Origin of the sequence: Sporomusa rhizae, assembly GCF_041428845.1 — a bacterium.
Classification (GTDB): domain Bacteria; phylum Bacillota; class Negativicutes; order Sporomusales; family Sporomusaceae; genus Sporomusa; species Sporomusa rhizae.
Genome location: NZ_CP156925.1, coordinates 1 through 42500, shown reverse-complemented (window position 1 = coordinate 42500; position 42500 = coordinate 1). Strand labels below are relative to the sequence as shown.

At 42.3% G+C, this 42500-nt stretch carries 32 protein-coding genes and 3 rRNA genes (1 of these 35 running past the window's edge); 5 read left to right on the top strand and 30 right to left on the bottom strand.

Annotated elements, in window-relative coordinates:
- The 5 genes from SRRS_RS00175 to nifJ all read right to left on the bottom strand — a co-directional run.
- Positions 1-921: ribosomal RNA gene (locus SRRS_RS00175) — 23S ribosomal RNA — on the bottom strand (it extends 1999 nt beyond the left edge of the window).
- A 329-nt stretch (positions 922-1250) separates the two neighbouring features.
- Positions 1251-1367 (bottom strand): 5S ribosomal RNA (gene rrf, locus SRRS_RS00170).
- 196 nt (positions 1368-1563) lie between these two features.
- Positions 1564-3118, bottom strand: a 16S ribosomal RNA gene (locus SRRS_RS00165).
- The 16S, 23S and 5S rRNA genes sit together here, the layout of an rRNA operon.
- 451 nt (positions 3119-3569) lie before the next feature.
- Positions 3570-4307: an FCD domain-containing protein gene (locus SRRS_RS00160; RefSeq protein ID WP_371365131.1), complete on the bottom strand. Its 738-nt coding sequence runs from the start codon at positions 4305-4307 to the stop codon at positions 3570-3572.
- Positions 4308-4680: 373 nt separating this feature from the next.
- Positions 4681-8226: a pyruvate:ferredoxin (flavodoxin) oxidoreductase gene (gene nifJ, locus SRRS_RS00155; RefSeq protein ID WP_371365130.1), complete on the bottom strand. Its 3546-nt coding sequence runs from the start codon at positions 8224-8226 to the stop codon at positions 4681-4683.
- A 134-nt stretch (positions 8227-8360) separates the two neighbouring features.
- Between nifJ and SRRS_RS00150 the strand changes: the two genes are divergently transcribed.
- The gene (locus SRRS_RS00150) at positions 8361-8807 is read left to right on the top strand and encodes a hypothetical protein (protein WP_371365128.1); all 447 of its coding nucleotides are present in this window, start codon (positions 8361-8363) and stop codon (positions 8805-8807) included.
- 122 nt (positions 8808-8929) lie between these two features.
- On the opposite strand, the gene SRRS_RS00145 is transcribed toward SRRS_RS00150, so the two are convergent.
- From SRRS_RS00145 to gyrA, 12 genes are all read right to left on the bottom strand, one after another.
- On the bottom strand, positions 8930-10012 hold the full coding sequence (locus SRRS_RS00145) for a hypothetical protein (protein WP_371365127.1): 1083 nt from the start codon (positions 10010-10012) through the stop codon (positions 8930-8932).
- A gap of 15 nt (positions 10013-10027) precedes the next feature.
- Positions 10028-11053 carry a Nif3-like dinuclear metal center hexameric protein gene (locus SRRS_RS00140; RefSeq protein ID WP_371365125.1) on the bottom strand — a complete coding sequence of 342 codons (1026 nt, stop codon included), beginning with the start codon at positions 11051-11053 and terminating at the stop codon, positions 10028-10030.
- Positions 11054-11343: 290 nt separating this feature from the next.
- Complete coding sequence (locus SRRS_RS00135) at positions 11344-11712, bottom strand: hypothetical protein (protein WP_371365123.1); 369 nt, start codon at positions 11710-11712, stop codon at positions 11344-11346.
- A 375-nt stretch (positions 11713-12087) separates the two neighbouring features.
- Positions 12088-12921: a methyl-accepting chemotaxis protein gene (locus tag SRRS_RS00130; RefSeq protein ID WP_371365121.1), complete on the bottom strand. Its 834-nt coding sequence runs from the start codon at positions 12919-12921 to the stop codon at positions 12088-12090.
- Between the two features lie 68 nt (positions 12922-12989).
- A complete protein-coding gene (locus SRRS_RS00125) occupies positions 12990-14099 on the bottom strand; it encodes a hypothetical protein (RefSeq protein ID WP_371365119.1) in 1110 nt (369 codons plus the stop codon).
- A 20-nt stretch (positions 14100-14119) separates the two neighbouring features.
- Positions 14120-15460: an FAD-dependent oxidoreductase gene (locus SRRS_RS00120; RefSeq protein ID WP_371365117.1), complete on the bottom strand. Its 1341-nt coding sequence runs from the start codon at positions 15458-15460 to the stop codon at positions 14120-14122.
- Positions 15461-15772: 312 nt separating this feature from the next.
- Positions 15773-17233: a hypothetical protein gene (locus tag SRRS_RS00115; RefSeq protein ID WP_371365115.1), complete on the bottom strand. Its 1461-nt coding sequence runs from the start codon at positions 17231-17233 to the stop codon at positions 15773-15775.
- A gap of 42 nt (positions 17234-17275) precedes the next feature.
- Positions 17276-17737, bottom strand: coding sequence for a RidA family protein (locus SRRS_RS00110; RefSeq protein WP_371365113.1), 462 nt, complete (start codon positions 17735-17737; stop codon positions 17276-17278).
- 31 nt (positions 17738-17768) lie between these two features.
- Entirely contained in the window at positions 17769-18194 is a 426-nt protein-coding gene (locus SRRS_RS00105) for a hypothetical protein (RefSeq protein WP_371365111.1), read from the bottom strand.
- Positions 18160-20028: a cobalamin B12-binding domain-containing protein gene (locus SRRS_RS00100; RefSeq protein WP_371365109.1), complete on the bottom strand. Its 1869-nt coding sequence runs from the start codon at positions 20026-20028 to the stop codon at positions 18160-18162. Before SRRS_RS00100 ends, SRRS_RS00105 begins: the two co-directional genes overlap by 35 nt.
- Before the next feature lies 1 nt (position 20029).
- Positions 20030-20275, bottom strand: coding sequence for a hypothetical protein (locus tag SRRS_RS00095; protein WP_371365107.1), 246 nt, complete (start codon positions 20273-20275; stop codon positions 20030-20032).
- A 369-nt stretch (positions 20276-20644) separates the two neighbouring features.
- On the bottom strand, positions 20645-23098 hold the full coding sequence (gene gyrA, locus SRRS_RS00090) for a DNA gyrase subunit A (protein WP_371365105.1): 2454 nt from the start codon (positions 23096-23098) through the stop codon (positions 20645-20647).
- Positions 23099-23367: 269 nt separating this feature from the next.
- Here gyrA and SRRS_RS00085 point away from each other — a divergent pair, with 269 nt between their 5' ends.
- Together SRRS_RS00085 and buk are read left to right on the top strand one after the other, a co-directional pair.
- On the top strand, positions 23368-24006 hold the full coding sequence (locus tag SRRS_RS00085; protein ID WP_371365103.1) for a manganese efflux pump: 639 nt from the start codon (positions 23368-23370) through the stop codon (positions 24004-24006).
- Between the two features lie 130 nt (positions 24007-24136).
- Complete coding sequence (gene buk / locus SRRS_RS00080) at positions 24137-25207, top strand: butyrate kinase (RefSeq protein WP_371365102.1); 1071 nt, start codon at positions 24137-24139, stop codon at positions 25205-25207.
- Positions 25208-25306: 99 nt separating this feature from the next.
- On the opposite strand, the gene SRRS_RS00075 is transcribed toward buk, so the two are convergent.
- The 4 genes from SRRS_RS00075 to SRRS_RS00060 all read right to left on the bottom strand — a co-directional run bounded on the left by SRRS_RS00075 (position 25307) and on the right by SRRS_RS00060 (position 31567).
- Positions 25307-26608, bottom strand: coding sequence for a SpoVR family protein (locus SRRS_RS00075; RefSeq protein WP_371365100.1), 1302 nt, complete (start codon positions 26606-26608; stop codon positions 25307-25309).
- Positions 26608-27831 carry a YeaH/YhbH family protein gene (locus tag SRRS_RS00070; protein ID WP_371365098.1) on the bottom strand — a complete coding sequence of 408 codons (1224 nt, stop codon included), beginning with the start codon at positions 27829-27831 and terminating at the stop codon, positions 26608-26610. The genes SRRS_RS00075 and SRRS_RS00070 overlap by 1 nt, the downstream gene beginning before the upstream one ends.
- 21 nt (positions 27832-27852) lie before the next feature.
- On the bottom strand, positions 27853-29778 hold the full coding sequence (locus tag SRRS_RS00065) for a serine protein kinase (RefSeq protein WP_371365097.1): 1926 nt from the start codon (positions 29776-29778) through the stop codon (positions 27853-27855).
- Positions 29779-29977: 199 nt separating this feature from the next.
- Complete coding sequence (locus SRRS_RS00060) at positions 29978-31567, bottom strand: methyl-accepting chemotaxis protein (RefSeq protein ID WP_371365095.1); 1590 nt, start codon at positions 31565-31567, stop codon at positions 29978-29980.
- A gap of 278 nt (positions 31568-31845) precedes the next feature.
- On the opposite strand from SRRS_RS00060, the gene SRRS_RS00055 reads away from it, so the two are divergent.
- Positions 31846-32181, top strand: coding sequence for a L,D-transpeptidase (locus tag SRRS_RS00055; RefSeq protein WP_371365093.1), 336 nt, complete (start codon positions 31846-31848; stop codon positions 32179-32181).
- A gap of 23 nt (positions 32182-32204) precedes the next feature.
- On the opposite strand, the gene SRRS_RS00050 is transcribed toward SRRS_RS00055, so the two are convergent.
- The gene (locus tag SRRS_RS00050) at positions 32205-32366 is read right to left on the bottom strand and encodes a hypothetical protein (RefSeq protein WP_371365091.1); all 162 of its coding nucleotides are present in this window, start codon (positions 32364-32366) and stop codon (positions 32205-32207) included.
- A gap of 139 nt (positions 32367-32505) precedes the next feature.
- Between SRRS_RS00050 and SRRS_RS00045 the strand changes: the two genes are divergently transcribed.
- Entirely contained in the window at positions 32506-32985 is a 480-nt protein-coding gene (locus SRRS_RS00045) for a YbaK/EbsC family protein (RefSeq protein WP_371365089.1), read from the top strand.
- 60 nt (positions 32986-33045) lie between these two features.
- Here SRRS_RS00045 and SRRS_RS00040 read toward each other — a convergent pair whose 3' ends face one another.
- The 8 genes from SRRS_RS00040 to dnaA form a co-directional block, all read right to left on the bottom strand.
- Positions 33046-34746: a methyl-accepting chemotaxis protein gene (locus SRRS_RS00040; RefSeq protein ID WP_371365088.1), complete on the bottom strand. Its 1701-nt coding sequence runs from the start codon at positions 34744-34746 to the stop codon at positions 33046-33048.
- 348 nt (positions 34747-35094) lie between these two features.
- Positions 35095-37011, bottom strand: a complete 1917-nt coding sequence (gene gyrB / locus SRRS_RS00035) for a DNA topoisomerase (ATP-hydrolyzing) subunit B (RefSeq protein ID WP_371365086.1) — start codon at positions 37009-37011, stop codon at positions 35095-35097.
- A gap of 15 nt (positions 37012-37026) precedes the next feature.
- Positions 37027-37281 carry an extracellular matrix regulator RemB gene (gene remB / locus SRRS_RS00030; protein WP_371365084.1) on the bottom strand — a complete coding sequence of 85 codons (255 nt, stop codon included), beginning with the start codon at positions 37279-37281 and terminating at the stop codon, positions 37027-37029.
- Positions 37259-38125, bottom strand: coding sequence for a DciA family protein (locus tag SRRS_RS00025; RefSeq protein ID WP_371365082.1), 867 nt, complete (start codon positions 38123-38125; stop codon positions 37259-37261). The genes remB and SRRS_RS00025 overlap by 23 nt, the downstream gene beginning before the upstream one ends.
- Positions 38126-38130: 5 nt before the next feature.
- On the bottom strand, positions 38131-39228 hold the full coding sequence (gene recF / locus SRRS_RS00020; protein WP_371365080.1) for a DNA replication/repair protein RecF: 1098 nt from the start codon (positions 39226-39228) through the stop codon (positions 38131-38133).
- Positions 39219-39446 (bottom strand): RNA-binding S4 domain-containing protein, encoded by a 228-nt coding sequence (locus SRRS_RS00015; protein ID WP_371365078.1) that lies wholly within the window; start codon positions 39444-39446, stop codon positions 39219-39221. The genes recF and SRRS_RS00015 overlap by 10 nt, the downstream gene beginning before the upstream one ends.
- Positions 39447-39485: 39 nt before the next feature.
- Positions 39486-40613 (bottom strand): DNA polymerase III subunit beta, encoded by a 1128-nt coding sequence (dnaN, locus tag SRRS_RS00010; protein WP_371365076.1) that lies wholly within the window; start codon positions 40611-40613, stop codon positions 39486-39488.
- Positions 40614-40895: 282 nt separating this feature from the next.
- On the bottom strand, positions 40896-42500 hold the full coding sequence (gene dnaA / locus SRRS_RS00005; RefSeq protein ID WP_371365074.1) for a chromosomal replication initiator protein DnaA: 1605 nt from the start codon (positions 42498-42500) through the stop codon (positions 40896-40898).

Sequence of the window (42500 nt, the reverse complement as noted above, 5' to 3'; positions counted from 1 at the left end):
ACCAATATGGCCCCTAGCCCTATCAGAGCTCTACCGTCTATACTCATTACCTGAGGCTAGCCCTAAAGCTATTTCGGGGAGAACCAGCTATCTCCGCGTTCGATTGGCATTTCACCCCTATCCACATCTCATCCCAAAGCTTTTCAACGCTCACGGGTTCGGTCCTCCACGCATTTTTACCTGCGCTTCAACCTGGACATGGATAGATCACTGCGGTTTCGGGTCTACAATAACTAACTCTCGCCCTATTTAGACTCGCTTTCGCTTCGGCTCCGTGTTTTCCACTTAACCTCGCTAGTTACTGTAACTCGCCGGTTCATTCTTCAATAGGCACGCCGTCGACCACATAAGGGTCTTCGACTGCTTGTAGACATACGGTTTCAGGTTCTCTTTCACTCCCCTCCCGGGGTGCTTTTCACCTTTCCCTCACGGTACTATGCGCTATCGGTCGCCAAGGAGTATTTTGCCTTGGAGGGTGGTCCCCCCTGCTTCCCACAGGGTTCCTCGTGTCCCGTGGTACTCTGGATTCTGACCATTAGGCTCTGTCTTTCGCTTACAGGGCTTTTACCTTCTGCGGCCTACCTTTCCAGGTAGTTCGACTAGACCTGACCTAACTTCTATCAGTCCTCAACCCCAAAGAGCAAAGCTCTCTGGTTTGGGCTCTTCCCCGTTCGCTCGCCGCTACTTAGGGAATCTCGTTTGATTACTTTTCCTCCGGGTACTTAGATGTTTCAGTTCCCCGGGTGCCCTCCTCATGCGTAATTGCATGGGTGACGGTGCATTACCACCGCCGGGTTCCCCCATTCGGACATTCATGGATCAATGCCTGCTTGCGACTCCCCATGACTTTTCGCAGCTTACCGCGTCCTTCTTCGGCTCTTGGCGCCTAGGCATCCACCGTATGCCCTTAATAACTTGACTTAGTTCAACTGTCTATTGCGCATCATCTGCTTCGTTGGTCCTCAGACGCTTGCTTACGTACTTGTCAGTACGCCGCGCTTCACGTCTTCCGGTCCGCCTCGCATCTGATACACACTAGCCAGTTTCACGTCGCCATATTCATAGCTTACGTTTGCCTTCAGTATATCCTAATTGCGCGTAAAGAACTTCTCATATAATATATGAGGCATTACTTTACTTTTGCTTTCTTCTGTGCAGTTTTCAAGGAACACTTTCTCGACTTTCGATTTACGACTTTAGACTTTCGATTTTCATCGAATGTCGCAGGTCAGTCGTCGAACATCGAGATGAACCAGCAACTTCCTAATCTCCCAGGCCGTTTCCAGCCAAGTACCTTCGGCGTTTATGGGCTTAACTACTGTGTTCGGTATGGGAACAGGTGGAGCCCCACAGCTATCGTCACTGGATTGTTTTGTTTCAGGAATATCTATGTTATCATAGTCACTTGTGTATTTCAACAAGTAACTTATGGTAATTGGCATTCCCTCAAAACCAAACAATGTAAGTGCTTGTGCATCTGCCAAATGTACCGACCTAGAAGTAGCTCGATTTTTATGTCGAAAGTCAAAGGTCGACTATCGAACGTCGAGCAGTTCTCCCTAGAAAGGAGGTGATCCAGCCGCACCTTCCGATACGGCTACCTTGTTACGACTTCACCCCAATCATCGGCCCCACCTTAGACGGCTGGCTCCTTGCGGTTACCCCACCGGCTTCGGGTGTTTCCAACTTTCGTGGTGTGACGGGCGGTGTGTACAAGGCCCGGGAACGTATTCACCGCAGTATGCTGACCTGCGATTACTAGCGATTCCGACTTCACGGAGGCGAGTTGCAGCCTCCGATCCGAACTGAGAGCTTGTTTATGCGTTTGGCTTACCTTCGCAGGCTTGCTTCGCTTTGTTTAAGCCCATTGTAGTACGTGTGTAGCCCAGGACATAAGGGGCATGATGACTTGACGTCATCCCCGCCTTCCTCCGCATTGTCTGCGGCAGTCTCCTTTGAGTTCCCACCATAACGTGCTGGCAACAAAGGATAAGGGTTGCGCTCGTTGCGGGACTTAACCCAACATCTCACGACACGAGCTGACGACAGCCATGCACCACCTGTTTTCGTGTCCCCGAAGGGAGGAACTTATCTCTAAGTTTTTCACTCAATGTCAAGCCCTGGTAAGGTTCTTCGCGTTGCGTCGAATTAAACCACATACTCCACCGCTTGTGCGGGCCCCCGTCAATTCCTTTGAGTTTCAACCTTGCGGCCGTACTCCCCAGGCGGGGTACTTATTGCGTTAACTCCGGCACAGGAGGGGTCGATACCTCCTACACCTAGTACCCATCGTTTACGGCTAGGACTACCGGGGTATCTAATCCCGTTCGCTCCCCTAGCTTTCGCGCCTCAGTGTCAGACACAGTCCAGAAAGTCGCCTTCGCCACTGGTGTTCCTCCCAATATCTACGCATTTCACCGCTACACTGGGAATTCCACTTTCCTCTCCTGCACTCAAGATCCCCAGTTTCCTGCGCCTATACGGGGTTGAGCCCCGCACTTAGACACACGACTTAAGAATCCACCTACACGCCCTTTACGCCCAATAATTCCGGACAACGCTTGCCACCTACGTATTACCGCGGCTGCTGGCACGTAGTTAGCCGTGGCTTCCTCCTTTGGTACCGTCATTACTTTAGATTATTTACCCAAAGCACGTTCGTCCCAAACGACAGAGTTTTACGATCCGAAAACCTTCTTCACTCACGCGGCGTTGCTCCGTCAGACTTTCGTCCATTGCGGAAGATTCCCCACTGCTGCCTCCCGTAGGAGTCTGGGCCGTGTCTCAGTCCCAGTGTGGCCGTTCATCCTCTCAGACCGGCTACTGATCGTCGCCTTGGTGAGCCTTTACCTCACCAACTAGCTAATCAGACGCAGACCCATCTCTAAACGATAGCTTATATATAGAGGCCATCTTTCTTATCTCTATCATGCGATAAAGATACCACATTCGGTATTAGCACCACTTTCGCGGTGTTGTCCCCATTTTAGAGGCAGGTTATCTACGCGTTACTCACCCGTTCGCCACTAAGTTGTTATTGCTAACAACTCCGTTCGACTTGCATGTGTTAGGCACGCCGCCAGCGTTCGTCCTGAGCCAGGATCAAACTCTCCATAAAAGTATATTTATGGAGCCTTGATGGCTCATAAATTCAAAAAAAGAAATTGTTTTGTGTGCTCAATGAGCACCGCACATCTGGCTTTTTATGATGCATTACTTACATTGTTCAGTTTTCAGGGAACGGTTTTGTTGTTGCCGCGTTTTCAGCGGCGACAGTTATTTATGTTATCACGTTTGTTTCATCGTGTCAACATAATCTTTTTTGGTAATTTATTCTGTCACTATATCCGCTTGGTTATAAATACCTTGGATTTGAGCGACTTGATTATACTATCATGCATTGCCCATCCATGTCAATAACATTTTATACCATATAATGTGTTATTCCAAATAAACGTTATAATCTGCCAAAATAGAGCGCTGACTAACACAAATCAAGAAATTACTCACTATTGCCTGATTGTTTCTGCGATCCAACTTTTTTTACCATATGTAATTCATTATTTATTCTACGCATCGTGGTTTCCGTCTATCAGTTCCCAATACTTTTCCACGTCATTCATCAAGTTATTAATATGTTCGGTCATGGCTTCTTTAGCCGCATCCGGTCGCGCATTAACTATGCTCTCATATATCTTTTTGTGATCCACGTATACCAAACTATTAACGTGCAGCCTAATATACTCCAATAATGGCGACAATTGAGTATCTTGACGGATTAAAGCAACCGCCGCCGCCAATACTCGGTTACAAGCCATACCGGCTATTATATTGTGAAATTCTACGTCTTCTTCAGCAGCTCCACTACCACTTTTCAGGCTGGCTCGCTGTCGATCCATCACATTTTGCAACCGTTGCTTGTCTTCCTCTGTTGCATTTTTAGCCGCTAAATAGGCCAATTCGCCTTCGATTACCCGGCGGGCAATGAGTACTTCCAACAACTGCTCCTTTGTATGGCCTTGAACGGCGCCAATCAGCTCGGCTCCCCACATCAGCCTGCGTTCCTTAATATCTAACTCTGCCAGTCTATCATTACCCAGAGCTGATAAGCTTCTCCCTTGGTAACCTGCTTTATCGGTATAGCCGGCAGCATCCAATTCCCGTAAAATGCGTCCAACAGTGGCTTCGCTAATTGAGTGGCCTTGGCTATTTAGTTTAGCACTGATAGATCCGCAGCCCATAGGCTGCAATGAATCCTTCATTATAGCCAACACATCACGCTCTACTTTTTCCCTCTCACTGAGCACTGGTCGTCCCCCCAAAAGAACAAACTTGTAAAGTAGACTTAGATCAAGCGGGATTAAAAGCCCACCTGAAGGTTAGTCGTCCTTATCCAGAGACTTATCCGTTTTTAACTTACATCATAGAAGATGGGAGTCTTAGCGCGAGTTAGTCACCGAATAGCTTATCTATAATTCGTGATTTCAAGAAAAAATCCTCTTTGAATATGCTATCTATAGAATTCAATACAGAATTACAAATAGGATGTTAGTATAAGCTATAGTCCAAGTGCCAGCGGTGGAGTCACTAACATCCTGCTTATTAAAAGAAATTCTTTACTGAATGTCCTAGTGTAAATAACAAAAGAGGGGCCAAAAAAGTCCCCTCTTGATTGCTAATTTATTCTCTTGCTGCCGCGGCTTCTTTGATCCCATTATTTAATTGACCGGCTAGCCGCTTATAGTTTTCCAGTCTTTCTTTGGCATCTTGTTCGGTCTTAGCAAACAAGGCCTCGGCCATATCGGGAAACTGTTTCTTTAAGGACGAGTAGCGCACTTCACCCATAAGAAAATCATTGAATTTCATGGTCGGCTCTTTGGAGTCTAACATAAACGGATTCTTGCCCAATTCTTTTAGTTCTGGGTTGTAGCGATACATTGCCCAATATCCGCTGTCAACAGCACGTTTGGCTTCCAATTGGCTGCAGCCCATACCACTTTTCAAACCATGGTTAATACAGGGTGCATACGCTATGATAAGTGACGGTCCTGGATAAGCCTCTGCTTCGGCAATGGCTTTTATAGTTTGCTGTTTATCGGCCCCCATAGCGATTTGTGCTACATAGACATAGCCATAGCTCATGGCTATCATGCCAAGGTCTTTTTTCTTGGTGCGCTTACCGCTGGCGGCAAATTTAGCAATTGCCGCAGTTGGCGTAGCTTTAGAAGACTGCCCACCGGTATTAGAATACACTTCCGTATCAAACACCAAGATATTAATATCTTCCCCTGAAGCCAACACATGATCAAGACCGCCAAAACCAATGTCGTAAGCCCAGCCATCGCCGCCGAAAGCCCAATGAGACCGTTTTACCAGGAAATCCCTATTCTTGTATATTTCGTTGAGTAGATAATCATTGCCTTTGGCTGCTTCTAAAAGAGCAATCAGTTTATCCGCCCTATCCCTAGCTCCTTCACCTTTATCTTTATTTACTAACCAATCTTCACAAGCGGCCCTGAGATTATCGCTAATATTGAGTGTAACGGCTTCCGAAATATCCAAGGCCAATTTGGCTCTTATTTGTTTTACGCCAAGAAACATACCGAGCCCATACTCAGCATTATCTTCAAACAAAGAGTTCCCCCAGGCTGGCCCATGCCCGCGGTGATTCTTAGTATAAGGCATGGATGGCGCACTGGCCCCCCACACCGAAGAACAACCGGTAGCATTGGCAACCATCATTCTGTCACCATATAATTGGGTTACCAATTTTGCATACGGAGTTTCCCCACAGCCAGCACAGGCACCGGAAAACTCAAGCAACGGCTGCTCAAATTGACTGCCTTTTACATTAAATCTACTTAGAGGATTAACTTTAGAAGATAAAGATATGGCGATATCCCATAAGGGAGCTTGATCTAACTGAGTCTCAAGCGGTTTCATTTCCAAAGCTTTTTGTTTGGATGGACAAATCTGTTCACAGTTACCACAGCCCGTGCAATCATAGGGTGAAACAGCCAGCCGGAAATTGAGATCTTTTATACCTGTAGCGGGTTTAGTAACAAAATTCTGGGGAACATTTTTCAATTCTTCTTCACTAATTAATATGGGCCTTATCGCGGCATGCGGACATACATAAGAACACTGGTTGCATTGAATACAGTTGTCAGACAACCAGCAGGGAACATTAATAGCAATGCCACGTTTTTCATAAGCTGACGTACCCATCGGAAAATTACCGTCTTCCCTGCCAACGAAGGCGCTTACAGGTAGCTTGTCTCCTTCTTGCCGGTTCATGAGAACTAGAACATTTTTAATAAAATCTGGTGCTTCTTTGACAATAGCACTTTTCTCTTGGGCTTTTCCCCAGAAATCCGGAACAGGAATCTTGACAATAGCTTCTACGCCCTTATCGATGGCCAGGTTGTTCATATTGACAACTTTTTCGCCTTTGTTGCCATAGGATTTTACGACAGCCTTTTTTAGATGGTTAATAGCCTCTTCAAGCGGAATAATGTCGGCAATTTTAAAGAATGCCGATTGCATAATCATATTAATTCTACCGCCAAGACCGATTTCCTGAGCTATTCCTACAGCGTCCAGTGTGTAAAAATTAATATTATTATTAAAAATATAGCGTTTCATGGCGGCAGGTAACTTTGTTTCCAAATCCTGCTCGGTCCAGTTACAGTTTAAGAGAAAGCTCCCTCCCTTCTTTAAACCTTCTAACACATTATACTTATCTACATAAGAGGGGTTATGGCAGGCAATAAAATCGGCTTTGTTTATCAGGTAGGGCGATCTTATTGTTTTTTTGCCAAACCTCAGGTGAGAGATGGTAACACCGCCGGATTTTTTAGAATCATAGGCAAAGTATGCCTGCGCATACATGTCAGTATAGTCGCCAATGATTGTAATGGCATTCTTGTTGGCACCAACCGTCCCGTCTGAACCAAGACCCCAAAACTTACACGCTTTAGTTCCAGCCGCAGTGGTATCAATGTCGTCACCAAGAGGCAGAGATGTATGCGTTACATCATCAACAATGCCAACAGTGAAGTTATCTTTAGGCTGCTCTTGGTTAAGATTTTCAAAGACAGCTTGAATATGTCCAGGAACTACGTCTTTGCCACCGATGCCGCACCGGCCACCCACGATAAGAGGCTGCCAATCTCGGCCATTGAATACTGCTTTTACATCCAAATATAATGGCTCGGCAAATGAACCTAGTTCTTTTGTCCTGTCCAAAACCGCAATCTTTTTAACACTTTTAGGAATATACTTGAAGAAATGCTCTATGGAAAATGGTCTATATAAATGAACAGTAAGCAATCCTACTTTTTCACCTTTAGCATTCAGATAATCGACTGTTTCTTCAATCGTTTCGCAAACCGACCCCATAGCAACAATCATTCGCTCAGCATCGGCAGCACCATAGTAGTTAAAAAGATGGTATTCCCGGCCGGTCAATTTACTAATTTCAGCCATATAGCTTTCAACAATCTCTGGAATAGCCTGGTAATACCGGTTAGAAACTTCTCTTTGCTGAAAATAAATATCAGAGTTTTGTACCGATCCTTTCATGACCGGATGATCAGGATTTAACGCTTTTCTCCTAAATTCGTCCACCGCATCCCTATCTAACAATTGAGCCAATTCGTCATATTCAAGGACTTCGATTTTTTGGACTTCGTGGGAAGTCCGAAATCCATCAAAAAAGTTGAGAAACGGAACTTTGCCTTTGATTGCAGACAAATGTGCCACGGCACCTAAATCCATAACTTGTTGCACACTGCTTTCGGCAAGTAAGGCATATCCAGTTTGTCTGGTAGCCATAACATCCTGGTGATCACCGAAAATGCTAAGCGCATTAGCACCAAGCGCTCTCGCACTGACATGAAATACACCAGGCAAAAGCTCACCGGCAATTTTATACATGTTAGGGATCATCAGCAGTAGACCTTGCGACGCTGTATAAGTAGTGGTCAAAGCACCTGCCTGCAAAGATCCGTGTACAGCTCCGGCCGCCCCTGCTTCGGACTGCATTTCCACAATCTCTACAGTCTGACCAAAAATGTTTTTTCTCCCCTGAGCCGCCCATTCATCAACATGTTCTGCCATGTTTGATGACGGGGTAATCGGATAGATGGCTGCTACATCTGTAAATGCATAGGAAACATGAGCTGCAGCAGTATTACCATCCATAGTCTTCATTCTTCTTGCCATAAAAAAAACTCCTTCCCTTTACGCTAAAAAGTTTGTCATTTAATCATTGCCTTAAAATCAAAATGTGCCTGTTAACCAGCACACTTCCAATAAACCAGCATAATATATCAAATAAATTGAAGGGGGGAAAGTTTATGAATTATTATTTTTCCTGGAAGGCCGAAAAAGGAATTGACGTTAACCCTGGTGATTATTTTGAGACAGCAATAATTGCGGATGAGAAGATTCTACCCGAAACAGTTGGTCGTGATGAATATAATTTAGGCGGAATGCTGCTGCCGGAAAAAAGAGTTGCAGGGTTTGGGCGTGTAAAAACGTACAATTTGGGAAATCTTCCGGCAGGCTTAGGACCTATTGAAGCAGAACCCTCCAAAAAAGTGGTTTTGCAGGAAGACATTCTACCAAAAGTTGCTTTTCGAATTGCCACCAACATCATTTTAGACCAAGGTTTGCTTGCTCAATACTTATGCCTTGATGTTACACGCGATGATGGAACGTCAATTCAAATTCCCTTGAGTCGGCCCGATGTAGCGATTAGTTGGCAATCGCGCGGCGATTACATAGTCACTGCCCAAATATAAAAAACTCGGCTTACAGAGCTGTTGTTCCCTATCCTGACTTTAAAAGTTATAGTAGGGGTGAACGCGCTGGGGTAAGTAAGGCTTGTGCCTATTCCTAAAAATTGGGCACAAGCCTTATTTTCTTATTTCAGTACGAGTGGAGTAACAAATTCGGCAATCAGATAGGCCGTGACAATTCGCATTACAATGCCAACACAAGCTGCTTTTGCAGCCTCAGCCTCACTTAGATCGGAAACGCCTTTCCAAATCATAGGAATTTGTCCAAAAATTACGCCAAGCGGGAATCCGGATGCAGCCAGAACAAATGAACCGACAACAAGCTTAGGAGAAAGGGCAGCAGCAGTCTTGGTCAGCATGCCCATAGCCAAAGTTGGTGAAGCCAATACAGAGACAATACCGGTTTCCACATCAATCGATAAGCACGATAAGGCAATGCCCAGCCATCCTTGGATAACCTGCCAGATCCCCGTATATTCCAGGGCGCCTATAATACTAAACACAGCTGCTGCTGCAGGAATTACGATTAGAAAAAGAACTTCTGCCCCTTCCCTGGCAGCTCCAAACAATACGCTTAACCACGGAGTCTCAGGCGTAAAAGCAGGCAGATCTTCAAGCGACACAGCTTTTGTATCGCGATACAGTGTATGCTTCAAAATAAAAGGAACAATCACTAGCGGCAAAAATATAGCTAAAATTACAATCGGGAAAGCGTTGATTTTAGCAGCGGTTAAACAAACAAGCCCCAGCATAAACGTTGAAAAGGATTGTTGAGATTGAACCATAGTCGCAATAGCAATTTTTTGTTCATCTTTAGTAGCTCCTGCCTTTTTAACAATAGGTCCTGCAATTTTACCTGCCGCATTAATATCACCAATAATGTGGTAAATAGCCGGTAGTATTACGGCTGGATTTACACCAATTCTTTGTGTTAACGGTATGAAAATGCGAACAAGCGCATCGGTAAAACCCGCCCGTTCCAATAAACGTCCCATAATTACCCCACAGATGATTGCCCAACCCACAATGTTCATTAAAAAAGCATCAAAGGCAATTGACTTTACTTTTTTAGCTGCAGCAGTAAAAGCACCTGCTACCGGCTCCGGATAAAGCAAGGCTATTAGTGCAAGAAAAACAAAAGCAAAGCCTACATATTCGATTTTCTTCATTACCCTCTTTTTAACTTGGGAGTTCACTTCTGCTTGCATGTCTTTACCTCCGTATTATTTATTAGCGTTCGGTAAAAGAAACTGATTGGCAATATGGTCAGCGTATTGGCGAATTGCGGGATTACCAGCCATAGTAATGGGAGTGGAAGTGATTCTTTCCCGGAAGAGTACCACTTCTACCTCGGGCAACAGCTTACTTATTGCCGTTGCTAAGGGCAATCCATTTTCAAGGATCTCCATCGCATGTGAATTACCGACAACGAAATTCATGTTCAACTCTCTTGCTTTGGCTACAAGCTCACTGTCGATTCTTACACGGCTGATTGAAGCAATAACTGTATCTGCTTCAGGATGCTCGTTTTTTACTTTTTCAAGATGCTCACCTGTAAAACCGGTGTGAGGGAAAATATGCACAACAGTATGAACTCTATCCTCACGGCTACCCACCAAAATTTGCCCACCGGTAGCAACATTTGTCTCGCTAATATGACTGCAATTACGAGCTTCTCGCTCAGCAAGAAGCATTTTCTCCTCCTCGCTGATTCCCATGAATTCGTTTAAGCGATCTAATATATTCCCTAAAGTTGAAACTTCATTTAGTGCCTTGCCGACATACAAAATATTTCCCGGAAGACCGCCATACGCAATATCAACACGAAATGCTTTATGTCCATGAATATAAGCAATTCCAGGATGCAAGCCATGAAAAGCCTCATGAAGTTCAAAAACCGATACTCCATATAATCCTAAGTAGTTTCGCATTGTTACCCCACCCGAGTTAGCAGCGTCAGCGATAGGATGATGAGCAACAATGGCATCAACCCCGGTTGCACCTGCTAACTCGATATTACATTCTGTCAATGTCATGGTCACCGCAATTTTTCTGACCGATGCTTCAAGATCCCCATAGACCAATCCCGGAGTTTCCATGCACCCTTTTCCCGGGATATTGGAAGACTTCATAACTACAAATCTGTTCTTACCGCTAAAAACATCCTCTAGACTTTTTACGCATCTACCACCCGTAATTTTGTCCAGTACTCCTAGTACATGTTTTACCTTGATAGCATCATCATTCATAATCTTCCTCCTATTTCTTTCATTTTCTTATCCTATTTCTGTTCTTGTCCACCGCCTGTATTTCTACCACCTTAGTTATCTATAAAAAAATACGACTTGCACCGAGTCGTCGGCGAAGAGAAAGCCGATGTTGCCCTTATCCGGTCAAAAGGTATCCTTTCCTATCGGGATAAAAAGCAAAAAGCTACCAGCATGAACTATGTCCCCGAATACGTGCTCGGCGTATACAAGGCATTGTTTCATAACCGGTAGCTTTCAGCGCTCATCCGAGTTCCTACGGCCGACCTTTATTAATTATTTTTCGTTTCAATATGACCGTTATCTTCTAAAATAATAATCGTCGCCGCCAGCTCCGCACTAGGATCATAATCTTTTAAAATACATTTTACAGCCAAACCTGCCTGTTGCTTTAGTTCGTTTTTTAGTTTGTGTTTATACTCCTTTAATAAGGCCACATCAATCATTCGCGTTGTCACCCGGTCTGTATCATCCAATACGGCAAGGGCTGGAATTCTTTTATTATCTGCAATAATAACAATAATCTTTTCATCCAAAATCGCTACTCTCTGCCGGCGCAACCCGGCACCATACATACTGATGTTCAAACGATTGTTTATCCGGATAATCTCTTGTTTGATATCACAGGATATGGACTGCATACTCCCCTCCTCCCAAGCATCTTGGAGTTAAATCTTTTTTTCTGCATACTCTTCGTCATAGATTTGTTTATGCTGTTTTATTCGTTGTCGAAAGCAGAATCCCCCCTTATAATAATCAGTATATTAGGAATATTTTGCAGATAAATCCATACGTAAGAAATGGCTGTTAGTAATACATCCTTAGCCAGAAAGATAAATTGCTCATCCGTGATGATTTGTAAGTATAATTCTACCTTAAAGCGTAAGTTCCTGCCGAATTATAAGTTTTTTAAAAATATTTTGTAAAATTTAGTCTGCCAGTCATTTCACTTTTCTGAAAAAACTATCGTTGTAAAGCTATTCACTGGCCCAATAATATAAAATCTAGCCTGTCGCTCATCCTTGTGTTAAATCTTCAGCCATTTTATCTAGTTGCTGAGCTAATAAACCGGTTTCCTGTATAGAGTCCGCTACATGTGTAGCTGCTTCTGCGATTTGGGATACCATATCGCGAACTTCATTCATCTGGCAAACTGCTTGGTAGCTATCCTCTTTAACATCGCTAACAATAGCATCGATTTTTCGTATCGATTCTGTACTAGTCGCCGCAAGTTTCCGTATTTCGTCCGCGACCACCCCAAATCCACGTCCTAGCTCACCCACTCTTGCCGCTTCAATCGCAGCATTTAACCCAAGCAGATTAGTCTGATTAGCAATTGTTTTCACCATAGCTAATACCTGATCGGTTTCAGCTACCCGTATCTGCGAATGTTGAAAGGAGTTAAGCATCCGTACCGAAACAGCAGAGATTTCTTCCGTCTGAGCAGATATCTCTTCCATCGTACTGGCTAAGGCGTTGATATCCATACTCAATTTAACCGACATTGCTTTTAAAATATCCTGACGTTCGACCGTTTCCGTGATTGCGATAGTTCCGAGAACATCATTCTGATCGTCTATAAGGGGAATCACGGTTGTGACAAACGGCTTACCGCTATACGAATTATCTTTTCTCATTACAATACGGCTACGCGCCTGCATTGCCTGAAAAGAAGCCATTCCCGGTTTAACCGGCAAACCAATTTCCATTTTTAAATCAAATGTTCTACTCGGCTTATAATAGACGATTTTCTCACGGTCGGAAAGAAATACACCTACATTTAACAAATCGCAAATACATGGGGCCAGACGAACATATTCATCAAGCGTGAGTGCTTTTTGGTTTGACACTGCTCTTACTCCTCCAAATGGAAAGAATTAAAAATAAGTGCACTATTTTCACTCTCAATACAGATTAATCAAAATGTTACTGTCTGCGGACTTTGCCACAAGCGCCTTGACAATAAGATAGTATCTACTAATCCCTGTGCCCCATGACGCACTATATTATGAACCGGCACTCGAACGTGCCTTTTAATTAGTACTTCTAGCCGCACGGGATCAACAAAAGCGGATCGGTAGGTTTGTGTTTTTACCCGATATTCGGGGTAGAATGGGTTTACAGTTATGGCCAATAACGGTACACGCCTCGCTACCCCGACAAATACCCCAAATTGATGTATATCCCGGATTACATCACAAATGGCAACCGGCTCTCCTATCATTAGCAATTTAATTGGATTATCAAAAGTTAAGAATAATCTTCGAGGATTTTTTTGAAATATGCTCCGTAACGAGATCAGCGCCTTTTCACTCATTACACCTGGTATAAATAAATAACTTCCCTCCGGCGAATCCGAAAGTATCTCCGTAACGTCAGCCTCTGTGAGTAATGACGATGATGGCCGCCTTTTGATTACAGTAAACCCAGGGTCCAATAAAACGACATCGCGAAACTGTTTTTCCAATAAATCATAAGCTTGTGGAACAGCCGGCAAACTGCATATTTGCTCGATTAACTCGGTCTCTCTGCCGAGCTGAATAATATTTTTGGTTTTTGCGGCGCCGGTCGCTAAAATAAAACCTTCTGTCTCAGCCAGCGGTGCTATCCGATTTAGTGCACCGTCAAATATTACAACACCCGGACCGATTTGGCGCAACATGGCGGCCACACTTTTTACATCAGCGCTCTTATTCGGCCCTGCAGTAACCGCCAATCCCGCCCTTTTGACTTCAGCAATCCGGACTCTCCCTAAAGGAGTGTCAATGTTAGTTTCCTCTAAAACCCGAAACCCTGCCGTGCAATTTTTAAAGCATTTCTCTGCAGTAGCAATAATATCACCCGGCTCAACCCATAATTTAGGTTTAGGTAGTCCGGTAATATTATCAATGTTTTCGCCATCGTATCCAATGCTGGTAATAGACAAAGGTATACCGCGCATTCTCAATTCCTGGCATATTGCCGCTGTAGTAGTAGTTTTTCCTGTATTTTTCGCGGTACCGGCAATACCTAGATTAAGATGAAGCATTGTTCTATCGCCTTTAACGATTAGTTTTGGACCGGCTTAGTTGCAGCAGCTTCTGAACAATGAGCCATCAGATTCTTCGCAAAAAAGCCCGTCATATTAACTTGATTGACGGTTTCTCTGATTTTTTGAACATCGGTAGTATATAGATTTTTGCTCTTCATATGTTCAAATAATACTGAACCCGAGAAAGTATATTTCTTGCTTAATCCTTCTTTTGTTTGCATCTTTTCTTTTACGTAGGCAATGCCTTCACCACAGGCCAGGCTTTGGGGTATTTCAATTAACTCCAGACCCAGTGCAGATCTAGCCGCATTATGACCAGCTACTGTTCCGGTTATGATTGCTTCAGTATGACCTACGAGCAAACCGGCCTTTTCGCCACCGCAAAAGACATTTTGCAACCCTGTTACTTGTAAGCAGTTATCTCTAGGCAGCATTCCAAGGTAACGCATAGAGTTGCCAATACCACCAGCGTAAGGATCTTCAAATCTGGCATTTTCAAAGCCAGGTATTTGACGAAGAGTATCCAGCGGATAGTAAGCAGTCATTAGCTTGGCATGCCCTGTATCTAATAAGATTACATTTTCAGCGAACTCCTTTAAAGCATATTGCTGACATGCCTTTTGCCCTAGTGAAGAGATACTTTTTTGCAAATTCTCCGGTACAGGGACAACACATACGCCAGTATGATCCAACTCCTCCACGATATTTGAAGCTAATGAATCTTTATGAAGTTTGCAGGAACCACTCATAGCCCCATAGGTTCCATCGGGTTTTTCACCGATTATTTCGGTTACTCCGGCTTTAGCGGCAATACTGAAGCGTGGTCCAAAAGTCGGACAACGGTAAATACACATCGCACAGCCATTTCCATACTTTATACAGTTACCCATAGGGCCTGCCGTCCCGGAAACATCAACAAACACGTCTCCCTCGGCCACTATTGTATCGCCGTGCATTTCATCGGCAATGACTTTTATAATTCTGCCATCCTCTATTTCGACATCTTTGACCCGGCATTTCAAATGAATTTTCACACCAGCAGCAAACAATGCTTTGCGAACCGCCGGTTCAATGGTAGACACATCATATAAATTCGCATGTTTATGTCCTGGAAATTCAATGTTCTTATGCCGGGCGTTTTCATCAGCAATCTCAAATAAATCGCCGCCACCCATAGCAATCATTTCTTCTGTTACGGTAAAGCGGCCATTATTGCGCATAATACCGCCTACCAGTCCAGTACCAAGCAACATGTCTGCCCGTTCAAACAGTTCTACATCACAACCCACTTTCCGGGCCGCCAACGCAGCTGCAGATCCTGCCCAGCCTCCACCAACAACTACTACTTTTTTAGTCATTGTATCCCTCCTATTTTAGCTGCACACTGCAACAGTTACATAAAATACATGCACGAATGCCAATTCAATACTTCCTATTTCGGAGAATTCTTACAAATCCCTGCATATTTTTACTTTGCGCAAAAATTAAGGATATTCTGTATTTTAAAGATACACTTAAATAATTCAGACCCTGGCATACAACCTCATTAGCAAATAGATTTAAGAGCAGCTAACCATGCTCACAGATGTAGATCTGATATTCATGCAGGCTGAGGCATTGAGGAATGCCCCCCAATGCCATTGCCTACACTGCGTATTCAGCATTGTCGCTTAAATAATACCTGCATACTTAGCAATGATCTCCATTAAGCGCACCTGTGATTTTACACCATATCTCATAACATCTTTTAGCAAATTTCCTTTGCTATCTGTTGTGGAAAGATCAGGTGAAATGTAGATATTACCGTCATATGCTATTGTCGGGATTACGCCCATTTGCGCCATGCCGGATTGCAGCAGGTTTGTACCGGAATACATATCTTCAATTGAGAAAATTGGCATTCCCAGTTCGCCGTTTGCCCAGGTGGCTTCGTAGTTAATTTCAACAGCACGGGAATTATGGGACTTATTGATGATAATGCCTGCTTTTAACTTCGGATGAATGTTTGCGAACTCTTCTACAACCACCTCATATAGGTCATCTACGGATTTAGTGTAAACTTCAGGGTGATCGCGCAGCACAGTCAACGCCTGTATTTGGGTTGCAAGAGCTTCTTTGCCGGGATCAAAGGTCACATAGGCAGCTTTACCATAAGAAGAACCCGTACCCCATCTATCTCCGTGTACTCCCATAGCCCGGCGGATAGGAACCATAATATCTTCTTTACCAATAATCAAACCACTAGTAGCTGCACCACTAGCCTTGTCCATACTATAGATAATGACATCGGCACCGGATTTCCGGATATCGTGGCCTATACCAGGTACGCCCCAGGCATTATCAATAACATAAGGAACACCATATTCTTTAGCTAATTTGGCATACATTTTTTGCAATACCGGGCAACCATCCTTATCTTTACTACCATAACCATAACCCGGAGTCTCATAACCCAGCGAGGTAATACCGGTAAACATACTGGCATGTATTTGGGCGAATTTTTTCATTTCTTCATAGGTTTGTTCAGGGTTAACCTCAGTTAAGAGCGGTACCGGATGGGATTTGATGCCATGAACATCATATTTTCCACCTGCAAGCGGCACAATGACAGTGTCCAAGTTATTTTGGCGTTTGCCATAGAACCCAAGCTCACCAGGAGTAGTACCGCGGTCGGCAATAATATCTTTATAACGGCCAGGGAATGGTCGGCCATAGCCACCCTGATGATGGAAATGCTTTTCGAGCGGGGCAATGTAACGAGCACGATAATTATCACCACGACCCAGATTAGGAGGGGTAAACAGAGAGTCGAAAGTTACCCACAGGCCTGCCTCACAAGTACTGGTCGGCACAGCATCATATTCATCACCGTAAATATCTTTAACAAGTTCGCGAATTTGGTCAACCATAACAGCCAAAGGAATTACTTTTTTTCCAGCTTCTTCTCCTGCATGCATAATATCGTCACGAAGCGGCGCCGGGCAGCCCGATATACCACCCGTCAAACCAAACTTGCCACGAATATCTGCCGGAATATTAAGTTCTTCCGCAGCCTTACGGGCATCTGCATAAATGTTTGCAGTATTTGCTTGCAGATGCTTATACATTTGATATTTGTACTTAAAAGCCATAATAAAATTCCTCCAGTATATTTTTATTTATTTTAAATTGGGTTACGCTTTTACTTTGACAATCATTTCTACTTCACAAGCAGCGCTAAGCGGCAATTCGTTTACCCCCACGGCCGAACGGGCATGCTGGCCTTTTTCGCCAAATAAAGCACCGAGAAGCTCCGAAGCGCCATTAATTACTTTTGGTTGCATAGTAAAACCATCAGCACTATTTACAAAACCAACTACTTTTACAACTTGCTCAATGTTATCAAGACTGCCAATTTGGGCTTTGATTACACTAAGACAATTAAGAACACAAACCTTGGCAGCTTCGTATCCTTTGGATTCGTCAAGATCTTTACCAACCTTGCCCTTAAATACCAATTCCCCATTCACAAAAGGAATTTGACCGGAAGTATATACATAATCGCCCACTTTAACGGCGGGTACGTATGCCGCTACCGGCTTTGGTGCTGCCGGAAGCTCCAGACCCATTTCTTTCAATTTTTTTTCAATACTCATCTTGTTGCCTCCCTTAATAAATTAGGTTTTTTTATCTTTTAAAGGTAATTTTATTACCTAAACCTGCCTCCATCTCTATGCCGGTTAATAACTTATCGGTTTGAATGACGATATTGAGATGATTAGGCATATGAGTTTCATCATAGCCCGCCAAAGTACCAATGCACTTTTCATCAAGTAACACCCTGTCCCCGGAGACAATTACTCCTCCGTTTGCTACCTCGAAGAAGCCCAGATATGCAATCTGGTTGACTTTCTCACCTGGCCTTGCTGATTCATCAGTCAATATAAGTTCATGTACATCATGAGTTCTGAGACAACGGGAAATCGGCGTAATCAATTCAAGCCCCCTGTCTTCCATCCGTCCATCAAGGATAACTACCAATGAACCGTCAACCTCTTTTTTTTCGGCATACGGATTACTACAAAATTTCCCTGCCGCATAAGGATCTTTCATATTTAACGCACCCCTCTCTTTTGCGCACTGTCCCCTTGCCGGCTCGTCCGGGGTATGCCCCTTCTTCTCTGCTTCCCAGGAGCCCCTCATGAATTGCGCTGACAAACTCACCACAGCGAATAACATCGTCTAATACTTGACTAATTCCCTCAACAATGCGGTCAGCATATACCTGTGCTTGTTCTGTCTCTTTAACACGGGCCTGCCCAAAAAAGCGGAAACTTTCTGCAACTGCGCGTAAAGTGTCTATTTTAGCAGGAATGGTAATCGGCCCCCCGGAATATGCCTCGTCGGTCGATGCTATAGAAACAGCATCCACACCTAACGATGCTGCCAAACAAGTATGTAAGGCTGTCGTCATGGCTGACTGCACCCGATCTTCGGTATGTGTCAAAAAACCAATTGGTGCTCCCGGCCAAATGGGCGCATTGATGATACTACGCAACGCAAACACTTTTCCAGCATTAAAATCTATATAGTTGTCCTCCATATATTCCTGTATCATAACTTCAGGAGAATAGGCGAAGAGTGGCTGCAATATAGGACGGGCACCAAGTCTTTTTGCCAAATCGGCAACGATTAGCATACCGGCAAAAGCCTTGTACGCCGGAACACCGGCTAGTTCTTCATTTGTTACAATGTCAAAAGGCATACCATATTTTGCAGCATATAGTATGGAATGACAGCCGTCGACAATCATCCGTTCAGGATCGGTGCCGGCTCCTAGCGCTCCATAGCATATATTGATCTTTGTTAGGTCAGCACCTATTTTACCCGCCAACACTACTGTCTCTGGTGTATTGAGACCCCTATGCGCCCGGACCTGCCATAAAGTAGATTTTTCCAGACCCATGTGTATACGGTTAAGATTAGCTGGGGTAATAACGGTTCCATCTTCCTGATGAGTTAAAAATCCGTCGAGAAACCCTTCGGTCCTGGCACCCCATGAAGGGTCGAAATGAACTACACCATCAGCGCCCCAGGCTTCACTTGTCACAACATGACCGACATCCATAAAAGGACATCCTGTGCCATATTGATTAAATATCAACGGCTTTCTACTGGTGTGTTGAAGCTTCATCACTGACATCCGGTCTTTTATCTCTTCCAGATATTTCTCAAAACCACGCACTTCATCAACTCTGAACCGCCGGGTCTTAGGATGCAATTCACCTAACTGATAATATTTGCGTGGAATATCGCCACACAACTCTGCATAAACCTTTTCAAACTCAGGGTTACCCTGACGATTGCGCCATCTTTCCACATCCCAAAGCTCTTCCCGCACCTTGGCTCTCTCAACCCCGGGAGATGTCTTATCCTGTACCCACTCCAAGATCCTTCCTGTAATGAGTTTAAGTTTGTCGCCAATGTCCTTATTAAGGTAAGCGTAATCATATCCGTCCGTCATATCCCGCTTAGCCTTCTGCACCCGCATTGAGTCAGGTTTATATTCCCGCTCCTCAACAAAACATATAGTTTCTTCTACTGTTGTTCCCGGACCAAACCCTTTATCAAAACCCAGTTCTGCCGCCAATTCAGGGCGGATAGCCATACCCCCAATACCAATCCTGACTTTCTCCCGTATTCCTGTTGCATCAGCAAGGTCAATAAACCGCGCCAATACATCCCCCACACCATAACCTAACGTTCGGCTCATCAGCAGTGTGTCTACATCCGGAATTGAAAGCGCTTGCTCAACAATTTCTTCCGAGGTTAAATCCGGAGGTAAAAGGATGGTTCTATGCCCTTCCTTTTCCAAACCTCTGGCGATCATTTTTAGTCCAATATCATGGACTGGATCAATAGGGATAAGCAGTACTTTTCGTTTCATACTATTTTCCTTCCAATCCGCCATCAACCGACAGCCAACCGTATTCATCCGCAGGCCGATGTACATATGCCCTTCCCCTAACCCGAACGCCTGGGCCCGCAAATTGCGCAAACACAATATCGACATCTTTGAAGCCCATACTTTTTAGTAGCATCAGCATCAAATTTCGCCCTTCCTGCTCACTATGGCAGATAAAGAACGTCTCTATATCGAGAGCGTCCATGACCTGCTTTAATGACCCCAACATCGCGGTACCTCCAAATTAGTTTTTACTCATCTATAATGAGCAGCGAAATATTACAGAGTACCTTACAGAGTACCTTACAGAGTACCTTACAGAGTACCTTACAGAGTACCTTACAGAGTACCTTACAGAGTACCTTACAGAGTACCTTACAGAGTACCTTACAGAGTACCTTACAGAAATACTTTGTGTTAAAAGTTAGTTTCACTACTCATCTTTGATGACCTGTTTGATAATATCTTCTACTAAGAGGATAGATTTTCCTGCAAGCACCGAAGATTTTTTAAAATATTTTTTATTTTGCTAATCCTGTCAAGTTATCTACCAACAATTACAAAAAAAACGCCCCACTAACGCAGGGCGCTTATAACCTTAGTCGTTATTCGCTTTTTTCTCAACAACCGCCAAAGCAACCACCTGATCTTTCGCATCAGTACGCATGACTTTTACCCCTTGCGTACTGCGGCTGGTAACGGAAATAGTATCAATTTCCATTCTGATAATAATTCCGTCACTTGTAATCAACATTAGCTCTTGGCCTGGTTTAACAATCTTAATTCCGACGACACAACCGATTTTTTCTGCTGAGTTCGGTTTGATGTTAATTACGCCTTTACCGCCCCGGCCGGTTACACGGTAGTCGGTAACTGGTGTTCGTTTACCATAGCCTTCTGAGGTTACCGTTAACACATCGCCGTCTTTTTTGGCTACATCCATACCAATTACTTGGTCACCATCTTCTAAAGATATACCTCTTACGCCGTGAGCTGTACGTCCCATTACCCTTACATCGGCTTCATGGAAAACGATGGCTTTGCCTTCCCGGGTTCCCATAATTACATCAAGTTCACCATTCGTCAGCTTAACACCAATTAAATCATCATCTTCATCCAAGGAGATGGCAATTAAGCCGCCTTTGCGGGCAGTATCAAAGTCAAGTAACTCTGATTTTTTAACGGTACCCTTTTGGGTAGCCATAAATAAGTAGCGTTTGCCGGTAAACTCTTTTATCGGAATAACCGCCGTAATTTTTTCGTCTTTTTCCACCTGCAGCAGATTCACGATGGCTGTGCCTTTTGCCGTCCGGCCGGCTTCTGGGATTTCATAGCCTTTTAACCGGTACACCCGGCCCCTGGTAGTAAAGAACAAGAGGTTATGATGCGTTGTGGCCACAAACAAATGCTCAACAAAGTCTTCCTCTTTTGTTCCCATACCGGTAACACCCCTGCCACCGCGCCGCTGACTGCGATAGGTATCAACAGGTAAGCGTTTGATATAACCTTGGTGGGTCAAGGTGATTACGATATCTTCTTCAGCAATAAGATCTTCCATATCCATCTTGGACACATCGCTGGTAATAATGGTACGGCGTTCGTCAGCAAACCGCTTCTTAACATCTTGAAGTTCCTCTTTAATGATGTTTAGAACTTTGCCTTCGTCGGCCAGTACACTTTCCAACCATTCAATGGTTTCCATGATATCTTTATATTCCATCTCGATCTTTTCACGTTCCAGACCGGTCAGGCGCTGGAGACGCATATCCAGGATGGCTTGCGATTGTTTTTCGCTTAAGTCGAATTTATCAATTAAAGCATTCTTGGCTATCTCAGGAGTTTGCGATTGCCTGATTGTGGTGATAACCGCATCCAGGTGATCAAGCGCAATCTTCAAACCTTCTAAAATATGCGCCCGTGCCCGCGCTTTGTCTAATTCAAACTTGGTACGGCGGACAATAACAACTTTTTGATGGTCGATGTAATGATGCAGCACTTCCTGCAGGTTAAGTACCCGGGGTTTACCGTGAACTAACGCCAGCATATTAACCCCAAATGTTTCTTGCATTTGCGTGTGCTTATAGAGCTGATTCAAGATAATATCAGCATTGGCATCACGTCTAAGCTCAACAACTATCCGCATGCCTGTACGGTCACTCTCATCCCTGAGGTCAGTGATCCCGTCAATTACTTTATCTTTGACAAGGGTAGCAATGTTTTCAACTAATCTTGCTTTGTTAACCTGATAGGGTATTTCTGTAACTAAAATCCGCTGTTTCCCACTGGACATGCTTTCAATTCTGGCTTGAGCCCGCATTTTTACGCTGCCCCGTCCGGTAGTATAGGCTTGTCTAATACCTTCCCGTCCCAAAATTAGAGCTCCTGTTGGAAAGTCCGGACCCTTAATGGCCATCATTAATTCCGGAATAGTTACCTCCGGGTTATCAATCATCATAATAACGCCATCTACAACTTCGCCAAGATTGTGAGGGGGAATATTAGTAGCCATACCAACTGCGATTCCTGAAGAACCGTTTACCAACAGGTTAGGTATTTTTGCCGGCAATACGGACGGCTCTTTTAATGATTCATCATAGTTGGGAACAAAATTAACGGTATCTTTTTCAATATCGGCCAGCATTTCTTCAGCAATCCGCGACATCCTGACTTCAGTATAACGCATTGCTGCCGCAGAGTCGCCGTCAACCGAACCAAAGTTTCCGTGTCCATCTGCCAGCATGTAGCGGCTGGAAAAGTTCTGGGCCATTCTCACTATAGCATCATAAACCGAACTATCACCGTGAGGGTGATATTTACCTAAAACTTCGCCGACAATACGCGCCGATTTTTTGTAAGGCTTATTGGCAGCCATCCCGGCTTCATGCATAGCATAAAGAATCCGCCGATGAACAGGTTTTAAACCATCCCTGACATCTGGCAGCGCCCGCATAACAATTACACTCATAGCATAATCGATATATGAATTTTTCATTTCGTCTTCAATTTTAATTGGTAAGACCTTACCCAAACCAAAATCAAAACCTTCTTGCACAAAACCACCTCAATAATTCGACATTCTACTATATTTTCCCCACTTAAGCAAAAAAATCCTGCATTATTTCTGCTTATATCTAAAAACTATCTATTTAATCCTGCCTGTAACCGAATTTTGCCACTAACCATATACTACTATAGAAAACAGGAGTTGTGTCAATCCCTTAGCTAAAAAAAGTCGTTGCTAGCATCTTTTCAAAAAAACAGGCCTTTCTATTAGGCGAAAGCCAAATTAGTTTTACCATTATACAGGAGGCGTTTCGGTTCATGAGCATTTTCTATGTATTGTTGCTCGGCTTGGCTGTCAGTATTGACGGCTTTGTCGCAGGTATAGCTTATGGCCTTAAAAACATCCGCATGCCTTTTGCTTCTCTGTGCATTGTCGGAGTTGTGGCCAGTATTTGCACTGCTATAGCTCTGGCTATGGCCTATATGGTAGGTCAATTTATTAACACAGCTATCGCTATCGGTATTGGAGCTTTTTTATTGATTATGCTGGGCATCTGGAGTTTATTTCAGCAGTATTTCACCAAGGATGTTGCATCTTATGAAATTGACGGTGAAGTTACCGCCAGGAATTTAACGTTTTCTTTAGGCCGTTTAGTTATTAGCATAATGGCTAAACCGGAAACGGCTGATGTTGACAGATTAGGATATATCAGTTCACTGGAAGCCATATTCCTAGGTCTGGCAGTAGGTGCCGATGCGATGGTAGGTACCTTTGCCGCCGCGCTAATGGGGCCGCTGCCTCTCTACACACCAATAGTCATAGGAATAATACATATGGTATGTATTGCAAGCGGCTACTACTCTTCGCAAAAATTCTTCCCTGAAAAGTTAAAAAAGCGCTTTCCCTATCTTCCTGGAACATTGTTGATCCTCCTTGGATTAATCCGGTTAGGCTAATACTTTTCAAAATTTTTATAGTCGCGAGCGTCTAGAAAAAAAGACGCTTTTTTCTTTTTCATTTCTAGGACTTAACAAAAATGGTTAATAATACTACAATAAGAATAACAAAATAAAATGGAGGTTAGTCATGCCTTATAAAATCTTAACTATTAATCCAGGGTCAACATCCACAAAGATTGGTTTATACCATGATACTGACGAAGTTTTTGCTCAAAATATTAGCCATAGTTCCGAAGATATTGCTAAATTTGCTAGTATCATCGACCAATTTGAATACCGACTGGAAAAGATCAATGAAATTTTAGCGGAAAAGAATGTCGCTGCAACCGATTTGTCAGCAGTAGTCGGCCGCGGCGGATTATTAAAACCCATGGTCAGCGGTACTTATCAAATTAATGAGACTATGATTGATGATTTAAAAAATAGCCGATATGGTGCTCATGCCAGTAACCTTGGCGCTATTCTAGCCGACTTAATAGCCAAACCAACTGACTGTCCTGCTTACATTGTTGATCCGGTAGTTGTTGACGAATTAGCTCCGGTAGCACGGATTACCGGCCGTCCGGAAATTACCCGCAGAAGTATATTTCATGCTCTTAACCAAAAAGCAGTTGCCAAAAGGTTTGCCAAAAGTATCAACCGTTCCTATGACAGCCTCAACCTAATTGTTGCCCATTTAGGCGGCGGCATTTCTGTTGGCTGCCATACCATGGGTGATGTCGTTGACGTTAATAATGCCTTGGACGGCGAAGGTCCATTTTCACCGGAACGCGCCGGTACAATTCCGGCCGGACAGTTTGCCGAATCAATTCTCAATGAAAAAATAGATTGCCGCTCTGTATCCAAAATGTTAGCAGGTAAAGGCGGACTTGTCGCCCATCTTGACACCAATGATGTACGTGAAGTAGAACGTCGTGTTGCTGCTGGCGATAAAAAGACTGAACTTATTTATGAGGCTATGATCTATACGGTGGCTAAGAGTATTGCAGCAGCTGCTGTACCTGTCTGTGGAAAAGTAGATTATATTATTCTTACCGGCGGTATTGCTTACTCTGAAAAACTTACCGCTAAACTCAAAGAATATGTTGGTTTTATTGCTCCTGTTACTGTTCTTCCCGGCGAAAATGAATTACAAGCCCTGGCCGAAGGCGCGTACCGCGTACTTACCGGCGAGGAAGCGGCGAAAGAATATAAGTAATATGGTAAAATCCCCGGTATAAAGCTTAGAGCTTTATACCGGGGATTTTTTATACTGAAGCTATTTTAGCTCACCTTTAAAGAAGGCAGCATTATTTAATTATTCATCCCATACAGATACAATTTTATCTTCTGTACAACGGATTATCTTATTTTTATTGTTTAGCTTGGTCTTCAAATCTATTTTGCCGCCCCACAGTTCGGCAACGTATTTAATAGTTTCTTTGGCATAATTCATTTCCAGTTCCCGCCCATCATAGACATGCTCTAAGATAAGCACACCATTTTCTATACTGCACGGCTTTATTTCCGGCACCATCCCTAAACCCGCTGCGTTAGCCAATTCATCCCGGATAGCCCTCCAGCCGTCTTCGTCGGCAACTTCATCGACTACAATGTCAATTCCACGAACTTTGTAGGTAAATAGATTCATTTCGTCGCATAATTCCTGGTTTATATACCTCCTTAAGAAGGAAGCATCCCTTTCTTGAGATCTTATTTCAAATATTTTATCCCGTCCGTATTTTTTATCAAGATACTCAAATATTTTAAAACCGATAAAATACGGATTGATCCTCCCCTCATGCGGCCGGACAACCAGATTATGACGCTGCAGGAATTCAAAATGCAAGCCCTGCGGCAAGTTTAGTTCATTAAGCAGATTATAATGCCAATAGCTGGCCCATCCTTCATTCATAATCTTTGTTTCCACCTGAGGCATAAAATAGAAGGTTTCTTCTCTGACGATATTAATCAAATCCCGTTCCCAATTGGCTAACTTACCGCGTTCACTTAAGAACCATAACAGGTCGGACTTCAGTCTGTCAGGTATTTCCTCAGGTTTTTCTTTTGCCAGTTCCTGTTTTGTAGGTGGTTTACCTTCTCCCTGACGTCTAACCTGGAACCGCAGAGAATGGGCCGCGTCAAGTATTCGTTCTACTTTTTGAGCGCCGATACTGGGATCGGCAATATAATCACGCACTCTGCTGGCATGGGTTTTGAACATCTCCACAGTAAGTTCCGCCCGGGTATTTTCTTTAAACATGCGATTATTTTTGAAAAAGTCATTATGTCCGTATACATGGGCAATTGTCAGTATTTGCAGGAGTAAAGTGTTATCCCGCATGAGATAACCAATACAAGGGTCGGAGTTTATTACCATTTCATAAGGTAGTCCGGTTAAGTTATAACTATAAAAAGTCTTTTGCCGCTCATAAGCTTTACCATAGCTCCAATGCGGATAGTGGGACGGCATACCTACGTAAGCTTCATAACACAGCATATCTTCGTAACTGCAAATCTCAAACTGCTGTTCATAACAGTCAAGTCCATTTTTGCTGACAAGCTGCTCAATGTTTTGGCTCCACACTTCCAGGTCTTTGATTATATAATCTGCCGCCACTAGTTATCACCCCCGGCGTCTGTCCCCATACCAGGTTCACTATTTTCCGTTTCTTTTTCCAATATCCTCTTAAGTGCCGGCCAAACATCTTCTTTGCGTCCCATAGACACCGTAATAAAATTTTTATCCTTAATTTTTTGTTCGAGCTCACGACGAATGGTAATTCCATACCCATAGTTAGCCAATATCTCAACGTACCCTACTAAATTGCTGACACTTGTTAATTCTATAGCCTTTTCTATTGTCCGCGGATTATCCTCCGTCCAATTATCACCGTCAGTACAATGAAAAGCATAGATATTCCAAACTGTTGGGTTATACCGCTGATCAATTATCTCCAAAGCCTTGACATAACCGCTCGAAATCATTGTTCCCCCCGACTCACCATGGTGGAAAAATTCACGCTCATTGACTTCTTTAGCCTCAGTTGTGTGGGCAATAAACACGACCTCAACTTGTTCATACTTCCATAACAAAAACTGATATAGAAGAAAATAGAAAGTGCGAGCCAGATATTTCTTACTTTGATCCATCGAACCAGACACATCCATAATGCAGAAAACTACGGCATTCGAATGTCTTCTGATATCTTCCTTGACTCTAAAATACCGTAAATCGTCTTCGCGAAAAGGCACCCGTTCCCGTACGATTTGACCATCATCAGACACTTGAGCCTCTGTACATACCTTTTCACGGACAAGACCTTGTTGACGTTTAATTTTTTCTACCATTGTCCGTTTTTTAGCTAATCTTGGCGGAATACCTTTACGCTGGTAGCCCGACTTTTTAAATTTATACTCCGTTTCCTGCAGAGCAAATTTTTTCCGTTCCAGATCAGGCAGGTTGATATCGTCAAACATATAGCTTACGATTTCGTCCATAGTTATTTCGGTTTCGTAAATATCTTCTCCCTGTTCATTACCGGCTTGACCCAAGCCTTTTTCTTGCTGATTGTTAGTACGGCCAACAACTCGGCCGCGTTCTTCTTCACCTGTGCCGCTAGCTGCACCGCCGTTATTTTTACCGTAAATAAATTGATATTCTTTGACACCACGAATAGGTATCTTTATTTTTTTATTTTTGCTTTGACCAATTATACTTTCTTCGGCAATAATATCGCCCAGATTGCGTTTTATCGCATCCTCAACAAGCTCCCTATGGCGTTTTCGATCATATTGCGAACGGTCAGACTGGCCGATACGTCCTTCTTTAAATATTGCCATACGTCCACCTCCGTTCCTACACTAATCCTTCCACAAATTGTTGGCTGCATATTTTAACACTACATTGCAGCAATGCGGACAATAGCCGTTTTCCTTCATAGCTTCGACCATGGCATTAAATTTACTTTCCTGCTCTTTATCACGCACTCTGGCCTGAGTAATAATCCGGGAAAGCTCTTTGACCGAAGCGGTTAGTTTCTTTTCAATAGCTTCCTTGAGTGGTTCATAACTCTTATATTCAATCTTTCCGCCATTACGCATAACAGTAAACATATAGGATGTGACGTCTTGACGGAAACCCTGGGCGGCTGTACCGGAAATACCAATTTGCTCTTCTATGGACTGCAGGAATTTGATATCAGGCTCCAGTTCCTCTCCGGTATTCTTATCTTTTAGTTTTGTTGAATTTACAAATGCCTCGGCATGATCGAGATAGTTATTAAACAAACTCTCAGCCTGCTCCTTATAACCGTGAATAAAGGCTTTCGTCACTTCTTTTTCTAGTATTTTGTTATACTCTTTCTTAATCGTATCTTGCAGAAAACCAAGATACCGTTTCTTTTCATCTTCGGCAATAGCAAGATCTTTAACCGCTTTAACCATTGTATCAATAACCGCAATTGGATTAATGCAGTTGAATTCAGATTCGGACAAAGTGGTATCCAGTGCTTTCATAATAAAGCGAGTGGATATTCCTGTCATTCCTTCACGCGGCGCTTCCTCCCTAAGCTCAAAGACATCGATCTTCTTGGTTGAACCTTGTTCTACGATTTCTTCGCCGTTATAGATCTTCAGCTTTGTTAATTGATCAACTTTTGACGACGGCGTTAAACGGGTAAGAATGGCAAACATGGAGGCCACTTCGATGGTATGGGGCGCAATATGAGCATTGAAACTACTGTTTTTCAGTACTTTGCGATAGATTTTGACCTCTTCATCAAGTTCCAGGCAATAGGGCACTTCTACTTTGACAATACGGTCAAGAATAGCTTCGTTAGTATGATCTGATTTAAACTTATTCCACTCGGCTTCGTTAGAATGAGCCAGGATAATACCATCAAAGTAAATCATAGCCCCTTTTCCTGGCGACGGAATAGATTTTTCCTGGGTTGCGGTTATCATGGTATGGAGATATTCAACATCGTTTTTAAATACTTCAATAAACTCAACCACACCCCGGTTACCAACATTAAAGGCACCGTTTAACGATAGTACTCTGGGATCATCTTCAGGATATAAATCAAGCTTAGATATATCAACAGAACCTGACAACACGGAGGTGTCCTGGTTATTCGGATCTACCGGCGGAACAACACCAATGCCTTTGCGGGACCTAATGGAGAATTCGGATGTAGTTACGGGGAATCGTTCAAATTCGCCATTATATTCATGTTTTAGGCGGTAGCGGCAAATTGGGCACAAATCGCCTTCAATTTTAACTCCTAATAACTCTTCAAATTGTGGTCGTAAATGTTTGGGAATTAGGTGCAACGGCTCTTCCCGCATTGGACATTCTTTGAGTACATAGATAGTTGGACTCATCTCCAACGCCTGCTTTAAGGATTCCATTATCGAAGATTTTCCGGCTCCTACCGGTCCGACCAAATACAGAACCTGGCGGGATTCTTCCCCTTTCATTGCCGCCGAATGAAAGTAACGCATAATTTTCATAATGCTCTTATCGATACCAAAAAATTTGTCTTGGAAGAAACTATAGCGTTTGAGTGTATCATTGCCATAAATTCGTTTTAAGCGGGTAACTTCTTCGGTCTTAAGTGTTTCAACGCCGGATTTAACCAGCAGATCGTACATACGTTGATGGGCTAATACGGCAATACTGGGATTTTCTTTTACAATTGACAAATAATCAAGTAACGTACCGTCAAACTTATATTGTTTGTGCTCGTCGCGGTCTTGTTTAATTAGTTTTTCAAAATCATAAGCCATAGTTCTTGCCTCCTTTTCTTATTCTGAGAAATCCCTTGAATATTTCGATTGTAATCAATTTCATACTTGTTATGTCATAAAAGCAATCTCTGCCTTTTTACTAATTTATTATCATATTGGAGAAAGTGGGCCTGTCTCCAATAAAAAAAGCGCGATAGACAGCTTAGAACCATCTATTGCGCTTTACCATTGTTCATTTTTAATCGGCTTGTTTTTCACCCACAAACAGCATTCCGATAATCTGTCCATGTTTATCTTTTAGTGTCTCATAATTTACGATATACCACTGCCGCATAACGGTTGCTCTGCCGATATATTCAGTATCCCGTTTTAAAACGGCTTTTTCTACATAATTGGCTGCAGGAGTACCGGTCGCTCTTCGGCCAGTCTTTGTAGTAACCGTTGTGGCAATCCTTGTATTACTTTGAAATACAGTAAAAGCCGCTCCCACTTTACGGGATATTTCATCAACTAATTGATCATTATTATTGATGACGATATCCCCTACCATCAATTGATTCCGGCTATTTATATGAATTGGACCATATGTATAGAGCAACTCCCGCGCTTTATTTAATTTATCCTTAATTCGTTTTCTAGTACCCTCGTCAACGGCCACAAACTGGGCTGTCATTTCTTCCATACTCTGAGCCATGCCATTCAATTCATAGGCCGATTTTGCGATTTTCTCGATAGTGGCAAAAACTTCCTCACTGGCAGCGTTAATTTCCTGGCTGGCACCAGAGAAATGGCGGGCAATATCGGTAATTTCCCTTACATTCGCCGTAATATTTTCAATGTCATCGGTCACACCTGCTGTATTTTTTGCCATTAAGTTTACTTGTTCATTAAGCGATTGGCTGATAGTAATTATTCGATTTAATGCCGCTTCCGAACTACCGGCCATCTCTGCGCCGCGATGCGCTTGATTAAGTGCTGTTTCAATAGCAGCAACAGTATCCTCTGTTTCCTGACGCACCCCCATAACCAGCTTGGTAATTTCTTCAGCCGACTGCCGGGAGTTTTCAGCCAATTTACGAACTTCATCGGCGACTACGGCAAAACCCCGGCCTTGCTCTCCTGCCCGGGCTGCTTCGATCGCAGCGTTTAAAGCCAATAAATTGGTTTGAGATGCAATCTCAGTAATTACTTCAACAATTTGACCTATTTGATTAATACGGGCTGCCAATCCATGAATTGCTTTAGCAGATACATCCATCTGGGATTTTACGCCGGTCATAGTCACAATTGCTTCTTTAACCTGAGATGCGCCTTCTACTGCGCTGGCACTGGCTTCCTGGGCTAATTTGGCAGTTTGCCCGGCTAATTTGTTAGTATCATGAATTTGGGAACTGGCATGTATGGTAGACTGACTGCAGGCTTCCAAATCATGAACCTGTTGTGATGACCCGGCAGCTATTTCTCCTATATTCCCTGTAGTCTGCCGCATAGCTTCCGTGGTTTGCTCTGAGTAATCTGATAAATACTTACTGGCTTCTGAAACCTTGCCACCTATTTGGGTAATTTCTCCAATTAAGTCGGATATTTTTTCCATGACATTATTCGTATTGTGGGCTAATTCACCAATCTCATCGTCGGATATAATCGTAAGTTTTTTCTTTAAATCGCCGCCACCGGCAGCCATTTCCTTTAAATTAACAAGTAACTGATGTACCGGCTTAGCTATTTTTTTGGAAACAATCACAGACCATAACAGTAATATCAACACAGATAAAATGGTATAAGTAAAGATAAAGCCTTGAAACTGGAAAGTCGATAAAATACTCATTAAAAGCAAAATTCCCCCTAGCGGGGCTAATCCGGTAAAAAATAAACATAAGGCCAATTTACCCCTGATTCCTTTGAACCACTCCGATGTGTGCACCATTATCCAAGATCACTCCCTTAAAAAAAGATCATATCACCCCAATACTATACTTAAAAATATATTCATGAAATTTCTGTCAATTCCTCCAACTATAGGGTGCTATTACTAAAGAAATCTAATTATTTTCTTCATCACTCTCACTCGGCTTCGGCATAGTATAGTATCGGAGGTGAAAAATAATGGCTTATTCGATTAAAATTAAGCTATCAAGCCGTACTCTATTTTTATTGAACAATAATACGATAGTCCGGAGTTATCCAGTAGGTGTCGGTAAAAACGCTACCAGTACCCCGACTGGCAGATATTATATTGTTAGCAAAGTTCCTAACCCTGGTGGTCCATTTGGTGCAATATGGATGGGCCTAAGTCAACCCCATTATGGAATACATGGTACCAATAACCCTTCGTCCATTGGCGGTGCTGTATCCAAAGGCTGCGTTCGTATGTACAACCGGGATGCACTTGAGCTGGCTGGCAAAGTCAGCATAGGAACCCCGGTTATTATTGAACTTTAAATTCTACTCGTTTTCATTGCGATTTAAACGGATATACTACCACAGTTATCGAATCCACATACTTCGCCACTTGCTTTAGCCTGTACCCAAAATCCGGCATCATTAGCGGGTGGCCTGTTTGCCGGCAATATAGTAAAATTTAAATGACAGCAGCCGTGAAATTTTTCAGTTTTTCTATCTGTCATTTTTCATCTTCCTTTCTGACATAATGTTTATGTATTATATGCCCCCTATAAAGTAAATGCTAAAAGCACTTCACTTTCATGGGAAAAGTTGTATAATAATACATAATTATTCATTAATCAATAGGAGGATCTGAAAATTATGGCTGAAATATTAGGAAAAAGTGCACTTAAAATCCAGGAAGAACTTAATAAATATAATCTGAGCCTTAAAGTAGTAACAATGCAGGATTCCACCCGAACCTGTGTGGAAGCGGCCAATACAATCGGCTGTGAAGTTGGACAAATTGTAAAATCTTTAGTCTTCCGCGGCAAAACCAGTGGTACACCTGTATTAATCGTAGCGAGCGGGGATAATCGCATAAATGAAAAAAAAATGAAAGAATATCTAGGAGAAGCTGTCACCAGGCCGGATGCGAACTATGTTCAAGAAACAACCGGATTTGCTATCGGCGGAATTCCCCCCGTCGGCCATACTACAAAAATGCCTTGCTTTATTGATGCCGACCTTTTCCGGTTTAAAGAGGTATGGGCTGCTGCCGGAACACCTTTTGATGTATTCTGTCTTACCCCCGATCAATTAGCAACAATTACTCAGGGTAAAATTATTAATGTAAAATAAAGGTAAAAAACACAGCCCGCTATCGGCCGAAAGACCTAATAGCGGGCTTTTTGTATCTATTTATAATCTAAACCGGTTGACTTCATCACTTAATTGGTCAGCCATCTGTCGCAAAGCGTGACTAGAAGCCGATATTTCTTCCATAGAGGCCGACTGCTCCTCTGTGGCTGCCGAAACAGATTGAGCTTGTGATGCCGTTTCCTTACTCACAACTTCAATTTGGTGAACTGCTTCTATAATATGTTCACTACCTTCGACCAAATGCTGGATTGAAGAAGATATGTCATTAACTTGCATTGAGACAATATCAACAGATTCCCTTATATCTTTAAAAGCGCTTCCGGCATTTTGCACTAAACCAGCACCGCTTTCTACTTCTTGTTTACCTCTATTCATAACTTCTACAGCCCTGTCTGTATCGCCTTGAATCCTGGCTATCATTTCGGATATCTTTTTCGCCGCTTCCTGTGACTGTTCCGCCAATTTCCGTACTTCCTCGGCAACGACGGCAAAACCACGTCCCTGCTCGCCGGCACGGGCTGCTTCGATGGCGGCATTTAACGCCAATAGGTTGGTTTGACCGGCAATACCTGAGATGGTCTCCACAATCTGACCTATTTCCTGCGATCGGGCACCCAATTCGGCGATTACTTCAGCAGAATCCAATACCGTCTTTTCGGCGTTTGCCATCTGCCTTACAGCTTGATCAATAACCTGTTCACCGTGTGTTGCGGTATCGGATGCTTTTCGCGATGTTTCTGAGACGGTGTTAGCATTTTCAACGACTTGATTAATACTGACAGACATATCTTCTACAATTGCTACAGCTCCAGCAACCGCCCTTACCTGCTGATCTGCTCCCATAGATACTTGAGTGATTGCTTCAGCAACCTGTACCGATGCCTGGGCCGATTGTTGGGCTCCCTCTGTTAAATTAACTGAGGAGTTTGCTACATGGCTAGAAGCTGCTGTTGTTTTCTGAATGAGATCCCGTAAACTAACTCCCATATGGCTAAAGGCCTTTACCATATCCCCGATTTCGTCATTGCCTGTATACACTAAATTAGACTTTGCTAAATCGCCACCGGCTATTTTGTTAGCTTCTTTTAATATCATATTGACCGGTGTCGCAATTTTGCGGGAAAGCCATAAAGCAATAATTATAGCGAACACAATAATAATAATATCTAAAATACTGATTAATTTTTCGATTTTATTTTGATTCTCATGATTTTGCTGAACTCTTAAATCCATTCTTTCTGTTAGAAAAATAACAAAATCATCCATTTTTACTTGAGTCTCTTTGCTAACTGCCCCGGCTTCACTCATATAAGCTAAAGACTCTTCGGTTCCTTTTTGCGTTTTTATCTCAAGTGTCTTTTCGGTAACTTCCTGATATTTCGCTACAACTACTTTCAACTCGGAAATTTTTTGCTTACCTTCCGGAGTAGTTAATTTCTTTTCCAAACTAGTAAAAAGCTGCTGCATTTTTTGTTTTGAATCCTGATATTTAGTTATGTACGCTTTATCCCCAGTTAAAAGAAATCCTCTGGCATAATACCCTTGTGTTCTAAGCTCCAGCGTCATATCTTTGACCTCAAAAACCAATGGAACACTACGGGACAGAAGGGAATTATAACCATCTTCTATTTCATTAAGCTGCCAGAAAGTATACCCACATAAACTACTAAAAGCAATTGCAACAAACAATACAGTGGCTACTATTTTTTTACCTATAGTAAATCTTATTTCGTTTAGCACCTGTTACCTCCTAATTGTATAAAAGAAGTTTATTCTATTATTGGGGATAAGTAATCACGGCGTTGCTAGCAGTATAAATACATATGCTGCTGTCTTATACGTAAATTATCTACCAAACTCCATATTATCCCCCTTTCCCAAAAAGAGTTACTAATTTAAAAAGACCAGATTTGCTGGTCTCTAATTATTTATATCGGTAATTTATTCATAGTTATTAACTATAGATATTATATATATCCATTATATTACTATTAATCGACATCCGTGTCTATATATTTAAAACGCTCTTACTTACTAAAAAAAAGTCGTTTTACGCAAAAAACACGGCTATAAAGCCGTGTTTTTATTTTATATATCCAAATTTCTAACTTTGCTGGCGTTTTCTTCGATAAACTTACGTCTTGGCTCTACTTTATCTCCCATAAGTACTGAGAATATTTCATCAGCAGACATGGCATCTTCCAGTTCAACTCTGAGGACTGTTCTTGTCTCAGGGTTCATCGTTGTTTCCCATAACTGCTCAGGATTCATTTCGCCCAAGCCTTTGTATCGTTGAACATTAATGCCCTCGCGGCCTATTTTTGCAAGTAAGCTGTCCATTTCGGCATCACTATAGAGATACCAGCTCTCCCTGCCTTTTTTAACAAGATACAGCGGCGGTTGAGCAATATAAACATGACCACCTGTAATTAACGGCTGCATATGGCGGTAGAAGAAAGTTAGCAGCAAGGTACGAATATGAGATCCGTCAACGTCGGCATCTGTCATGATAATGATTTTACCATAACGGCGTTTCTCAATATCAAAATCTTCGCCAAAACCATTACCAAATGCGGTGATCATGGCTCTAATTTCTTCATTGTTAAGAACTTTATCCATCCGGGCTTTTTCTACATTGAGAATTTTACCGCGTAAGGGGAGGATAGCCTGGAACCGACGGTCACGGCCTTGTTTAGCCGAACCACCGGCGCTGTCGCCTTCGACGAGGTAAATTTCAGCCTGATCCGGGTCTTTTATCGAACAGTCAGCTAGCTTACCCGGCAATGAGCTGGATTCAAGCGCACTTTTACGTCTTGTAAGTTCCCGAGCCTTACGGGCAGCTTCCCGGGCGCGGGAAGCCATAACGGCTTTTTCAATGACTTTTTTGGTAACAACAGGGTTTTCCTCAAAAAACTCATTAAGGCCGTCTGACACAATATTGTCAACAACACCACGTACCTCACTATTGCCCAGTTTGGTCTTGGTCTGACCTTCAAATTGCGGCTCTTGAATTTTGATACTAATTACGGCTGTCAAACCTTCCCGAACATCTTCACCGCTAAGGTTTTCCTCATTTTCTTTAAGCAGGTTCAGCTTACGGCCAAAATCATTAATAGCCCTGGTTAGGGCAATTTTAAAGCCGCTAAGATGAGTGCCACCTTCTTGCGTATTGATATTGTTAACAAAGGAATATATATTTTCCGCGTAACTATCGTTGTATTGAATAGCAATTTCGGCAAGAGTAGTATCTTTTGCACCGTTTAAATAAATAGGATTATTATGAACGACATCCTTATTTCTGTTTAAATATTCAACAAAGGAGGTAATACCACCCTCATAATAAAATTCTTCCTTTTCTTCTGTTCTTTCATCTTCGAGGATAATTGTTATATTTCTATTTAGAAATGCCAATTCCCGTAAACGATTTTTTAACGTATCAAAACTATACTCGGTTTCTTCAAAAATTTCTTTATCAGGCTTAAACGTAGTTTTGGTTCCTGTTTCTTCTGTTTCACCTATTACTCTAAGACTTTCCACTGTATTTCCACGTTCAAATCGAATAAGGTGAACTTTGCCGTTTCTCTTGACTTCAACCTCCATCGACTCGGATAGAGCGTTTACTACCGAAACACCGACTCCGTGAAGACCACCCGATACTTTATAACCTTCACCGCCGAATTTTCCGCCTGCATGAAGGATGGTAAGCACAACTTCGACAGCCGGTTTACCTGTTTCATGCATATCTACCGGAATACCGCGCCCATTATCAATAACTGTTATACTGTTATCTTTACGTATTTTTACCTCAACTCTGTCACAAAAACCAGCCAAGGCTTCGTCAATACTATTATCAACTACTTCGTATACTAGATGGTGCAAACCCCTGGCAGATGTGCTGCCAATATACATACCTGGGCGTTTGCGAACAGCTTCTAGACCTTCTAGAACCTGAATCTGCTGCGCACCATAGCTGCCGTTTACTGTTGTATCACTCATATCTACCATATTGCCAAACCCCCGTTATTCCTGATCTCCGACCGGTATATAGTCAGCCCTCTTTTTCAATGTTTGTGAAGATATGGCTGACAGGTATATGTTTTGGTCGGTTACAACAAAACTTTTAGCACTATTATCCGAAATATCTATTACTTTGTTCATGGACTTTACATTCTTTATGTATTGTTCTGTAATCGCCGAACCAGTTATTTTTAAATCCAAAATAGCAATCACACTGCGCAAAGGAATAACAGTATCAGCGCCTAGATGCAAGAACATTGTTTTTCCTCCTGACTTTTTCCGCAAGCCGCACTTTTATTTTTCCAATAACAGTATCGACCATTGCTTGATTTATCTTATCTGGTTTGACTCCAGTCATAAGCATTACTAATACAGCATCATTAAGCTTGTCCCAGCCTGATTCAAATAAAGCATGAATATATTTATGAATCAAGCGTTTTTTAACATTATGAAAATCGCGCGGACTACAAGGGATAAATTGGTTAACTTCCTGATAAGTAAACCAGGGAGCTTCTACCAAAAGCTTTTTTATAGCTTCTTTTTTCTCCCGTTGCTGATCTCTGCTGCATACCGTACAATAGCGTTGCCTAGGCGGAACTAATACACTGCACCTTTTACAAGGCTGCCAGCCTTGGTTTTGCTTAGCTTTATTCATTCCAGTTTGCTTTATTAAAACATAATAGCATTTTTTTCTTAAGTTTGGATCCTTTATAGCTTCAGTAGCCTTCCATACATCAGCTAACTCCTCAGAACCAAGTTTCGCTGGATATAGTAAGGAATCAAATTCCTCACCTTCTTGATGATTCTGGTATTTTCGTAAATCTCCTGCTTGAAAACGGATATCAACAATGAGTTTTTCGTTGAGAAATGTATTTATTTTATTAATAATCTCCGGTTTTAAACTTAATAAATGATGGCTCCATACAGAATTATTCACAGCCAACAACAAAATGCCACGTTGAGTGGAAATAGGCCATGCATGGCTGGAGATATCTTCACCGACAATTTCCGGCCAATGCACAATTACAGACTGGGCATTATATTGTTTTGTAATTCCCAGGGATTTTATCGTACCTGACAATACTTCCTTGATACGAAACATAACGATCACTCCGTTACGGTACCGCCTAAGATGCGATAGAATTTGCCAATTTTCGATTGAGAAAAGTATTGTTCATCCGCAGCTGTAATGAAAGTCTGAATACGTTCCCTAATAAATAAGAGTAACTCAGAACGGCGTGCGGCGTCAAGTTCGCTCATAACATCATCTAATAACAATATAGGATATTCCCCTGTTTCAGACTTAATAAATTCGAGTTCGGCCAGCTTCAAAGCCAATACACCTGTTCTCTGTTGGCCTTGGGATCCAAAAGTACGTAAGTTTTTTCCATTAACGGAAAATATTAAATCATCACGGTGTGGGCCGACGCTGGTGCTGCCTGTCATAATGTCCTGACGGCGTTGTTGGTTCAATTGCTCCAGATACCAAGACTTTAAATCATCCGTTTTATCTTGATTTAGTCCGTTTATATGATAAGCAACTGTTAGATTTTCCTGACTGCTGGTAATCTTACGATGATGAAGGTTGGCCAGCATTGTCAATTTTTTAACGGCTTCCAAGCGCTTTTGAGTAAGCGTAGCCGCTGTATTTGCTATTTGTTCATCCCAAGGAGAGAGTAATTCGGCACTGGACTTACCTTCCCTGATTTTCTTTAAGAGATTATTACGCTGGTGCAGCATCCGGTTATAATTTAGCAAATGCTTATAATAGGGAGGATTTGCCTGAGATATTTCATTATCCAAAAAGCGCCGACGTAAAGCCGGCGCTCCTTTTATCAACAATAAGTCTTCAGGTGAGAATAATATAGCATTCAATGATCCTATAATCTCGCGTGCTGGAACGGGATGACTATTATATAGTATCTCCTTATTCTGGTTTGCTATAAATTTGATTTTTACCGAATTCTCAACCTCTTGTCGATAAAAAACGACCTCGGCGCTTGCCGCCGTCTGATCCCAGCGAATTAACTCCTGATCAGTAGTTGTGCGATGGGATCTTCCCATCGCAGCTATATATAAGGCTTCCAGGAGATTGGTTTTACCTTGGGCATTAGGACCAATAAAAACATTGATATTAGCCGTAAATTCAATATTTATATTTACATAATTCCGAAAATTATGTAAAATAAGCCGATTTACTCGCATGCCTCACCTTTAATAATTTTCCAGTTACCAATACCAGCGATATCAATACTATCTCCAGGGCGAACTTTTTTCCGGCGTTCGGCAACAAGCACACCGTTTAGTTTAATGAGCTTATCTTCAAGCATGGGCTTGATTTGAGCTCCATTTTCAATAATTCCTGCCCATTTTAGCAACTGGTCAATATTTATTTCTTCTGTGTATATTTCAATTTCTTCCACAACAATCCTCCTAACAGAGGCTATTTTGTTAACTTTACGCTAGTTGGTACGTACTGGAGTAATTATATAAGTATAGTTGTCATCATTGGTAGGTTTAATACTTGCCGGACTCAGTGGGGTATTTAATGAGAAGTACAGTTCAGACGAGCCGATGTTTTTTAAGATGTCTGTTACATATTTTGCATTAAAGGCAATGGTTATGTCAGTTCCCTCGGTTGTTACCGGCACTGATTCATAGGCTTTTCCAATATCGGGATTATTAGATGTTATTATTACTTCGTTAGGATTGAACTGAAACTTAATAACATTGTATTCACCATCTTTGGCCATGAGTGAAACCCTTTCTACTGCATCCATAAACAGCGCTGTATTAATGGTGGCAATAGTACCAAAGTCTGGCGGAATTACTCGGTTATAGTCAGGGTATTGTCCTTCAATCAATCTTGATTCCAGATATACGTCTTCAAAATTAAAAGCAACTTTGTTCTTTTCCCAGCAAATACTAATATCAACAGGCAGTTCAGATGATAATAAGCGGGCCAATTCATTAAGCACTTTGGAGGGTATTACTATTTTTAATGCATTGCTGCTATTAGTATTTTCCGTTAAGCTCTTTTTTAATGCTAAACGGTGAGTATTTGTAGCTACCATCCGCACATCTTGCTCTGTTAATTCTAATAAAGCGCCGGTAAAAATCGGTCTGCTTTCTTCCGTAGCGCAAGCAAAAACTGTTCTTTTAATAAGATCACGTAGTACATTGTCTTTTATTGTTAAAGAATTTATACCAGTAGTTTTATCAAATAAGGATTTTAATACAGGAAATTCTTCGGCAGGCAGGCTAAGCAAATTAAATTGTGAAGAGCCTGCCGTAATTTTTATAGTGCGGTCTTCACCAGAGGAAGAGATCTCAACACTTTCGCCTGGAAGCCTTTTAACTAGTTCTTGGAAGTATCGGCCAGATAGCACAATTTGGCCGGGAATATCTACTTCTGCATCTATAGTGCAGCTGATTCCGATTTCATAATCAGTTGCTTGTAATTCTAGCTTGTTGTCTTGGGCGGATAGATAGATACCTGAGAGAATTGGCAGAGTAGCTTTGGCAGCCACTGCTTTTTGGACTGTTTGTACGGCATGGTTGAGCCTGTCTTTAGCACAGGTAATTTTCATCAGGAAAAGCCCCCTTGCGGTTATATAGGATAAAAATTTTAGGAAGCGGTTATATTATTATTAATTAAAACATATAAATAATAAGATAGCCGTAATAGTAGTAGGCGCTGTTGATATGTTGATAAATATGTCAAATGCACAAATATGTTGATAATAAGATGTGAATAATATGTCGATAAGTAATATGATGGTTATCAACATATTAACAGGAAATTCACTGAATAAAGTTATTAACATTTTGTGTACATCTTAAAGCAGTAGTTATACACAGAGTTATACACGCTACGATTCGATGCGTTTAATAAGTTCTTTTATTGTGTTACTTAGTTTAGCATCCGCATTTCGTTCGCGGCTGATTTTGTCATGAGCATGTATTACGGTAGTATGGTCACGGCCGCCAAATATTTCACCGATTTTTGGCAGGGAAGTTTCAGTCAGCTCGCGACATAGGTACATAGCGATTTGACGCGGATATGTTACATTGCGAGTACGTTTCTTGGCAGATAAGTCTTCTAGTTTTATTTTAAAATGTCCGGCAACAATATCTTGGATAAGTTCTGTCGTTATTTGTTTTGGCCGGCCATTGGGGAAAATGTCTTTAAGGGCCTCTGTGGCTAAATCTATATCGATAGGAAGATTGTTTAAAGAAGCATAGGCAATGACTCGAATGAAAGCTCCTTCCAGTTCGCGGATGTTGTTTTCAATCCGGCTGGCAATGTAGACTATAACTTCATTGGGGACATTTAGGCTTTCCATCATTGCTTTTTTTCTTAAGACGGCAATGCGTGTTTCTAAATCCGGGGTTTGAATATCGGTTATTAAGCCCCATTCAAACCGGGAGCGAAGCCTGTCCTCCAGTGTTTGAATTTCGCGCGGTGGCCGGTCACTGGAAATAATGATTTGTTTATTGGCTTCATGCAAAGTATTAAAGGTGTGGAAAAACTCTTCCTGGGTATGTTCTTTTTTCGATAAGAACTGAATATCATCGACTAAAAGAACGTCTATATTACGGTAACGCTGACGAAAACTTTCAGGATTACCGCTAATAATTGAATTAATAAGTTCATTGGTAAATTTTTCACTCGAAATATAGACAACCTTCATATTGGGATTATTTTCTTTAATACGATGGCCGATGGCGTGCATAAGATGGGTTTTTCCAAGACCAACGCCGCCATAAATAAAGAAGGGGTTGTACACTTGCGCAGGCGCTTCCGAGACAGCAAGAGAGGCAGCGTGTGCCAGTCTGTTGGAGTTACCGATAACAAAGGTAGAAAAAACATATTTTGGATTTAGTGTAAATTCGTCAGGAGTAGATAAACTGCTGGTGATAGCAGAAGAATTGCGTTTTTCTGTCTGAATATTGACTTTTAGAGCCGGTTTCTGCTTATCCAGAACAGATACGGCCGGTGACAGCGCTGCCGCGGCTTCCGGTATATCGCCAATGTCATCCAAATACTTTAAATAATCGGTATTATTAACATCCTGATCAGCACGGGGTTCAATTGCCTTGTTAACTTCTCCATTAGCAGTTTTCTTATTTTGCTCGACCATATTAGAAATGCTGCTGGTTTCTTCGAGAGGCTCCATTTCGAGTAAAGGGTTTAATTCCAGTTCTTCCATTTCGACGTCCATATTAATGAAGACGACTTCAAAATCTTTGTTGGCGGCAGCTTTTAAGGCAGCCTTAATAACAGGCACATAGCGGCTTTCCAGCCACTCTTTAACAAACTGTTTTGGAGTGCCAATTTCAATAACGTCATCATTGATTGACAGTGGCATTGTTGATTTGATCCATGTTTCAAAAAGCGGTTTAATAAACGCTTTCTTCATGTGTACCAGTGCCTGTTGCCAAATGCTCGCCATATAAGCGGTATCCGCGCTCAT

Excerpts from the sequence above, each read along its gene's own strand:
- nifJ (WP_371365130.1), bottom strand. The coding sequence starts at position 8,226 with ATGGCAAGAAGAATGAAGACTATGGATGGTAATACTGCTGCAGCTCAT.
- SRRS_RS00150 (WP_371365128.1), top strand. The coding sequence starts at position 8,361 with ATGAATTATTATTTTTCCTGGAAGGCCGAAAAAGGAATTGACGTTAAC.
- SRRS_RS00145 (WP_371365127.1), bottom strand. The coding sequence starts at position 10,012 with ATGCAAGCAGAAGTGAACTCCCAAGTTAAAAAGAGGGTAATGAAGAAA.
- SRRS_RS00140 (WP_371365125.1), bottom strand. The coding sequence starts at position 11,053 with ATGAATGATGATGCTATCAAGGTAAAACATGTACTAGGAGTACTGGAC.
- SRRS_RS00135 (WP_371365123.1), bottom strand. The coding sequence starts at position 11,712 with ATGCAGTCCATATCCTGTGATATCAAACAAGAGATTATCCGGATAAAC.
- SRRS_RS00125 (WP_371365119.1), bottom strand. The coding sequence starts at position 14,099 with ATGCTTCATCTTAATCTAGGTATTGCCGGTACCGCGAAAAATACAGGA.
- SRRS_RS00120 (WP_371365117.1), bottom strand. The coding sequence starts at position 15,460 with ATGACTAAAAAAGTAGTAGTTGTTGGTGGAGGCTGGGCAGGATCTGCA.
- SRRS_RS00115 (WP_371365115.1), bottom strand. The coding sequence starts at position 17,233 with ATGGCTTTTAAGTACAAATATCAAATGTATAAGCATCTGCAAGCAAAT.
- SRRS_RS00110 (WP_371365113.1), bottom strand. The coding sequence starts at position 17,737 with ATGAGTATTGAAAAAAAATTGAAAGAAATGGGTCTGGAGCTTCCGGCA.
- SRRS_RS00105 (WP_371365111.1), bottom strand. The coding sequence starts at position 18,194 with ATGAAAGATCCTTATGCGGCAGGGAAATTTTGTAGTAATCCGTATGCC.
- SRRS_RS00100 (WP_371365109.1), bottom strand. The coding sequence starts at position 20,028 with ATGAAACGAAAAGTACTGCTTATCCCTATTGATCCAGTCCATGATATT.
- SRRS_RS00095 (WP_371365107.1), bottom strand. The coding sequence starts at position 20,275 with ATGTTGGGGTCATTAAAGCAGGTCATGGACGCTCTCGATATAGAGACG.
- SRRS_RS00085 (WP_371365103.1), top strand. The coding sequence starts at position 23,368 with ATGAGCATTTTCTATGTATTGTTGCTCGGCTTGGCTGTCAGTATTGAC.
- buk (WP_371365102.1), top strand. The coding sequence starts at position 24,137 with ATGCCTTATAAAATCTTAACTATTAATCCAGGGTCAACATCCACAAAG.
- SRRS_RS00070 (WP_371365098.1), bottom strand. The coding sequence starts at position 27,831 with ATGGCAATATTTAAAGAAGGACGTATCGGCCAGTCTGACCGTTCGCAA.
- SRRS_RS00065 (WP_371365097.1), bottom strand. The coding sequence starts at position 29,778 with ATGGCTTATGATTTTGAAAAACTAATTAAACAAGACCGCGACGAGCAC.
- SRRS_RS00060 (WP_371365095.1), bottom strand. The coding sequence starts at position 31,567 with ATGAGTATTTTATCGACTTTCCAGTTTCAAGGCTTTATCTTTACTTAT.
- SRRS_RS00055 (WP_371365093.1), top strand. The coding sequence starts at position 31,846 with ATGGCTTATTCGATTAAAATTAAGCTATCAAGCCGTACTCTATTTTTA.
- SRRS_RS00050 (WP_371365091.1), bottom strand. The coding sequence starts at position 32,366 with ATGACAGATAGAAAAACTGAAAAATTTCACGGCTGCTGTCATTTAAAT.
- SRRS_RS00045 (WP_371365089.1), top strand. The coding sequence starts at position 32,506 with ATGGCTGAAATATTAGGAAAAAGTGCACTTAAAATCCAGGAAGAACTT.
- gyrB (WP_371365086.1), bottom strand. The coding sequence starts at position 37,011 with ATGGTAGATATGAGTGATACAACAGTAAACGGCAGCTATGGTGCGCAG.
- remB (WP_371365084.1), bottom strand. The coding sequence starts at position 37,281 with ATGTTCTTGCATCTAGGCGCTGATACTGTTATTCCTTTGCGCAGTGTG.
- SRRS_RS00025 (WP_371365082.1), bottom strand. The coding sequence starts at position 38,125 with ATGTTTCGTATCAAGGAAGTATTGTCAGGTACGATAAAATCCCTGGGA.
- recF (WP_371365080.1), bottom strand. The coding sequence starts at position 39,228 with ATGCGAGTAAATCGGCTTATTTTACATAATTTTCGGAATTATGTAAAT.
- dnaN (WP_371365076.1), bottom strand. The coding sequence starts at position 40,613 with ATGAAAATTACCTGTGCTAAAGACAGGCTCAACCATGCCGTACAAACA.
- dnaA (WP_371365074.1), bottom strand. The coding sequence starts at position 42,500 with ATGAGCGCGGATACCGCTTATATGGCGAGCATTTGGCAACAGGCACTG.